General features: G+C 34.2%; 34 protein-coding genes and 2 pseudogenes. 14 read left to right on the top strand and 22 right to left on the bottom strand.

The window, feature by feature from the left end; genetic code table 11:
* Positions 1–176 precede the first annotated feature (176 nt).
* The gene (locus CD155_RS07160) at positions 177–776 is read right to left on the bottom strand and encodes a DUF443 family protein (RefSeq protein WP_256605087.1); all 600 of its coding nucleotides are present in this window, start codon (positions 774–776) and stop codon (positions 177–179) included.
* Positions 777–1,164: 388 nt separating this feature from the next.
* Between CD155_RS07160 and CD155_RS07155 the strand changes: the two genes are divergently transcribed.
* From CD155_RS07155 to manA, 3 genes are all read left to right on the top strand, one after another.
* Positions 1,165–3,042, top strand: coding sequence for a BglG family transcription antiterminator (locus CD155_RS07155; protein ID WP_103212940.1), 1,878 nt, complete (start codon positions 1,165–1,167; stop codon positions 3,040–3,042).
* Between the two features lie 78 nt (positions 3,043–3,120).
* On the top strand, positions 3,121–5,100 hold the full coding sequence (locus CD155_RS07150) for a PTS fructose transporter subunit IIABC (RefSeq protein ID WP_103212939.1): 1,980 nt from the start codon (positions 3,121–3,123) through the stop codon (positions 5,098–5,100).
* Positions 5,101–5,113: 13 nt separating this feature from the next.
* Positions 5,114–6,049, top strand: coding sequence for a mannose-6-phosphate isomerase, class I (gene manA, locus CD155_RS07145; RefSeq protein ID WP_103212938.1), 936 nt, complete (start codon positions 5,114–5,116; stop codon positions 6,047–6,049).
* Positions 6,050–6,296: 247 nt separating this feature from the next.
* Here the strand turns inward: manA and CD155_RS07140 are convergent, their stop codons facing one another.
* The gene (locus tag CD155_RS07140) at positions 6,297–9,152 is read right to left on the bottom strand and encodes a YhgE/Pip domain-containing protein (RefSeq protein WP_103212937.1); all 2,856 of its coding nucleotides are present in this window, start codon (positions 9,150–9,152) and stop codon (positions 6,297–6,299) included.
* A gap of 306 nt (positions 9,153–9,458) precedes the next feature.
* On the opposite strand from CD155_RS07140, the gene CD155_RS07135 reads away from it, so the two are divergent.
* Together CD155_RS07135 and CD155_RS07130 are read left to right on the top strand one after the other, a co-directional pair.
* On the top strand, positions 9,459–11,510 hold the full coding sequence (locus tag CD155_RS07135) for an amidase domain-containing protein (RefSeq protein WP_103212936.1): 2,052 nt from the start codon (positions 9,459–9,461) through the stop codon (positions 11,508–11,510).
* A 137-nt stretch (positions 11,511–11,647) separates the two neighbouring features.
* On the top strand, positions 11,648–12,076 hold the full coding sequence (locus CD155_RS07130) for a GNAT family N-acetyltransferase (RefSeq protein WP_103212935.1): 429 nt from the start codon (positions 11,648–11,650) through the stop codon (positions 12,074–12,076).
* 18 nt (positions 12,077–12,094) lie between these two features.
* On the opposite strand, the gene CD155_RS07125 is transcribed toward CD155_RS07130, so the two are convergent.
* The 3 genes from CD155_RS07125 to CD155_RS07115 all read right to left on the bottom strand — a co-directional run bounded on the left by CD155_RS07125 (position 12,095) and on the right by CD155_RS07115 (position 15,403).
* On the bottom strand, positions 12,095–12,529 hold the full coding sequence (locus CD155_RS07125) for a GNAT family N-acetyltransferase (RefSeq protein WP_103212934.1): 435 nt from the start codon (positions 12,527–12,529) through the stop codon (positions 12,095–12,097).
* 168 nt (positions 12,530–12,697) lie between these two features.
* Complete coding sequence (locus CD155_RS07120) at positions 12,698–13,258, bottom strand: cysteine hydrolase family protein (RefSeq protein ID WP_103212933.1); 561 nt, start codon at positions 13,256–13,258, stop codon at positions 12,698–12,700.
* Positions 13,259–13,399: 141 nt separating this feature from the next.
* Positions 13,400–15,403, bottom strand: a complete 2,004-nt coding sequence (locus CD155_RS07115) for a cell wall anchor protein (protein WP_103212932.1) — start codon at positions 15,401–15,403, stop codon at positions 13,400–13,402.
* Positions 15,404–15,660: 257 nt separating this feature from the next.
* On the opposite strand from CD155_RS07115, the gene CD155_RS07110 reads away from it, so the two are divergent.
* The gene (locus CD155_RS07110; protein WP_103212931.1) at positions 15,661–16,089 is read left to right on the top strand and encodes an organic hydroperoxide resistance protein; all 429 of its coding nucleotides are present in this window, start codon (positions 15,661–15,663) and stop codon (positions 16,087–16,089) included.
* A gap of 239 nt (positions 16,090–16,328) precedes the next feature.
* Complete coding sequence (locus CD155_RS12800; RefSeq protein ID WP_115177447.1) at positions 16,329–16,430, top strand: type I toxin-antitoxin system Fst family toxin; 102 nt, start codon at positions 16,329–16,331, stop codon at positions 16,428–16,430.
* 129 nt (positions 16,431–16,559) lie between these two features.
* Here the strand turns inward: CD155_RS12800 and CD155_RS07105 are convergent, their stop codons facing one another.
* From CD155_RS07105 to CD155_RS07090, 4 genes are read right to left on the bottom strand one after another with little or no spacing between them, the layout of a single operon-like run.
* Positions 16,560–17,177: a metallophosphoesterase gene (locus CD155_RS07105; protein WP_103212930.1), complete on the bottom strand. Its 618-nt coding sequence runs from the start codon at positions 17,175–17,177 to the stop codon at positions 16,560–16,562.
* A 35-nt stretch (positions 17,178–17,212) separates the two neighbouring features.
* Positions 17,213–18,862, bottom strand: coding sequence for an ABC transporter permease (locus CD155_RS07100; RefSeq protein WP_103212929.1), 1,650 nt, complete (start codon positions 18,860–18,862; stop codon positions 17,213–17,215).
* Between the two features lies 1 nt (position 18,863).
* Positions 18,864–19,904, bottom strand: a complete 1,041-nt coding sequence (locus CD155_RS07095; protein ID WP_103212928.1) for an extracellular solute-binding protein — start codon at positions 19,902–19,904, stop codon at positions 18,864–18,866.
* On the bottom strand, positions 19,888–20,952 hold the full coding sequence (locus CD155_RS07090) for an ABC transporter ATP-binding protein (protein WP_103212927.1): 1,065 nt from the start codon (positions 20,950–20,952) through the stop codon (positions 19,888–19,890). Before CD155_RS07090 ends, CD155_RS07095 begins: the two co-directional genes overlap by 17 nt.
* 138 nt (positions 20,953–21,090) lie before the next feature.
* Here CD155_RS07090 and CD155_RS07085 point away from each other — a divergent pair.
* A pseudogene (locus CD155_RS07085) lies at positions 21,091–21,986 on the top strand (LysR family transcriptional regulator).
* Between the two features lie 187 nt (positions 21,987–22,173).
* Here the strand turns inward: CD155_RS07085 and CD155_RS07080 are convergent.
* On the bottom strand, positions 22,174–22,971 hold the full coding sequence (locus tag CD155_RS07080) for a hypothetical protein (protein WP_103212926.1): 798 nt from the start codon (positions 22,969–22,971) through the stop codon (positions 22,174–22,176).
* 753 nt (positions 22,972–23,724) lie between these two features.
* Between CD155_RS07080 and CD155_RS07075 the strand changes: the two genes are divergently transcribed.
* From CD155_RS07075 to CD155_RS07065, 3 genes are all read left to right on the top strand, one after another.
* Positions 23,725–26,478 carry an MMPL family transporter gene (locus CD155_RS07075; protein WP_103212925.1) on the top strand — a complete coding sequence of 918 codons (2,754 nt, stop codon included), beginning with the start codon at positions 23,725–23,727 and terminating at the stop codon, positions 26,476–26,478.
* A gap of 23 nt (positions 26,479–26,501) precedes the next feature.
* Complete coding sequence (locus CD155_RS07070; protein ID WP_103212924.1) at positions 26,502–27,440, top strand: glycine betaine ABC transporter substrate-binding protein; 939 nt, start codon at positions 26,502–26,504, stop codon at positions 27,438–27,440.
* Positions 27,441–27,729: 289 nt separating this feature from the next.
* Entirely contained in the window at positions 27,730–28,305 is a 576-nt protein-coding gene (locus CD155_RS07065; RefSeq protein WP_103212923.1) for a TetR/AcrR family transcriptional regulator, read from the top strand.
* Between the two features lie 71 nt (positions 28,306–28,376).
* Here CD155_RS07065 and CD155_RS07060 read toward each other — a convergent pair whose 3' ends face one another.
* Positions 28,377–29,060: a type 1 glutamine amidotransferase domain-containing protein gene (locus CD155_RS07060; protein WP_103212922.1), complete on the bottom strand. Its 684-nt coding sequence runs from the start codon at positions 29,058–29,060 to the stop codon at positions 28,377–28,379.
* 17 nt (positions 29,061–29,077) lie between these two features.
* Positions 29,078–30,079, bottom strand: coding sequence for an NADP-dependent oxidoreductase (locus CD155_RS07055; RefSeq protein ID WP_172605862.1), 1,002 nt, complete (start codon positions 30,077–30,079; stop codon positions 29,078–29,080).
* 409 nt (positions 30,080–30,488) lie between these two features.
* Here CD155_RS07055 and CD155_RS07050 point away from each other — a divergent pair, with 409 nt between their 5' ends.
* Together CD155_RS07050 and CD155_RS07045 are read left to right on the top strand one after the other, a co-directional pair.
* Complete coding sequence (locus tag CD155_RS07050) at positions 30,489–31,541, top strand: LLM class flavin-dependent oxidoreductase (RefSeq protein WP_103212921.1); 1,053 nt, start codon at positions 30,489–30,491, stop codon at positions 31,539–31,541.
* 13 nt (positions 31,542–31,554) lie between these two features.
* The gene (locus CD155_RS07045; RefSeq protein ID WP_002444682.1) at positions 31,555–31,911 is read left to right on the top strand and encodes a hypothetical protein; all 357 of its coding nucleotides are present in this window, start codon (positions 31,555–31,557) and stop codon (positions 31,909–31,911) included.
* Between the two features lie 128 nt (positions 31,912–32,039).
* On the opposite strand, the gene CD155_RS07040 is transcribed toward CD155_RS07045, so the two are convergent.
* From CD155_RS07040 to CD155_RS06995, 10 genes are all read right to left on the bottom strand, one after another.
* Positions 32,040–32,519: a peptide-methionine (S)-S-oxide reductase gene (locus CD155_RS07040; RefSeq protein WP_103212920.1), complete on the bottom strand. Its 480-nt coding sequence runs from the start codon at positions 32,517–32,519 to the stop codon at positions 32,040–32,042.
* Positions 32,520–32,920: 401 nt separating this feature from the next.
* The gene (locus CD155_RS07035; protein WP_037541747.1) at positions 32,921–33,268 is read right to left on the bottom strand and encodes a membrane protein; all 348 of its coding nucleotides are present in this window, start codon (positions 33,266–33,268) and stop codon (positions 32,921–32,923) included.
* 97 nt (positions 33,269–33,365) lie between these two features.
* Positions 33,366–34,703, bottom strand: a complete 1,338-nt coding sequence (gene gtfB, locus CD155_RS07030) for an accessory Sec system glycosylation chaperone GtfB (protein WP_103212919.1) — start codon at positions 34,701–34,703, stop codon at positions 33,366–33,368.
* Complete coding sequence (gene gtfA / locus CD155_RS07025) at positions 34,696–36,204, bottom strand: accessory Sec system glycosyltransferase GtfA (protein ID WP_103212918.1); 1,509 nt, start codon at positions 36,202–36,204, stop codon at positions 34,696–34,698. Before gtfA ends, gtfB begins: the two co-directional genes overlap by 8 nt.
* 18 nt (positions 36,205–36,222) lie before the next feature.
* A complete protein-coding gene (secA2, locus tag CD155_RS07020; protein ID WP_103212917.1) occupies positions 36,223–38,613 on the bottom strand; it encodes an accessory Sec system translocase SecA2 in 2,391 nt (796 codons plus the stop codon).
* Entirely contained in the window at positions 38,606–39,178 is a 573-nt protein-coding gene (asp3, locus tag CD155_RS07015; RefSeq protein ID WP_103212916.1) for an accessory Sec system protein Asp3, read from the bottom strand. The genes secA2 and asp3 overlap by 8 nt, the downstream gene beginning before the upstream one ends.
* Positions 39,165–40,724 (bottom strand): accessory Sec system protein Asp2, encoded by a 1,560-nt coding sequence (gene asp2 / locus CD155_RS07010; protein ID WP_103212915.1) that lies wholly within the window; start codon positions 40,722–40,724, stop codon positions 39,165–39,167. Before asp2 ends, asp3 begins: the two co-directional genes overlap by 14 nt.
* Positions 40,708–42,276 (bottom strand): accessory Sec system protein Asp1, encoded by a 1,569-nt coding sequence (gene asp1, locus CD155_RS07005; RefSeq protein ID WP_103212914.1) that lies wholly within the window; start codon positions 42,274–42,276, stop codon positions 40,708–40,710. Before asp1 ends, asp2 begins: the two co-directional genes overlap by 17 nt.
* Positions 42,277–42,288: 12 nt before the next feature.
* Positions 42,289–43,488, bottom strand: a complete 1,200-nt coding sequence (gene secY2 / locus CD155_RS07000) for an accessory Sec system protein translocase subunit SecY2 (RefSeq protein ID WP_103212913.1) — start codon at positions 43,486–43,488, stop codon at positions 42,289–42,291.
* A 151-nt stretch (positions 43,489–43,639) separates the two neighbouring features.
* On the bottom strand, positions 43,640–44,059 hold the full coding sequence (locus CD155_RS06995) for an LPXTG cell wall anchor domain-containing protein (protein ID WP_103212912.1): 420 nt from the start codon (positions 44,057–44,059) through the stop codon (positions 43,640–43,642).
* 40 nt (positions 44,060–44,099) lie between these two features.
* Between CD155_RS06995 and CD155_RS13190 the strand changes: the two are divergent.
* Positions 44,100–44,903 (top strand): annotated as a pseudogene (locus CD155_RS13190) (hypothetical protein); the annotation flags it as partial.

The raw sequence follows: 44,903 nt of genomic DNA, 5'->3' as shown, positions 1-44,903 counted from the left end.
CCTATATTATATTTATATGAATTTTTGGTTTATTGTTAATATAACAGTAGTTAAAATGATGGATAAATATTTATTCACTTATGTTTCCAGTGGTTCACTTTTTTATATTTTTCTCAATGAGATTAAGTTAAATATTATCATTTTATTATTTAAATTCGCAGTACTATCTATTGTTTTCATTTAATACCAGCAATCTTCCCTGTAATTTCTGTTTGTGCATAAAGAAATACATTTTGAAACAAAATACAAGCTAGTGTCATCATCATGCATAAAAAATATATGATATTTGATTGTTTCTCTATCATTACGCCCAAAACTAATACTATAAAAACAAAACTTACTACAACATTGATCAAAATATTTTTGATTATCTCTTTAACATTAGGAAACACAAACGCTCTTAGCTTATATCCATTTAACTTAACTCCTAATTCTTCCTTCTTCTTTTTATCGACAAATCTCTTAACTATGATTAGTGGAATTATCGCGATTATTACTAAAATAAGACTTACCATCGAGTTCGTAGTAAAATCCATATAATCTAGTAATGATTTAGTGAGCGTTGCAAATAATAGACCAATACCTGTGCCTATGCTTCCCAAAGCATTCGTTTTATTTCTTTTGTCTTTATTGATATAAGAGGTTTTGATGCTTTCCAATTCTTCTTTATCAATTTTAATAAGTAATTGTCTTGTTACATAATTTAGTAACGGAAATAAATATGTTAATTTATTACGGTTTAAATCAATAACATAATACGAGTCCTTATAGTGTATTAACTTATATTTACTGTTTTTTTCGATAGTTTCTATATTTATTGTATTGATAATTGTGTGCTCCCCTTCGTTTTTATCTTCTACAAAGTTAGTTTCATTTTTAAGGTCTTTTGAAATCTATTCAATATTATCATGTAATTTATTTTGTCATATATTCATTCTTTTTTTCTATAACAAATCCTTACTTTTTATTATCACTATAATTGATTGGCTAGCTCAATCATTAATTTCCTTAACTATCTTTAGCTAGTATAAATATATCTGACTATGTCTGAAACTCCTATTGCTATTCACCAAATGTGCACTTGCCTATCCTGATGTTAGGGAGTACACTTTATTAGTAAAGTAAGCGTTTTCCTATTAAACTTTTGGAGAAGTGAGATGAACAATGATAAATAGACATATAAAACTAATTCAACTCTTATTGAACAACGCTCAAACATACATTAGTGGGAATGAAGTCTCCAATTATTTAAACGTTTCCAATCGGACTGTGAGAAATGATATTAAAGTGATTAATGCTACTTTTATTGATGAGGTCATTGTGAGTGTTAAGTCGAGGGGATATCATTTGAATCTAGATCAGTACTCCGTTTCTTATATTGAGGATCAATTGAATGATTGGATCTTCAAAGAGAGAAAGTTGTTAATTACGATAGCTTATAAATTATTGATGGACGACCATACGTATACACTGAACGAACTGGCGGCACAGTTTCATTTATCTAAGAATGATGTGCTCGATTGTGTGACACGTTTACAACATTGGTGTGAGAAATTCGATGTCATGATGGTCATCAAAAGGAAACAAGGTATTATGATTGACGCGAGTGCTTCAAACTTAAGTAATGCCATTCTCCATCTTAATCAACTTACCTCTAATGAAATTAAAGTGGAAGATTTAATCTTACAAGAATTGCCCCATGCACATATTCAACGCATTCATCATATTATTAAACAACATATCCAAGAAGCCGATCTACAAACTTCAGATAATCAAGTGCGTCAGTTACTTGTGCATTTAATCTTAATTATTAAAAGGTCGTCATCCGAAGAAGTAGAATGGGAAGCTCATCCCGACTCTTTAGATATTGCTCGACGATGTATTGCTGATATTAATCAACAACTTGGATATCAACTCACTGATGAAACAAGTCATTTATTTTCATTTTTCATTAGCTACCATTTCAATCAGTTTGACTTGAGTTTTCAACGACTTTTTATTCAAGGATATATTCAGAGATTAATCCAATTGATGGAAGATACTGTAGATATTCCATTTTCTAAAGATTCCATTTTAAAAGAAAATATTTATATGCATTTTAGTCGTACGTATATACGGTTAATGCGTAATGTTTATTTAAATAATCCGTTGACATCGGAGATTAAACAGTTGTATCCATTTATTTTTAATACGCTTTATAATGCAATTGCTCAATTATCAAAAGATACTGATATACAACTTTGTGAAGATGAAATTGCCTTTTTGACGATTCATTTTCAATCTTCTATTGAACGGCAAATGCAATCTACAATGAACGTCGTCATCGTGTGTTACTATGGCTTAGGTGTATCAACCCTATTAGCTGAAAGAATTAAGAAGTTGAGTCCGTCGATTTCTATCGTCGATACGCTCAAACTTGAAGATGTAGAACACTATGATTTCAGCCAAATTGATGTACTCATTACAACGCATGATATCGACTTGTCGAATAATGATTTAAATGCTTTACCGAAAGTTGTTAAAGTTTCGCCGTTATTTTCAAAAGATGATGAAAGAACAGTGGAACATCTCATTCAATCCTATAGAAATCCTACATTACAAAGAGATGCCTTATCCCCGATACAATTTGTGGTTGAATCTGACATTGAACATACTGGTTCCACCGTTGCGTTATCTATCTTTAAAAGAGCGCAAACGATCTTAGATGAACATCAAGCGACTTTAGATGGCTATATCGAATCCGCGATGGAACGCGAAAGACAATCTTCAACCTATATTGGAAACGCAATCGCTATCCCCCACGGTAACCCGGAAAAGGTTCTAAAGTCACATGTGATTATATTTAAAACGATCGATTCTATCCCATGGAAGCAACATAATGTGAAATTAGTCTTCTTCCTGGCGATTGCGAAAAAAGATGCACAGATGATGAAGAAAATCATTCAATCGATTGCTCAGCTTGATGAACATACAGTCGATCAATGGTGTGTGTTAGATGAGGTTGCTTTGAAGAATAAGTTAATCGCACGAATTAGAGAATAATTGCCACTAATAACGGCAATTATTCTTTTTTATATAGCATTGAATACGCTTACACTTTAATAAAGGAGAGTGAAAGCTATGAAAATACTTGCTATAACATCATGCCCGAATGGCATCGCCCATACATATATGGCTCAAGAGAAATTAGAACAAGCTGCTAAAGAAATGGGCGTAGACATCAAAGTCGAAACACAAGGCGGTGTAGGTGCGGAAAACATTTTAACTGCTAAAGAAATTAAAGAAGCAGACGGCATTATCATCGCAGCGGATCGACAAGTCGATTTATCTCGATTTAAAGGAAAACGTTTAATCAATGAAAATGTTCGCGAAGGTATCCATCGCCCTAAAGAATTAATTCAACGTATCATCGATCAAGATGCACGTATCTATCATGGATCTGACTCAGACGCGTATGCTCAGTCAAATGATGCTGAGGATGACGAACATAAAAGCGGAATGCAAATGATTTATCAACACTTAATGAATGGTGTGTCTTTCATGGTTCCATTCATTGTTGTTGGTGGATTACTCATGGCTATCGCCTTAACTATTGGTGGCGAAACAAGTCCAAAAGGTTTAGTCATTCCAGAACATTCATTCTGGAAATCTATTGAAAGTATCGGTAGTTTATCTTTTAAATTCATGGTACCTATTCTAGCTGGTTACATTGCCGTTAGTATCGCTGATAAACCCGGCCTTGTTCCAGGTATGATTGGTGGTGCAATTGCAGCTGACGGTAGTTTATACGGTAGTACTGCAGGCGCTGGCTTCTTAGGTGGTATTGTCGCTGGTTTCCTTGCTGGTTATATCGCTAAATGGATTAAACAAATTAAAGTTCCTAAAGCGATGGCGCCAATTATGCCGATTATCATTATCCCTATTATTTCATCGTTAATTGTAGGTTTAATATTCATCTTTGTTATTGGTGCACCGATTTCAAGTATTTTCGCTGCTCTGACGACATGGTTAAAAGGGATGCAAGGTGCCAACATTATTATTCTTGCTCTAATTATTGGTGCAATGATTGCCTTCGATATGGGTGGCCCTATTAATAAAGCAGCCTTTCTATTTGGTTCCGCACTCATTGCCGAAGGAAATTATGCAGTGATGGGAATGGTTGCTGTTGCAGTATGTACTCCTCCAATTGGTTTAGGTTTAGCAACATTTATCCAAAAGCGTAAGTTCAATAAGTCTGAACGAGAAATGGGTAAAGCCTCATTTACAATGGGACTCTTTGGTATTACTGAAGGTGCCATACCTTTCGCTGCTCAAGACCCACTTAGAACAATTCCGGCTAATATGATTGGTGCGATGGTGGCTTCTGTTATTGCGGCACTCGGTGGCGTAGGCGATAGAGTTGCTCACGGTGGCCCTGTTGTGGCAGTACTTGGCGGTATTGATAAGGTATTGTGGTTCTTTATTGCTGTCATTATTGGTAGTTTAGTCACAACGTTAGCGGTTTTAATTTTCAAGAGACATTCACCTGCAAATGACGTGAATACGTTAGCGACTGACACTGGCTTGGAAAATGAAGAACCAACAGCAAACGATACTTCTTCACAAAATAGTGTAGCTACTTCAGCGCAACAAGAGGCATCAACAGCGAAGCATACTGAAGATCATGTATTTAGCGAAGACATTATCGATATTTCAAAATCTGAACTCACTCGAGATGAGGCAATAGATACACTTCTTTCAAAATTAAATGAACATCATTACATCTCTGACGTAGAAACAGTCAAAGACGCGATTCTTAAACGAGAAGCAGAGTCAACAACAGCTATCGGAATGAACGTAGCAATTCCTCACGCGAAATCAAATGCGGTGAAACAACCTGTAGTAGCAGTTATGAGTAATAGAAAAGGCATTCAATGGGAAAGTCTTGATGGTTCATTACCACAATTGGTATTCCTTATCGCTGTTCCAAATGACAGTAACGATACACATTTAAGACTATTACAACGTTTATCAAAATCACTCATGCATGACGATACAAGAGACAGACTCGTACACGCTCAAGATAAAAGTGAAATCTACAATATTTTAAAAGGGATATAAAGGAGTGTAAGACATGGTATTGTTTCTCGAACCTGTATTTCAAGAAAGAATTTGGGGTGGCTCAGCTTTAACACAGTTCGGATATGATATTCCAAGTAATTCAACAGGAGAATGTTGGGCTATTTCAGCTCATAAAAATGGTCCTAACGTCATTCTAAACGGCAAACATCAAGGTAAAACACTAGACCAAGTATGGGATGATGATAGAGCGTTATTTGGGAATGATTCTAGAACACACTTCCCGCTTCTAACTAAAATTTTAGATGCACATGATCAACTTTCTGTCCAAGTACATCCTAACGATGACTATGCCCTTCAACATGAAGGAGAATACGGTAAAACAGAATGTTGGTACATTTTAGATGCAGAACCTGGAGCTGAAATTATTTATGGTGTGGATGCTGATTCACAAACAGAGCTTCATCAATTGATTGATAACAAAGACTTCGATCATTTATTTAAACATGTACCTGTTCATCCTGGTGAATTCTATTATGTTCCTGCTGGTACTGTTCATGCCATCGGTTCAGGCATTCTTATTTTAGAAACGCAACAATCCTCAGACACAACGTATCGTATTTATGATTATGATAGAAAGGATAGTCATGGACATACGCGTGAGTTACATTTGGAACAGAGTAAAGATGTTATTGATATTTCAAATCGACAACCTAACACGTCTCCTCTTACCAAAGAGATAGATGGGAACACGTACACGCAATTTATTGCGAATGAATTCTTCACTGTTGAAAAGTGGACGATTAATCATCAGATGCAATGGGATAAACCACATGCCTATTGTTTAGTTTCAGTGATTGATGGCAAAGGTAAAATCTTAATCGATGATAAACCTTACGACATTAAAAAAGGCATGCATTTCATTCTTACATCAGAAGATCATACAATCACATTTGAAGGAAACATTGAATTGATCATCAGCCATCCTTAAAGTATGCTTCCCCTCAGCTACAGTTATAATTGGGAGAATTATAGATAAAGACTGAATTTTAGTGAACAAACAAATTATTGATGGCGACACGCCTGCAGGAATAGCATGCGTCTTGAGACTACAGGCTCAAGCCATGCCCGCGGCAAGGGAGCTAATCAATACGAAGTGAAGTATTGATAAAAATAAAAGTAATTATTTAAAAATCCCCTCGAATTGAACGGTACAATTCGAGGGGATTTCGCATGTCTTATTCAGTTACTTTACTTTCTGCTGCACGTTTAGCAATTTTACGCATAAGCGGATCCATTACAGGTTTCATACAAACACCAAAGATAATAAATCCTAAACCAAATAACGTTAATACCACAACTTTAGTAATTAAAATTTCTGGTACTATGCCACCTACTGTTTCACGTAATGCATCGATCGCATAGGTGAACGGTAAATATGGTGAAATCGTTTGGAAGAATTGAGGTGCTGTTTGAATTGGGAATGTTCCTCCCCCACCTGCAATTTGTAGCACTAACAAGATAATTGCCACGGCCTTACCCGGATTACCTAACATAGATACACATGTATATATAATCGAGTTAAATACTAGTGAACTAAATACAGCAATGGATACGAATAATACTGGCGATTCTACTGCTGCTTTTAAAATGACTAAGTCACCAATTGATACGATCAGTGCTTGAATCACACCTAACATGAAGAAGAATCCTGCTTTACCGAGATATATTTGTCTCTTCGTCAATATAGGTCGTAAATGTTCATGCTTATTGTCGACACTTAGTAAGCTTACCATCAATAATCCGCCTACCCAGATTGACAATGCTGTATAGAACGGTGTCATACCTGAACCGTAATCTTTAACTGGGAAGACATCTGTTGTTTTCTTATTGATAGGGTTAGCGATGGTATCGGCTTGTTTTTTCAAGTCATTCTTTAAGGTATCAATCAATTTATCTACTGCGTCATCTTTATCTAGCTTCTTGAATACTTTGTCTGCTTTTTTCAAGTCCTTTTCAACATCGGGCAGTTTATTCTCTGCGAAGTTAGCTAGAGAAGCTAAACCTTCTTTGGCACGAGGTTGATTCTCATTTAATAAATTAACGGCGTTGTCATAACGGTTGAATAACGCTGGTAAGTTTTGGTTCACAGATTGCGTCACATTCGCCAATTCTTGTTCTAATTGTGGTAAGTCATTACGAACGAAATCAGCGGCTTGCGCGATATCTTTCTTCACTGTTGGGAAGTAATCTTGAGCTGTTCGCATTGCGTTAATATATGTTTGTTCGATACCTGGTAACGCACTTTGAATCGTGTCAATTCGTTCTTTCCCTTTACTTAAGATGTCTTGACCTGCAGTGATAACTTGGTTAATTGTATTAAGTTTTGATTGGATGGTAGATAACGTATTTTGACCTTTATTTAATTGGTCTGTAATTTCGTTGGACACAGATAATAACTTTTGATTGAGTTCCTTTTTAATATATGAGCGGAACGCATCGAGATTGCTATTTAATTTCGGTAAACTACGTAACACTTTGACCGCTTCTGATTGACCTGAACTTCCATTTGATAGTGCGTCAATCAGTTGATTTGTTTTGCGCAGGCTATCATTAATTTGATTATTCGCTTGCTTAATTTGTTTAATTTCTTTTGATAAATCTACATGCTCACTTTTTTCTAATTCTGAAAGGATATCTATCATTTGTTGATTATATTTTGTGGCATTTTCCAAACGAGATTTAACATTATCCAATGGCTCTTTAAACTGTGTCGGTTTATCTGACGCAATAATACCATAGGCTATATTCTTTAATGCTTTAATATCTTGTTGCGTTGCCTGAGCTTGTTTATCAGTCTGATTTGATAACGATAATAGAGATTCTGTGAGTGCTGTGTTCATAGACTTAACGTCATTGTCCGATAGTACAGTGTCACCTTTAGACGAAGCATCTCCGTTTGTACTCACTTGGCTTGTATGCATATTTGAGTAACTTCTACCTGCGTCTTTATGTGTCTGATTGGCACTTTGTTGCGCTGTAGATTGTTGATTTCTTAAATCATTGTTTACTGCCCCATTCACGTCTTGTGCTCTACCGGCAGCATCTTGATAGTCTTTAACACGCTGCTTCGCTTGCGTGAGGTAACCTTGGGCATCTGTCAATTGGTCATTTGCCACATCAATGCCTTGGCTCGCAATATTAACACCTTTATTTATCTTAGGAAATTGATTAGGAACGTCATTAGCTGCTACATTAAGAAGGCGTTCGATATTTGGCATGTAATCATTTAACGCTAAGATTAATTTCGCTCTTTCATTGAGAGCTGGTACTGCTGCATTCACTGCATTTAATTTATCTTGTGCATCAGTAATATTGTCTTTATACTTACCTAAATCCCTAAATTTATTGGCATAATTATCTAACTCGTCTTGATGATTATTAAGATAAATTACTTTATCTGCAAATTCATTAATCTTTGGTAAAGCATTGTTGGCTTGATAGACTGCGTTTTTAATCTTATTTATAGTCGGAACGTTATCTTCAAGTGTCAGTCCAACTTTATTTGCTTCGCTTAACAGTGCTTGCGTCACAGTTTTATTGAATTGTTCATTGGCCTTTTCAACAACAAGTGACGATCCCGTATCGGTAAGTTTAGCTGCTACGGCATTTATTTTTTGGTTCACTTTGAAGTTAACGTCTGCTTTTTGAGGATGCTTTCTTAGTGTGCCAGTGATTTCATGTGTGAATTTGCTTGGTATGTATATTCCAGCATAGTATTTACCCATTTTAATTTCATGATCCGCTTTCTCTCGACTGACGAATTGCCAATCAAAGCTGTCATTTTTCTTTAACGATTTCACCATTGAATCGCCAACATTAATTTTTTTACCTCTGATTTTATCCCCACTGTCCTCATTGACTACCGCTACTTTGATATGTCCGGTATTGCCATATGGGTCCCACATCGCCCATAAGTTGAACCACGCGTAGAATGAAGGAAGAATAGCTAAACCTATCAAGATAATCCATACTCCTGGTGTTTTTGCTACCCTTTTCAAATCTGTGATAAAGAGTTTTAGTGCGTTCTTCATAGTCACTCTCCTATTAAGAAGATCTTTTATATTGATTGTTTCTATATTGATTATTTTCGTAAGGCTTATGTTCTATTCTCTTAAAAATGCCCTATTACATTAGATAATTAACATCACACTAACATTATTTTATAACATCTTTGAGAAATTAATTTATTTTTATAAGGAAGGTTTGTATAATAAATGTATTAAGGCGCATTACGTTTCGTTGATACATGTCAACAATATAAGTCATAAGTTAGATTATACCAAATTCTCAATTATTATCACACCTAAATCAAAAATTTTAGAGGGAGAAAGAATGAGATGTCTAAAAACAAATTATTAATTTATTTACTGTCCACGACCCTGATTATGCCCACATTTACAACGCAGACAGCCATTGCAAAAGATGACTCAGATGCCACACGTTCAAAGTCAAATGTGACACAACATCATACGCAGTCAAATGAAGATAAAACAACTGACACGACTAAGAATCGACAAGACGATAAGCGTAATACCGCATCTTCAAAGAAGCAAGATAAAAAAGATAATTCTAAAAATGATAAACCTTCAACAACTTCTCAATCACATCAAACTACAACGGCAGTGACTGATAAAAATAAACGTGACCATACAAATTTAGTCGATTCATTTTATAATAATATTTCGCAAAGCCAATCTAAAATGTCGAATCTTTTGAAAAGTGATAAATATGATCAAAGCTTTAGTTTAACAACGTTAATCCAGAATCTATTTAACTTTGACTCTGATATTTCAAATTATGAACAACCGGACACACAATCAAATCATTCAACTACAACGTCGCAAAACGATTCCAATAGCAATGCTTCCTCTACTTCTAACGACACATCAGCACCGAAACAAAATACAACATCTAACGGAACGATTGAAGAAAAGCCATCATCACAATCTAAAACTCAGACACAACATAATAGCAATTCAGCCTCAAATGTTGAATCAGATGATTCCAAAGTGAGTGATGCATTATCACAATGGGAAAAAGAAGATAGTAAAAAGGACCCTTCTTCTCAACAAAGACATTCAAATAAAGATACATCACAGGAATCACCAACTCAGTCGCAACATCAAAATTCAAAACAAACTCAATCATCTCAATCTGAAGGACAGAACAAAGGTTCAAGTATGTCGGACTCAGCATTGGATGCTATTCTAGACGAATATAGTGAAGATGCAAAGAAAACTCAGTCAAACTATAAACAAAATAAAGGTGCGAGCCATAAAGCATCGACGAACTCTAAATCATCTCATAATGAGAATCCACAATTACCTACAAATGATGAGTTAAAACACAAATCTAAGCCTGTTCAATCATTTGAGGACAATGTAAAACAAAATAACACACGTTCTACAAGTTTATTCCAACAAATTCCTCAATTAGAAGATGGCCAAGTTGAGGAAGATAATTTCAATGTGGTAGACAGTCAAGATACACGTCAATTTATTAAATCTATAGCTAAACATGCGCATAGAATTGGTCAAAAAGAAAATATCTATGCTTCAGTTATGATGGCACAAGCGATTTTAGAATCTGACTCTGGTAAAAGTACTTTAGCACAATCACCAAACTTTAATTTATTCGGTGTTAAAGGGAATTATAATGGACAATCGGTTAACTTTAATACGTTAGAAGCTGGTACTGATAATCAGATGTTTAATATTAATGCGGGGTTCCGTAAATATCCTAATTTGAAATCTTCACTTCAAGATTATGCTGATTTAATTAAGCATGGTATTGATGGTAATCCAGATATTTATAAGCCAACATGGAAAGATGAAGCATTAACGTATAAGGATGCGACTTCACATTTATCACATTCTTATGCAACCGATCCTGATTATGCTAAGAAGTTAAATAGCATCATTAAACATTACAATTTAACTGAATTTGATAAAAAACGTATGCCAAATCTTAAGAAATATACTAAGTCAATTGGTACGGATACGTCTGGAAGTGACTTCAAACCTTTCGTAGAGAGTAGTAAGGCTTCCCCTTATCCTCAAGGACAATGTACTTGGTATGTTTACAATCGTATGCAACAATATGATGCTTCACTTGATGGCAATTTAGGTGATGCACACAATTGGAATAATCGTGCTGAAAGCGAAGGCTATTCTGTTACACATTCACCTAAAAATCATACCGCTGTTGTCTTCGAAGCTGGTCAACTTGGTGCAGACACTCAATATGGTCATGTCGCTTTCGTTGAAAAGGTAAACGATGACGGTTCTATCGTTATTTCAGAATCTAATGTTAAAGGTCTAGGTATCATTTCTTACAGAACTATTGATGCTGCTGACGCTTCAGATTTAGATTATATTCAAGGGAAATAATGTATGAGAAAGGTTGGATTAGGACATTAAGCTCTCGAGTTAGTACAAAAAGGCAATTTCTATTGAATGATTATAGAAATTGCCTTTTTCATTAGTTAAAGGTAAACAAAATCAATTGAGTAAAGTGGGTAAAATCAATGATAGAACATTTAAAAAAGAAAAATAGAAAAACACTAAAAACATTAGGAAATATTTGGCTTAATGCTAATTTAGATACACATACCTTCATTGATAGTTTTTATTGGATAGACAACTATAGTAACGTCCTCACTTACTTAAAAGACTCAGATATATATGTGTATATGAATAATAATCAAATTGTGGCATTTTGTGGATTACGAAATAATTATATCGCTGGATTATTTGTTAAAGAAGAATATAGAGACAAAGGAATCGGACATGCCCTCATGGAGCATTTGCAGTCTGAATACGATGAACTTACATTAAAAGTATTCGCTCAAAACACGAGAGCTGTTCGTTTCTATAAACGGCTAAACTTTGTAACCATTGATTCAAGTATTGATAAAACAAATCATACAGAGCTATTAATGGAATGGAAAAAATAAGTAATTGAAATATAAGATTCACTGCAATTTAAGATGCAAAATAGGATAATTTCTTCCTTGTGCATCTTTTGGAGATTCTCCATACTTTTTAAACCCATTTTTAATATAAAATGCTACAGCGTTAGGGTTATCTTTATTCACATCTACATATTGAACTTTATGTTCTCTGATTAAAGTTTGAAGTATTTCCGTTCCGTAACCTTTTCTAAAATATTGCGGATCTAGAAATAGCATTTCTAAGTTAGACTCATTAATTCCGGAAAACCCAACCGCTTCTTCACCTTCAAACCATAAGTGACCTTCAACGTATTGAAAATAAGTAGGTATTTCAGTTTGAAGTTGTAATCTATCATTCTCTTTTAAAAAATCATGTGTAGCAATGACTGAGCGTTCCCAAATGTCTAATGCTTTGGGATAGTCTTTTTCTTGAAGTTTAATTTTAGATAAGGTCATACATCCTCTCCCTTTCATTTATAAAATATACAAAACGTGAGGACGGTAGAATTCATTGTCTCAACCTCACAAAGGTGAGTAAATCCGCTTTATTTTCTGGGAAATAAAACATGAATATGTCCTCTAAATCATATAAAGAACGTACTTACCTTTAGTTTGATTGTAAATTTATAGGTGATTTCTCCACGATTCTACGGATTCTATTTCGCAAGAACGTGCTAAAATTTGTTCTATAATAAAATCATGTTTATCTTTTGAACGATCTCCAATTGCATCTTCAAGTACCGTTATTTGGAAATCTTTATCTGCTGCCTCAAGCGCTGTACTTAAAACAACACCACTTGTTGAAATACCAGTTAGTACAAGATGATTAATACGATTCGCTTGCAAAAACACTTCTAAACCGCTACCTGTAAAAGCACTAAAGCGACGTTTCGTTAATATCGGTTCGTCTTCAGCGGGTTCTAATTCGTCAATGATTTGTGCGAATTCATCGTTCTCTGTCATATTGATGCCACGTTGTTTAAAGCTTGAGAATACGCGGTTGTTTGGGGAAACATCTGCGAAATTTTTCTCTAAAGCAACACGCATGAAGACCACTGGTATATGATGTTCACGAGCGGCAGCAATGGCACGTTGGTTAGCCTTAATTAAACTATTGATTTGTGGTACATTATGCGCAATACCTTTTTGCATATCCATTACTAAAAGTGCTGTTTGATTCGTCATAGTCATACTCCTTTAATTATTTTCATGAACAGTTTAAATATTATAACGTTATTCCATTATATTTCTCCAATTATTTACTTAATTAAAAAGTCACCTGACCGTTTAATAAAAATTAAGACGTCCGGGTGACTTATTTATAAACTATTTCGTATGTTTGTGCTTACGACGGCTCTTCCAAATAAACATTATTCCTACTATTAGAGCAACAATTGCTATTGGTAAGGCACTTCGTTTAACTATTTTTCCTGTAGCTGGTAAAGAAATATTACCATCATCATTAAATAGACCACTTAACAAACTATCTCCTGAACCTAAAGATAAACCATTCTCAGGTGTTGGGGTATCAATGCTATTTACACCATCTAATAGAGAACCTTTAGAATTTAGTCTATCGAATAGACTTGGACCTTTAGTCAAATCAGATATTTGATTTAATAAATCAGCGAGTTGATTATTATGGTGTTTGTTTCCATGAATTCTATCTAGCAATGATGGTCTATCTTTGATTGGTGATAAGATATAATCCAAATCATTCTTCCCTTTATGAACTTGTTTCTGAAGTTGTAATAAGTCGTTCACTTTACCATTAAGTGCAGATTGAATTAGTTTTAAAGCATCTGACTTATCATTTTGTATACGTGAAATGACTTCTGCTAACATTTTAGCTTTCTCTTGATTCAAGCGTGTGGCTAATATTGTTTCAATAGCTTCTTTTTTATTTTTAGCGTTATTTAATACTCCATTTAGAATATCATCTGATGTTGCATTGCCTTTTTTATCGAAATCACGCTTAAGTTGGTTAACAATTTGAGTATTGCTTAGGTGACTATGTGCTAATTTTTTCGCAATCTTAGATGCTTCATTTTGACCTAGTCTTGTTGACATTAGTTGTTTGATTAATTTTTCTTTATCTTTAGATTGATCTAACATCGATTTCAAAATATCATCACTTGAGGTTGTCGCTAATGAATCCATTTGCTTTGCGATTTGATTAGCAATTTGTTTATCTGATTGCTTATTAGTTTTAATTTGCTTCAGGGCATTATCAGCTTCATTTTTACTCATGACACTATTAAGTATATTTTTCGTTGCTTGGGTTTTATCTTTTGAATTTTTAAGCTGATCCAATATGATATTTTGTTGTCCATTTAGTTTTTGCTGTGCTTTTTCAATTTCATTATTGAGTTTATCTTTATTTCTTTCAGGTAGTTTTTGATTTTCATCCACTTTTTTCTTAAGTGCGTTTAAATTCGTTTGCTTTTGATTTAGATAGTTATTTATATCGTTATGTTGTGACTGAGCTTTTGCAAGTGCATGTGTGATTTTATCGCTACCTTTTAGGCGCTCAGTAATTGTACCAATCTTTTCATCAACGTTAGGGGTCTCATCGTTGATTGAAGTTTTTAAATTATCGAAATCAGAATGTGCCTTTTCTAAGTGATCTTTATCCTCTGATAACACATTTTTAGAATCATTAGATGGTTCATGTTCTGTATTCTTTGATGTCGATTGATCCTCTGATTCAGCTGAATTGACATCTTCTTTAATCTTATCTAATTTGCTGAAAATAGTTTGATCATCAGCGTTGTCATCCGTATTTTTTTGCGTCTTTTCTGATAAGTCTCCGTCATCAGCAATACTATCATTAACATTTTCTGCATGATTTGAACGACCATCTTCATCTTTATGGGTATCTGCAGCTCTTTTTTGTTGAGGGTTATCAACTTTATCAGATATATCATTTAATTCTGTTAGAAATTGATCTAACTCCTTAGTTGTTTCTGAATCAATATTTTTATCATCAGTAGCAGATGGATTTGAACTTTCTAATTGATCATTACGTTGTTTAGCATCTTCAATAATTTCATCAATATTTGACTTATCTTTAGCTTTGTCTATACGTGTTTGATAATTGTCTAAGTCTTCTTTAGTCAAAGATTTTAATTGATTAAGGTCTTTTTTCGCTTGTTCAATACGATGACTAAGTGACTCATTTGGGGATTGATAATGATGCGTTGGCGTTTCGGTTGAATCAGCTTGAGTATCTTTTGTAAGTCCATAGCCAATCAGTGTTCCGCTCATAAGTAATACGGAGCATGACATTTTTACATACACGCCAAATTGATGCTTTCGTGTTTGTTTCATTCTCTTCCGCTCTCCTTTTCTATTAGATTTCCCAATTTTAAATTCAATGTCATTATATAACATTTCACAGAAAGATACACTTCTCATTTTTAATAAACTCTTTTTGATTTTTGTAGATTATTTAAAAAAATAATTAAATATAAATACATACTACTTGTAATTAGAAGTTAATAACTATTATACTTCGATGTAACCTTGATTAGTTAACGTTTATATCTAATCAAGTGTAATCTAAAGTGATTAAGGAGTTTTTCAAAATGACAAAACCTCTCTATACTACTACAATGATTTCAAATGGTGGCCGTGACGGTCGAGTATTTAGCCCAGACAATACGTTTGTTCAAAACCTTGCAACACCTAAAGAAATGGGCGGTCAAGGCGGCAATGATACGAACCCTGAACAATTATTTGCGGCCGGATATAGTGCTTGCTTCAACAGTGCTTTATCATTGTTTCTATCTCAAAATAAAGTAAATGATGCGAATCCTGAAGTAGAAATTACAATTGAATTAATTAAAGATGAAACTGATAATGGTTTCAAACTTGCTGCAGATATTAAAGTGACACTTGAAAACATTTCACAAGAAGATGCTGAAAAATATGTAGAACAAGCACATCAATTCTGCCCTTACTCTAAAGCAACACGTGGTAATATCGACGTTCAATTAGAAGTCACAGCACAATAATTTAGATATAAATAAAGCGTAAGTTACATTTATTAACGCGTATGTGCAAGAACCATACACATTACAATGTAGCTTACGCTTTTTCAGAAATTCAGCAATCATCCATGCATTTTATTAGATATAGATAATTAATTTATTTTATATTATTAAAATTATATACAAATGTCTTATCACCACAGTATAATAGTTGTTTCGTCTACCTTAGATGTCAATTGACGTTGAAGGGAGGTGTCTAGCCGATGCTAGATATTTTAATTAATATCACAACTACAATTATAAGTGGTTGTTTCGTTGCGATGTTTACACATTGGCTACGTAATCGCAATAAGAAAAGACGATAAAGCCACACCATTAAAAATCCCCTTACTATCACCAGTAGTAAGGGGATTCGGTGTTTAACCTATATGCTAGATATTTTATAAATGTATTATAACACTTAACATTTCATTTTGCAATAATATCTAGGCATCCTACTTCAATTTAATTCGACGCTCTTGGATTTTAGCATCCTTATCAGATACCTTAACAGAATACTGTCTTTGAGACGTTAAATCTAGTAATGTTAAGTATTGATTATGACCTGCACCAGTATCTATATCTATGATGTTGTGTTCAATATGGATATGGTCCTTTTTATAACCTAACCGATAATTAGGAATATGACCATGAATCACAACTTTGTTTCTTGGTAAATATTGGTTTAAATTCCCTGGTGCATGGCCTGTTACCACTGCTCTTGATTGTTTGCGCATCGATTTACTTGTTTCAATACCCGCATGTACGAAGATGTATTGATCTATCACTTTATAATATGGGAGTTGATTGATAAAGTGATGCCATTCAGTAGCTCGTTTATCTGTACGTTCTAGCCATCTCAACTCATGATTGCCCACTAATGCAATAGCACCATTCTTCACTAGTTGTTTAATTAATTTCAATGTGCCTATAGAATCGGGTCCATTATTTACATAATCTCCGATAAGAACAAGTTGATCTTTACTGTCATCATAGTGAGCTGCTTTAAGCAAATGCGATAAAGATTTACCATGTCCATGAATATCTGATGCTACTAATAATCTTTTAGACATGTCTTTTTCACGCTCCTCTCACTACTACTTTCGCTTTAAATCTTTTTCTTCCTTTGATATGTCTCTAATATGATTAAAATAATTGAAGTTATACCTATAGATAACAATGCCATAGCCATACCCTGTGCGGAATCACCTTGTTCGAACTGTCTGTAAATAAAAGTTGAAGATGTATCCGTGTTCGGTGGTCTTAACATGAGTGAAGCTACAAGTTCTCGCATTGATATACAAAAGATGAGTATCCACCCTGAAACGATGCCTGGTCTTAATAAAGGTAATGTAATTGTTCTAAACAATGTCCAACCTTTACTTCCTGAAATTTCAGCCGCTTCAATAAGATTTTTACTTAGTTGTTGATCAACTGTCCTTATATTCTGAACTGCATAAGGAATATAGAGTACTGTATAAGCAACCACTAATATAGAGATTGTATTATAGATTGGCAATGGATTAAATTTATTATTCCAGAATAGTATAAGACCAATCACCACTATAATGCCAGGCACAGTATTTGGTAGTAAACTTGAAAAGTCAATTAAACGCCCTAAACGATGACGCTTTCGAGTAATTAGAACGACCCACAATCCAATGACACTTGCAAGCGTAGCAGAAATTGTAGCCAACATGATGCTATTGAATAAAGCAATGCCACCGTTACCTGAAATGACATGAATAAAATTATCAAGAGTGAAGTTATTTAGATGAAACCCTGATGAAAGTTGTTTCATAAACGCACTCATGAAGATACTCGCGTAAGGTAGAATAATTGTAACAAACACTTCACATGCTACGAAGACATAACAAAGTATGTCCCATTTACTACGTTGATGCACCTTTACTTTATGCCCTTTTCCTGAATTAGAATTTATATTATTACGTGATTGGAACCATTGTTGTAACGCCCACACTGTCATGCTGACTGCTAATAATAGTGTTGATAACAATGCTGCCCTTTGAAAATCAATCGGCCATATCGAAGCACTATGATGAATTTCAGATGTAAGTACTTGAAAGCCAATTTTGTTACCCATTGTGACTGGTGTACCAAATTCTCCTATTGTTTTTACAAAAATAAGGAGCGCGCCCATGCTATAACCTGAAGCAAAAAGTGGTGCGATGATTTTTCTGAATCGGTAAAAGAACGTACCACCATATATTTCGGCTACCTCTTCTTGTGACTGATGGATATTCATAAGTGCATTTTTCAAGATAACATATAAAAATGGTGTCAGGTGGCAACTCATAATCAAGACCATCCCAAAGAAACTAAAGAAATACGGCGTGATATGGGAGAAAATGGGGCTGAGTTGGTCTAACAGCCCATTTCTCTGCATGGTCAGCATCCACCCCATTGATCCAATATAGGGTGGCGTCATAAATGGAATCATAATGATTAAATCTAACCATTGATATTTTGCGAGTGACGTTTTAGTCATGATGTAACTGAGCGGTAGTGCTATAACCGTACATAAAATAACGACTGAAACACCTAATATAATTGAATTCCAAAGTATTTTAAGATGATACTGTTCTCCTAGCTGTTGTATGTGTTCTCCAAATGTGCCACCTTCTCCTGGCGCAAACCCTTTAAAAAGTATTAAACATAAAGGTAAGACGATGAGCAGGAAAAGTACAATCAGTGCTAACACTTGGTTTAAACGTTTGATTGTCGCTGCTTGTCGCATATTATCTCATCAATTCCGTGAATTTTTTCAATACTTTTTCACTTTTATCGCTTAAATTATTCCAATCGTATTTATATTCCTTAATATCTTTACGTTTTGCTTTACCTTTTTTCTTTTCAGCTGATTGGTCTGCTGGAATAAGGTAATGATCATCGACTTGTTTTTGACCTTTTGAACTTGTGACATAATCCATGTATTTTTTAGCTAAATCTTTATGTTTTGAAGATTTTAAAATAAATGCAGGGCGTGGTGAAATAGCTGTACCTGACTTAGGATATTTAATATCTACCGGTTCTCCTTTTGCTTTAGCGGCGTACACCATATAATCAACTCCGCCATAAACGACGTCATTTTCTCCTTTGATAACAGATTCTAATGCTGGTTTATTCGCGCCTGCTAATTTCATGCCATTCTTTTTCAAATCTTTATATTCATCCCAAGCTTTATTACCTTCATTATTAACTTTGATTGATAATAAATCTAAAGCTGTCCCTGATTCTGAAGGATCTGGAACCGCAATTTTATCTTTATATGTCGCTTTCGTTAAATCTTTATCGTCTTCAGGTGGATGTTTGACATTTTTAGTATTATAAGATAGACCTAAAGCACTTCCACTAAAACCGTAGTAGTAACCATCTTTGTCTATCCAATCTTTATATAACTTTTTATGATTTTTAACTTTATACGGTTCAATTAATCCCTTTTTCTTATAATCTAAAGCTGCTGGTAGTGATGCAAGTTGTACAACATCAGCTTTAGGATTATCTTTTTCAGCTTCTAAACGTCCTAGAATTTCACCTGTCGTACCTTGGAAAACTTGAACTTTTTTACCGGTCTGCTTCTCAAATTGTTTCACCATATCATTAACTAAGTTGTCAGAACCTGCTGCGTATAAAACGAGTTTGTCTTTATTGTTTCCGTCATTTGAACTCGATGTTGAATCTTTACTTCCATTGTCGCCATTTTCTGGTTTATTTTGGCATGCTGCTAATAAAACTACAGTCGCAATTAAAATCAAAATGTATTTAGTGAACTTCTTCATGTTTAGTGTCCCCCATTTTTATGAAATAATTTTCAGGAATATCGAAAGTTAAATGAATCGTCTCATTCTCTTGAAAATACTTACTATCGTAAAACATGATATCCACACCATTCGACGTAGCCGTGTATTGGTAATGTTCACCTGTGAAGCTGACTGTTTGAATGGTTGCAGGTGTAGCCTCTGAATGATCATGCTCTTGAATATGAACATGTTCTGGGCGGATTAATACACCATATTTCCCTTCTTGAGCTTGGATAGAATGATTAAGTTGAAAACCCTCATTTGTGCTTAATACTTGATTGTGAACGATACCTTCTAAATAGGTTCCCTTTCCTATGAAGGTCGCTACTTCTTTATTCATAGGACGGTGATATAATTCTTCTGGCGTGCCATATTGCACAATATGCCCATTCGACATCACTGCCACATCATCTGACATACTCATGGCCTCATATTGATCATGCGTTACAAAAATAGCGGTCATGTGATATGTTTTTATCAATTTTTGAATTAATATCTGCATATCTTCCCTCAAACTCGCATCTAGCGCTGATAAAGGCTCATCCATTAATATGAGTTGAGACTGTGAAATAATTGCTCTTGCTAATGAAACACGTTGTTGTTGTCCTCCCGAAAGTTGATGAATGGCTTTGTCATAATGCTCTTCTAAATGAACTTCTTTTAATGCTTGCATGACCCGTGTTTTCAAATTTTTAGTATCTTTCTTAACTTTCAATGGATACGCTACATTTTGAAAGACTGACATATGTGGCCACAATGCAAAATCTTGAAAGACCATCCCTAAATCTCTTTGTGCCGGTGGAACATATGTATGCTGGCGTGAATCATAATATGTGCAATGATTATGGACAATACTTCCAGAATCTGGTGTTTCCAAACCAGCTATCAGTCTTAGCAATGTTGTCTTGCCACAACCCGAAGCGCCCAATAAAGAAACAAATTTGCCACTTTCAATTGTCAAATCAATATCATGAATCACTGTTTTCGAACCGAATGATTTTTTAATATTTTGGAGTTCTAAAACCACATCCTCACCTCTTTCAATTATTACTATAGAAAAAGATTGTTAATAATTATTAAATGAAATGTTAACGCTAACTCAAAAAAGTATATGTAATATGTATAAATGTATAGAGAAAATTTATATTTGGGGGTTGAAGCAAAGTTGAATACGAAGCAGTTGATGATTTTTAAGCAATTTGTAGAATTTCAAAATGAAAATGCCGTGGCTGAATCTATGAATATTACACAACCTACTGTCACTTTCCATTTGAAAAATTTGAATAAAAACTATGGCATTCCTTTGTATTATAAAAAAGGTAAACATTTTAAATTAACGGAAGCAGGCGAGTTGTTATATCGCAATACAACTAAACTCTTAAACTTAATGCAAGAAACGAACGATGTCATGGCAGATTTTAAAGCCTCGAAGCGTGGAACTTTAAAAATTGGCGCAAGTCATGCACCTGTTTATCATATTTTACCTGAAGCATTCAAAAACTATATGCATCATCATCCAAATATTCAAATTGATTTAACTGTAGATACAGCTCCGAATATTATTCAGAAATTAAGAAATAGGGAAATTGAAATTGCAGTAATCTCTGAAAACGGTTTTTATGAAAATGATTTAAAAGTTAAGCGTTTTATGGAGAATGAATTGATGGTGGCCATGTATAAAGATCATCCCCTTGCTCACCAACAAGAGTTAACTATGAAGGATGTAGAGCAATATGATTTTGTTATACATAGTGGCGGGGCTCTACTAGAGAAAGTATCGATGAGTGGCGACGTGATAATTTAGTCTCGCTACGTGCACGTATGCAATCAAATAGTTTGAGTAGTATTCTAGAAACGATTAAATATTCTAAATACTTGAGTTTAATAAGTCATAGTGCGATTCAGCATCATAATGTCATTATTTGTAAAAAGGTCCCCAATGGACCAAAGCCAAGATATATCTCCATTGTTTATCGTGATGATTTATATTTAACTCCCGTAATTCAAAACTTTATTTCATTAATATACAATGTGAATTTTGAGGAAACGATGCAAAATTAAATGAGCTAGTCCCAAAATATAAAGAGACATGTGTATGATTGGTAGTCTAATATACCAGCCCTTAAAATAGATTTGTTTAAACAAACATTTTAAGGGCTTTTATTATAGTTATGCAGTTCGCTCGTCTAGAATCGAACGATTGTTCTAAATGTGATTTATATTTAGGAGTAAAGCGCCTTTCACAAGTCTAGTAATTATCAAAAATAAGATTTGTTTTGAGTTGATCTTTCTTCTCATGAATGCCGAGTTGGTCTAATTTCTTAACAATTGCACTTTGTACGCGTTTTGCATCCTCCTCATTGTTTACCTTCGCTGAAATTTCTACTATATTTTGATTTTTAATATCCCAATTTTCAATTTTTACTTTATTACCATCAATATTCCCTTTATGACGTTCAAAATGAACTGGACCAATTAAGCTTGGTTGATTCATCTTATTTAATGTTTCACTATACGGCTTTTCTGCATGAGTTTTTAATATTTTCAAACTATCCTGTGCATTTGGCATAGTATCTTTTTCTAAATTTAAATGTTCTTTTGCCTCTTTAGTTACACTAAGTGTTTCTTTATTTTCACCGAATTCAACCTCATATTCGTCGCCGTTATACCCTTCGGATTTAGCTTGTTGTATCGCACGAGAGACATCATGATTAGAAATCGAATAGCGTTTTTTGTATTGCAACTCGTGGTCATTATCATCTTCAGATTTACGCAAACGATATGTCACATTATTTTGATAGTTAGTGCGGTTTGTATCATCTAAATATTGTACATTAAAATCTTCATCTTTATCACTAGAACCTAATGCTTCTAACACACTATGTTTAATATGACGATTGTCTTTTACCACTTTATGACTATCAGCATAAACCTTCACTTCATATTGGTCAGGTTGATTCGTTGCTGCTTGAACATTTTTAGTAATGCCACAACTAAGTAAAATAGAAGTCGTTATCATCCCTACTTTGATTAATGAATGTTTCATTTATTATCACCTCTACATTCAACTTAGCTTATTTTTTTGTAGTAAATATATGAATAAAGTGAATAGATATTAAATTTTTATAAATTTTTTAAATACGTACTTTTATAGAATTTATATTTCTACAACGATATGTCACACATTGTTTGAAATATCGGCGCATTCACTTAAATATTCGTGTATAAAGCGGGAATAAGCAAATGAAATCGTAAAATATGAAACTTATCGACAAAGTAAAATTGTTGAAGCAAAGAGTAAGCAAATCCTCGTTAATCAAAGAGAAGTACTGGCATATCAGTCAGCCTAATCTATATAAAGACGCTATTCAACCACGCATCTACGAATCACTCTAGGAGGTTTACCTATGTTGGTTATTTCTATAATTTTAACTGTTCTTGGTTTATCGCTCATATTAGTTAGTCTCATTGTCTCAAAATCTGATTCACTCGATTTAAGAGAGAAAATCTATGTACCTGGTTTATGTCTTTTATTAATAGGATTTCTTTGTTTGATTGGTCATTTCGTTAATTCTTCGCTATAAAATCATTACTTTCACAAAAAATTCACAACAATTCTGACTATCTGTTGCATTTTTCCACACCTTGCACTAAATAGTGGTGTTTAGGGCTTTGCAAAATTGTTAAATTAGTATATGTAACTTTCAAACATCTTCATTTTTCGCACTCAAATTGCGTTAAAATATTTTAGAATTTCACACTCTGTTGCAAAAATTATTCACAAATAGGAGGAAATGTCTTGGCAAAAGTTTTATACAAATTAGGCAAATTTATTGCTAAGAACAAATGGGTCAGTATTGTGGCGTGGCTAATTGTTCTAGGCGTAATCATTACACCACTCATGATTAACTCACCTAAATTTGATAATGACATTACAATGAATGGCCTAAAATCATTAGATACAAATGATAAAATTTCTAAAGAATTTCATCAGGATAGTCAAAAAGCCTCGATGAAAATTGTGTTCCATTCCGATAAGAAGAATGGCATCACAGATAAAGATACGAAAAAAGATATTGAAAAAGCGCTTGATCATATCAAACAGGATGACGATTACGTACAAAACGTAAGCAATCCGTATGAATCACATCAAATTAACGATGATAAAGATACTGCAATTGCAACCGTTAACTATGTAGTTAACCAAACAGCCTTGCAAGATTCTTCTAAAAAAACGATTGATAAAGAATTAGATGATGTCAAAGCAGATCATAACCTTCAAATTGAGCAAACTCAAGGTGGCTCAATGAACTCTGAAGTCGGTGGCACATCTGAAATTGTAGGTATTGTCACTGCATTTATCATCTTGCTTATCACGTTCGGTTCGCTTATTGCAGCAGGTATGCCGATTGTGAGTGCAATTATTGGTTTGAGTTCAAGTGTCGGAATTATCTCTTTACTTACATTCGTATTCGACATTCCAAACTTTACACTCACGTTAGCAGTCATGATTGGACTCGCTGTTGGTATCGACTACTCCTTATTTATACTATTTAGATATAAGGAAGTTCGTAAACGTGGTTTAGAACCGATTGAGGCTATTGCTACAGCCGTTGGTACTGCAGGCAGTGCCGTTATTTTCGCAGGGGTAACAGTGATGATTGCAGTATGCGGTCTATCCCTTGTAGGCATTGATTTCCTAGCAATTATGGGATTCGCTTCTGCGATTAGTGTGTTATTTGCCGTATTAGCTGCATTGACACTCTTACCTGCACTAATCAGTGTGTTCCATAAACGCATCAAGATTAAAGATAAACCTGAAAAAAGTAAAAATCCAAAAGATCATCCATGGGCTAAGTTCGTTGTTGGTAAGCCTGTGATTGCAATTGTTATCAGTTTACTTATTTTAATTGCTGCAGCACTTCCTATAAGTGGAATGCGTTTAGGTATTCCAGACGACAGCCTTAAAGCTAATAATACGTCAGCACATAAAGCATATAACTTAATCACAGACAACTTCGGTGCGGGCTATAATGGTCAAATTGTAATGCTCGTAAATACGAAAGATGGCGGCAGTAAAAAGGATATTCAACAAGACTTAAATAATATCAAAGATGATATTAAAGATATGGACAATGTAGACAAAGTGGCGACACCACAACTTAATGATAATCAACACTATGCGTTAATTTCTGTGATTCCTGAAGATGGTCCAAATGCACAATCTACAAATCATTTAGTTTACGATTTACGTGACTATAATAAAACGGCCAAAGAAAAATATGACTTCAATACAGAAATTTCAGGACAAAGTGTAATCAACATTGATATGTCTGAAAAGCTTAACGAAGCGATTCCAGTATTCGCAGGTGTTATCGTACTCTTAGCATTTGTACTACTCGTCTTTGTATTCCGTTCAATCTTAGTACCATTGAAAGCTGTACTCGGGTTCGTCTTATCCCTACTAGCGACACTCGGATTTACAACACTCGTCATGCAAGATGGCTTCTTAGGAGGCTTGTTCGGCGTTGAAAATACTGGTCCGTTATTAGCATTCCTACCAGTTATCACTATTGGCCTTCTCTTCGGTCTAGCAATTGACTACGAACTATTCTTGATGACACGCGTCCACGAAGAATATAGTAAAACAGGTGATAATGACCATTCCATTCGCGTTGGTATCAAAGAAAGTGGCCCAGTTATCGTTGCCGCAGCATTGATTATGTTCAGCGTATTTATTGCTTTCGTCTTCCAAGAAGATTCAGCAATTAAATCAATGGGTATTTCACTCGCATTCGGTGTCCTCTTCGATGCATTTATCGTACGTATGACATTGATTCCTGCACTTACTAAATTATTCGGTAAAGGCTCTTGGTACATTCCTAAATGGTTAGGTAGCGTCTTACCTAAGATTGATATTGAAGGTAAAGCTTTAGATCAAGATCATTCAAATACGAAGGCTGCTGAAGACACGCAATATGGTGATCATCATGGTGAAAGTTATAGACATGACGCTCAACGCTTTGATGATGATAACCGTTATGACTATCGTCACAGTGACAACCATACAGACGCTCATAATGAGAGTGAAGACTATCCTCGATATGTTCGCCTGGATGATGATCGTCGTGGCTATCGTGAAGATCATTTTCCGGAAAATGATTCACAATATCGTAGATCAGAGTATGGAGATCCAAACAACAATAATCAATCACGCAACCATCGAAATCAAGTAGATTATGAGTCTATGTACACTCAAGACAATCACCATTATCATCGAGAAGATACGCATAATAGATATGACCATCAACCTCGACATGATGAAGCATATCGTCGTAACCAAGAAAAACCGCAACGTTCAGAAAGGGAATCTCGCACGACTGATTTATTTAAACAATTATCTGGTGAATCAAATGATCAAGATATGTTATTTAATGCATTAATGTTATACGCTCGAGAAAATAACAAAGCTATTTATGACGACTATCAACGTCGCTCTAATGAAAGATATGACGAACATGTCGATAAAGGTAGAGACAATGACAGAGACTAAAACAAAGAAGGAGGAAACGCCGAATGTTCAAGAAAAGTAGTTTCAAAGTATTAGGACTACTTGCCATTCTCGCCTTAGCTATTGTGCTAAGCGCGTGTGGTAATGGTGGTAGCGGATCATCGGACGATGGTAATACATCTCTAGGTAAAAAGGAAGTCACTATTCCTTATATCGCAAGCGACAATTCTACGCCACGTTCTCTAGTGATTGCGGAAGTGCTTAAGAAAGCTGGATACGATGTGACAACGACACCTGTTCAAGCGAGTGGTCCACTATACGCATCTGTGTCTCAAGATACGGATTCATTCCACGCTTCAGGTATCTTTCCATCAACAGACAAAAGCTTTTACAACAAATTCAAAAGTCAATTAACAGTTTATGATAAAAAGAACTTAGTAGATAACGTAAAAGTTGGTTTAGCTGTTCCTAAATATGAAAGAAATATTGATTCAATTTCAGATTTAAATAGTAGTAAAAGTTTTGGTAAATCTGTAGATTGGACGATTCAAGGTACAGACGATAGAAATGGCGTGATGAAACAAACTAAAAGTGAACTAGACGATGGTCAATTAGATCAATATCGTTTGCATAAGTCATCTGACCAAGATCAATTTAAAGCGATTCAAAAAGCTTATAAACAACAAAAGCCTATCGTCTTCACTGCTATGGAACCAAGCTGGTTCTCTAAAGAGCTCGATATCAAAATGTTAAAAGATCCTGAAAAAATTTATGGTAAAGATGACGAACATATTAACTTAGTGTTCAATAAAGGCTTCCAAAAAAATCATCCTGCGGCGTATACAATTGCTACACGCGTCTCTGACAATTGGAGTAAAGATGATGAAGAACAATTAGCGAAGAAAATCTTTAAAGATAATAAAAATCCTGAAGATGTTGCCAAAGATTATGTCGATGACCATGAAACAAAAGTTGATAAATGGTTAAAAGGTATTGATCATTAATTAAGTAGTATAAAGTCAATGTGTTGAGACTAGAATATTAATCCAAAATGATAGCTCTAAGATGATTTCTAATTAGAATGTGCACCACTATAGGTTGGACTACAATCTAACTTTGAGAGGTACAGCACACTAAAGAAATTGTCTTAGAGCTTATTTTATAATGAATGTGTTAAATGAAGATATTCACTGACATTTATATTTGGTAAAAGCAATTCAACTATGATAAATTAACGTATATTCTGTGTCGTGAAGTATCCTTTAATAGAGAATAATAAAAGGAGAAATGTATATGCCCACATCAACTCAAAAACGTATGATTCGACATATTAACCAGACAGTTTTCGAACTTTTATATGACTATCATTTTGATGAAATGACTGTTCAAAAAATTTGTGAAGTTGCCGAGATAAATCGTAGTACCTTTTATCGTTATTTCCAAGATAAGTATGATTTACTCTATTCCCTACCTCAATATATGACTGGCGAAATTATGACAGATTCAACTGAAGCGCCACAAATTAAAACTTCTGAATCTTTTAAGGCTTTTATCTATTATATAGAACAACATAAGAAGGTATTTAAGCATTTGCTTGTATCTTCCAGACAAGTTGATGTTTTCAGGAGTTTAACACGTGCAAGCCGTGAAATGATGTTATATGGCGTAAAGAATAATCATGATGATCCCCTTGCATTGAAGATACGTGAAAGTAAGCACCCAGAAATTTTAGCTGATTTTTATAGCAGTGGTGTCATTGAAGTTTTAAGACGTTGGGTTGAAAATGATTACAATTACTCGGTAGATGAAATTTTCGAAACACTAAACAATACATTAGAAGCTTCACTTCAAAACTGTAAAACCAATTAAAACGAGGCATACAAAAGCACGCGTCCTTATCTTCTTAAACAGTTGATAAAGATGCGTGCTTTTACTTTTTATTATAGTAGTTGTTTTCGTACCGCTTCGCCAACTTGAGACGGGGATTGCGGATTTTGACCTGTAATCACTCGGCCGTCTACAACTAGTGTTGAAGTAAACGGAACTCGACCATAGCGATAAATGGCACCACGTTTTTTAATTTCGTTTTGTAAATGGAAAGGTACGATGGTATCACGTTGAGCTAGGACCTCTTCAATATTTGAGAATCCAGTTATCTTTTTATTTTGAATTAAATACGTACCGCCAGCATCTTTGACATTGAGTAGCGCTGCAATGCCATGACAAACCGTTGCAACGATTCCCCCATTTTCATAAATCGTATTCACTGCACTTTGGATGTATTTATTTTCTGGGAAATCATACATCACACCATGAGCACCAGTAAAATAAATGGCATCGTATTTCTCAGGTTGCGCTTCTCTAATAGGTTGAGAATATCTTAGTAAATCCATGAAACTTTCATTTTTATAATAAGCTTTCGTTGTATTATCAAACATCAGTGGATTAAGGCTCACGGGATCGATCGGTGTATTTCCACCAGTAATATTAAACATATCAATGTCTACATTTGTATTTTTAAATGCATCATAAAAATGCACCAGTTCACTTAGCCATAGTCCTGTAGGTTCTTCTGTATTTCCAAAGTAATCTGTACTTGTATTGACTATCATAATTTTTGCCATTTATCTCACCTCTTTAATTAATCTTCCATTTTTACTACAATTTTGCCTTTTGCTCTTCCACTTTCAGAGTATTCAATGGCTTTTTGAGTTTCTTTAAAGTCAAATACCTTATCAATGATTGGTCTAATTTTTCCAGCTTCAATGAGTTCTGTAATTTCTCTTAATTGCTTACCACTTGGATGCATAAATAAAAATTCATAGTTAACGTTGAATTTTTTTGCTAAACGTTGGTATTTCAATGATGCTGCTTTTAATAAACCTTGCTTGAAAATACTTTTTTCTAACTTTTTAGCATTGCGTTCTGTCGGTAATCCAGAAATCGAAGCAATGACACCATGTGGTTTAAGGATTTGGAATGATTTTTCTAAATTATCTCCACCAAGTGTATCGAATACACCATCAAAATCTTTTAACACTTTCGAGAAATCTTGTTCTTTATAATTAATAAATTCATCTGGATTTAATGATTTGATAAGTTTTTCTCCTCGATCACTTCCAGTCGTTGCAACATAAAGCCCTATTGCTTTTGCGTATTGAATGGCAAAACTTCCTACGCCACCTGATCCAGCTTGGATGAGCACTTTGTCTCCTGGCTTAGCTTTAATTACTTCGTTTAGCGCTTGATAAGATGTTAAGCCTACTAAAGGTATACTTGCCGCCTCTTCGTAAGAAAGTCCTTGAGGCATTGGAGCAATTTCTTCTGCGTTGATTGAAATATAGTCGGCAAATGTTCCAATTTTCGATTTACGTGGACGTCCATACACTTTGTCGCCTACCTTGAAGTCTGTAACATTTTCCCCTACTTCGGAAATCTCTCCTGCAAAGTCATTTCCTAATATTAATGGAAATTGATAAGACAGTAACATTTTCAAACTACCATCACGAATTTTGAAATCGATTGGATTAATACTTGCTGCTTTAATTTTCACTCGTACTTCATTCGGGTTCATACTTGGTAATGGCATTCTTTCTAATGACACAGGACCTTTCCCATAATGATGAATAACCATCGCTTGCATATCCGTTTTCATCTTTTTCGCCTCTCTTTACTTGATTATTACATTTAATATTGAAAATGATTGCATACTTGATATTTTGAATTTTCATCAAGTGTAAGGCTAATAAGTATTCTGTACAAGAAAAGCGGTTTACTCATAGGTTTAGTTTATAAAAATATACTTTTACTATAAGTGTTAACTATGAATAATCGAGTCATTTTCATAGTATTAAAACACAAAGATGACTCCATATGAAAATTGAAACTTTATCGTCAACGGTTTAAACAAAACCAATGTTGTTAAAGTAATTGATAGCGTTACTGTGCTATTCATTCGTTTCTGTATGGTTTAAATCTTTTATATTGACAAAATTGTGGGGCAAGATTAATATATATATCTAGTATAAAAAATATACTAGGAGGTGTGAGTAATGAAAGTAGAATTGGGTTTAACATCATTTGCTGAAAATAGTGCCATTTACATGCCAGATGGTAAACACGAATCAATAAGTCATGCTCAACGTATTAGAGATATAGTAGAAGAGATTGAACTTGCAGATCAACTTGGATTAGATGTATATGGCTTAGGTGAACATCACCGTGAAGATTATGCAGTTTCTGATCCTGTCACTGTGTTAGGTGCAGCTGCTTCAAGAACACAACATATTAAATTATCTTCTGCAGTTACCGTCTTATCTTCAGACGATCCGGTCAGAGTATATGAAAGATTCTCAACTTTGGATGCTGTATCTAATGGTAGAGCTGAAATTATGATTGGTCGAGGTTCATTTATCGAATCTTTCCCGTTATTCGGTTATAATTTAAATGACTATGAAGAGCTATTTAATGAAAAACTTCAAATGTTGCTTAAAATTAACAAACATGAAATCATAAGTTGGGAAGGTAAATTAAGACCTAGTTTAGAAGAGACTGGCATTTACCCACGAGTGGAAAATGGCGAACTACCAATTTGGATTGCCACAGGTGGTACACCTGAATCATCACTCAGAGCCGGCGCGTTTGGCTTGCCAATTACGTATGCCATTATTGGCGGAAATCCTAGACGATTTGCACGTAATATTGAAATATATAAATCTGTTGCATTATCTTACGGACATAATCCTGACAAATTACCTATTGGGGTGCATTCTTGGGGTTATGTTGCAGAAACAGATGAACAAGCGAAACGTGAGTTTTTCCCTTCACTTAAGGCACATCAAGATGTACTAGGTAAAGAACGAGGTTGGCCATCTTTCGATGAAAATTATTTCGAGAGAGAAATAGGCAGTCATGGTGCTATCTACTTGGGAAGCCCTGAAACAGTGGCTCAAAAAATTATTGATACCATCGAGACTCTAGGTATTAACCGCTTTATGATTCATACTCCGGTAGGTTCTATGCCTCATGAGTATGTGATGCATTCAATTCGTCTTTTTGGGGAAAAAGTTAAACCTATAGTAGATAAATATTTTGAAGATAAATAGGAGGAAATATTTTATGATTTTACGTTATGCTACAAATTTAAAACTTGCTAAAGAATTATACAATGCAAGCAAACCTAAATTACAAGGTGACCAAGGTATGGTGGATACTTTCACAAACACATTTGGTTTACCAGCTAGTTCAGTTAAATTAGCAGGTGGTGTTGAAGCAACTGCAGCTGCATTATTCGCTGCAAGTTTCTTAAATAAAAACATCTCTCGCTTAGGTTCACTTGCTACAATTTCAGTATTAAGTGTCGCAGCTTACAAACACTTTGAAGCTGGTCACGGCAAAAAAGGTGCACAACACGCACTTGACTTATTAGGCTTAGCTACTTTAAGCTTACTAGATACTTTCTCATCTAAAAGATAAACATTGAAAAATAAGACTCCCCGCTGATGCGAGGAGTCTTATTTTATATTTTAAACTTGTGGTTTAAAGAAATTTTCATGTCTGTTTATGTATTTTATATCATCTCGAAACTGCAACGAGGGTTAATTTTACTTTTTATATTTATTTAAAAGTGATTTAGAAACATGACAAAGATACTGATCTTCAGGGTGTTTATAAAGATGATCTTGATGTTCTTCAGCACTTCTAACATAATTCGTTAATGGCTTTACTTCTACCATAATACGGTGCGCATCATTTCTATCATTGATAAATGCTTGTGCTTCGTCGAGATGCGTTTGATCTTTACTATATATTCCAGTTCGATACTTTTCTCCTATATCTGGTCCTTGACGATTCAAACTATATGGATCAATGATTTCGAATAAATACCCCATCAAATCTTTTATAGTAACTTGTTGTGGATTGAATTCTACTTTCACACATTCAGCATATCCATCATACGGTTCTTCCAAATGATTTGTAGTACCATTCCCTCTACCTGCTTCCGTCATCACAACGCCAGGTATCGTTTTGAAAAATGCTTGCGTCCCCCACAAACAACCGCCTGCAAGATAAACAATTTCCAACGTTATCACCTCTTATGAATATTGTAACACCTAGAGCTAGAATCAAATAACAAACGATGATAAGAATCTATTGGTATTTGATTTACTGCTTATCCAAAGCTTCTTGCCAACGCGTATTCATAACATATAAATAAAAAATCTCCTCATCGTTATTAACAATGTGGAGATCATTATTAAGTGAAGATTAATCCTCACTTTTTTATTATTCACTTCTTACGTTATTAAGAACATAAAATCAATTATCTATCTCTAAACAATTTATTTTCTTACCAACGCTAGTATGCCTGCTACTAAAATCAAGATGCCTGAGAGAATCCCAAAAGCTTGTTTCTTTAGCCACATTTCTTGTTAAGTTCTATAAAAAAGAGAGTTAGAACAAAAGCTCCAACTCCCTTGAATCATTATATAATCAATAACTTAATTCCTTTGACAATATTTGTTAAGAACAGCACAATAGCCCAAATAAAGAAAATCGCTGCAGCTATGAGACCTATCGTGATACCTAGACCAGCATGTGCATCGTCAAATAATGTAGGGACAACCATTATACTGAAAAAGCCTATCGCAGTAAAAACCCATGTAAATATATGGTTGAACAATGCATTTCTTGAATATGTTGAAGCAGGACGTTTAGCTACAATCCAGACGATAAGTGGGAATAACACCGGTGCAAAAAAGACGCTTAAATAACTTAAAGCTCCTAAAATATTATTTGCTTTTTCGTTATATCTTTCATCAAAGTTTTCCATTTTTTTCACCTCAGTTATATCTAAACACATCATTGTGCTCAATTTAAGTTATATCACTCATAATTACAACATTGTAAGTTTCGCAGCATAAAACCACTTAATTTAACGCTTCTTCTAATACTGATTTGAAGTCTACTTTAGAAATTTCATTCGCATGCACTTGCTGTGAATTTAATCTTTCGCTAAATCTGTCTTTATTTTCATCTATTTCTTTAAGCATTTGACTTAATTGTTCAACGTCTTGTATCGAACATTGATTGTCAGGATACGTTACATTAAAATGATGCGCCGTCTCAGTATACCCAAGAATTAACATATGATGATCAAATGCTTTTCTAACAGCATTTAAAATTTCTCCACCTTCATTGATGTCTAAATAAATATCACAGTATTCATACAACTGATTTACCATATTTTGTTTAATTGCAGGATAAAGTTTGACATTTGGGTAGTCACCTAAATCCATTAGTCGTGAAGACATTTCAGTAATTGCAGCAATATGGAACTGATAATCCGTATGTTTGGTTACTAAATATTCTAAATGCGGGATTTGATCAGAATTCGTCAGCGTAAGTATATTGTTAGAATATTGATTCTCTTTTTCCTTATGATACAAGTATCCCGAAGCATGAACATATCTACGTTCTTCCTCACTTAAATGACCTATGATATTTTCATATTCATCCTTTTCAGGAATAATAACACTGAACTGTCTTTCGGTATTATTGTTAAATATTAACCTCATATTTCCCGGGACATGATTCCTAGAATATTCTTGCCAGAATAAAATACCTTTACCCTTCGTTGGTAAATCATAGAGTGCTAAAAATGGTGTAGATAAACTATTAAATATTACTTGGTCTAAATCAATATGAATCTCTTGAAGATAAAACTTGATGAACTCCCTTTTAGATGCGAAGAAATAGGATTTCCCTTGATAATCCACGACAAAATCTTTGGTAACGAAGTTTTCATAAATCACTTCTTTACCTTCTCGATTCATATATTTTTTTAAAATCGGTGTTCCAGCTAAATCATAGACAGTTTCTGCAAATTTAAAACCTTCTTTATTATAATGATCGACTGAACGCAAACGTTGTTTTTTATCTAACCATTCAACGAAGCTGACCACACGCGTTTTGAAGTTCTTTCTATAGAAAATCTTTCCTCTTAACTCACCCATATCGATAATTTTGGCCATTGTGCCGTCACCTTTAATTTCCCAGAAATCAGGCGTGACCACATCGTTGAAAAAGGCCGGCTTGTCATCTTCATATACTTGATAAGCCGCAAAATATTGATACGGTGATGTGACCTCATCAGGTAAAAAGCCATCATCATTCATCACAATTGTAAAATGATTATATCCTGCAAGTTTAAGAGAGCCATGTAATTCACGTGTCTTGTTATCATAGTTTTCAAATAAATTAATCATGTAGCACCTCTTCTATCAATTGTCTCCAATGTTCTACAATATGTAATGTCTTGAAAGGTTCTGCAATGTTATATGAAATCTCGTGCGGGTGTTTTGGACCATTTTCAAAAAATTGAACAATCTTATCAGCCATTCGATTGATGACTTCCTCGATTGTTTCATAGTCTAAATCAATCGGTATGAGATAGCCGTTCTCATTATGTCGAATAAACGTAGGACTTCCATAATTCACATCAAAGCCAATCATCCCGAGTCCTGAGCCAACCGCTTCCATTAATGTAAGCCCAAATCCTTCACTTTGTGATGCTGAAACGAATAATTCATACTGATGGTAGATCTCTTGCAAATTTGTATGACCTTTCAAACGTATATAATCCTGTGCTTCATATTCTTCGATTATCTTTTCAATTTTGTTTCTTTCCGAACCTTCACCATAAATATCAAAACGAAGATGTGGTACACGTGATTTCGCCCTAATCACTGCCTTTGCAATCCAATCCACATGCTTTTCACTCGCCAACCGTGAAGCCGTCATGATTGAATAAGGCAATCTAGGATGTTGTGGATACATTAAGGTATGCAGACTGCCCACTGGTATAGTTCTAATGCGAGGAACCTCATGTGTGTATGTTCTAAACTGTTGAGTTAAAATTTTATTCTGTAAGTCTGTAGCTGTGATGAAGAAATCAATATGTCTCGCGTTTTCAAATTGATACTCATAATAGTTATTCCATAAAATATGGGTGTTGTCGGTGGAATTTTTACTATAATGTTCTGCATGAACCACAATCCCAACCTTACTGTTGCCCTTATTTTGCAAAATAGCCTGACCAACATCTGTTGAACGATCAATAATCACAATATCGTTATGAGATAAATGAAGTTTTCGAATAAAATATGCGATGAATTCTTCTTTACTATATAAACGTGCATCGTCAAACACATATACATGCGCATCATCATCGATATATTCGTTATATACAATCGAGCCATCTTCATTATAAAACTGGCGCATATAAAGTTTAGCTCTCTTCTCAAAAGGGGCATAGTATTCTGAAAATGTACGTACATAGCTATAAAAATCTTTACGAATCAGCATGCCATTAACGACAAATTCAGCTCGATCAACATAGTTTTCTTCTGGATTTTTTAAATAACACGTCACGAAAGTTTGATCATTGTTTAAATAAAGCCTTAAAACTTTCCCTTTCCTCTCGTGACGCGAAACATCATTACCTAATTCTGAAATCAAATCATCAACAGTATAAGTGGTTGGTGCAATTTTTATGTCTGTAAAATATTGATATAACCAAATTACTTCTTCATCTTTAAAACCCATATTGCTTGTTAGTGTTTGGATATTTTCAGATTGAATAAAGTCTAGAAAGACAAATTTTATTGGATAATGAAGTTGGCGAAGCAATTTAGCTCGATAGGCTTGTGCATATTCTACGCCACTACTTGCCCAACCAATGCCAAAGTTAATGTTATAAATTGTCATGCCTTTACACCTCTTTATTTATGGAAAATGGATGACCATATCATCAAATTTATCAAATGTTAGAATACTTAAGCATAAATTTCTAATCATTTTTCTTTTAACGTCCTTCGTCATCAATTCATATGTTTCTAAAGCCACTTTATGATATTCAAATATGACGTTTCTCTGACCATTTTGTCGATTATTGACACTTGCTTTAAGTTGTTGTAAGTTATCAACTTGTTCAATCCACTCACTGTCTATCGCTTTTAAAAAGGACTTTTGTAAAAAGCGTAATTTTAAATATGGATCAGAGACTTCTTGTAAATTACTGTAAAGTTGTTGTTTAAACTGTTTCATTAAAAATTGAATGAGTTCTTCGCGGTTGTTAATATCTATCTTTGAAATATCATCATTAAAGACAAAACTTAAATTTTTATAAATATAATTTATGAGAGATTCCTCATTAACGAGTTTTTTATCTTTTATATCATTGATGAAAACATCTCGTGCTAATTGTTCAAAATTAAAATCGTCAAAGTGCTCTCTTTCAAGAATTTGGTCTCGCTCAGTATATATTTTTTCACGCTGAATACTGATACTTTTTTCATATTCGTTAGCCATCTCTCTGTTAACCATGGCTGTTTCTTCAGACACACGTTGCGCTTTGTTAACAATGTTTTTTACACGTCTTTGGAATAGAGGGCTATTTTCTAATTTTGTAGTTTCCATCGATTGTAATTTTTCATTTTCAACTAAATTAGAATTACTCCAACGTTTAACTAAGTAATCATCTAATGACACAAAGATTTGAGAATACCCAGGATCTCCTTGACGTCCTGAACGGCCTCTTAATTGACGATCCACACGACTGTTCTCCATATGTTCATTGATAATTACTGCTAATCCCCCAATTTCGAATACATCTTTAGCTAATTTAATATCTGTACCACGTCCTGCCATACTTGTTGCAACGGTTACTGCTGATAGTTGCCCAGCTTCTGCAATCATTTGTGCTTCTTTGGCCACGTTTTGTGCTATAAGTAGATTATTAGGTATGTCCTTTTTAAATAATTGTTCTGAAAAATATTCAGCTGCTTCCGCAGTACGTGTAATGAGTAGTACGGGTTGCTGTGTGCGATGAATATCAACGACGCTTTTTAAAATAGCTTCATTCTTTTTATCACTGTTCGCAAACACTCTATCAGGTCGGTCATCACGCTTAATCGGACTATTCGTAGGAATTTCTACAACAATTTTTGAGTATAAATCGAAGAATTCTTTCTCTCCTAATTTACCGGTACCAGTCATCCCTGAAAATTGTTTAAATTGTTTAAACAGATTTTGAAATGTAATCGTCGCCATCACACTCATATCCTTAGAAATCTCAACACCTTCAATAGCTTCAATTGCTTGATGTAAACCTGCTTGTAACTTTGTTCCTTGCAACATGCGACCTGTGATTCTATCGATTAAAACAATTTCACCATCAAAAATGAAGTAATCTAAATTATACTTAAATAAATATTTTGCTCGAAGCGAAAGGTTAATGTTTCTAACTAGATCGAAATGTTGATCATCGTACAAATTCTCTACTTTGAAGTAATGATTGGCCGCTTCAATTCCTTTTTCAGTTAACCAAACTTCTTTTTTATTAAATTTAACGTGAAAATGTATGTCTTCTTCAAGTGTTTCTACGAACGCTTTCACGATATGAAATAAATTGGATTGAACACGTGGTGCACCAGAAATAACAAGTGGCGTTTGAGCAGCATCTAAAATAATCGAATCTACTTCATCAATAATCGCAAAATTTAAGTCTGGCAAAAATTTCGCTTGAATATCATCAGCCAGATTATCAATTAAATAATCAAAGCCTAAACGCCCATTAGTCGTGTAAACGATATCATGGTGATATAAATGATATTTTTCATTTTCTTCATATTCATAATCAGGGATATCAACAAATCCTAATGATGCACTTAGCCCAAGCCATTCATACAATGGTTTCATCTCTTCATAATCACGTTTTGCCAGATATTCATTTGTAGTGATAAGATACGCACCTTTGCCAGTTAAACCATTTAAATATAAAGGCATCGTTGCAGTTAACGTTTTCCCTTCACCTGTTTGCATCTCTGCAATATTACCTTGATGCATTACAATTGCTCCAAGCACTTGAACATCTTTCGGGTACATACCGAGTACACGTCTTGAAGCTTCACGCACGGTGGCATATGCTTCTGGTAATAATCTTTCCAATGAAACTTTACTTGATTGTAAACATTCTTTAAATTCTACAGTCTTCGCTTTTAATTGCTCGTCTGTAAAGTTTGAATATACTTCGCTGAGTGCATTAATTTGTTTCAATGTCTTACGTAGACGACGCAATCTCATATTATTAATGATTGCGTTTATTCCATTATTCATAACGATCACCCCTCAATTCAGTAGGTGTATCTAAATCATTAGCTCGTGCCTTATTGATAACTCGATTCATAATCTCAAACTTTTCCTTTAAATCGATAGTTTGATTCATTCTAGGTGTTCGGTACGTGCCATCTCCTAGTTCTTGAACCATTATATTTTGGAAATGGAGATGATTCATCCCAGCATTCACCAATTCTAATTGATAAGAATGTGCTTCAATTGGGTAGACAATTTCTTCTTCTTTGTTTTTTAGAATTTTATACTCAAATTGTTCTTTATTTTTACGATAGAACTTAATTTTGAAATATGCAGCTCCTTCTGGTTCAACTTGAAAATTAAATTTAAATAAGTAGCGATGACCCTTTTTCAATATCGGTAGCTTCGGACTCACTCGATCTTCAGCAAAGTTTGTGAGCATATACCAATTATGAATAACTGTGCCTGATGGCATGAGTGGATTTTCAAAATAAATATCATCATTATCAAAACGTAACTTAGTGCCATACATAAATGTAGTTAAATTGACTAATCGCCATTTCACTTCAAATTGTTTAGCTTCTTGCATCTGTCTCTCTCCCAAACTGTTGCGCCATAATTAAATGATAGAAATTGATAAACCAGTTGGTTATCGTAGAAGAATCATCATTATGTCTACCTGGTACACTTCGACTCATGACACGTGCATGTTGCTCTGTAAGTAATGGTAATAAATCACGAAATGCATGTGTATCGTAATCGTCATGTTCCATATACGCAATCGCAAATGTAGTATGCGTTAATTGACTTTTTCGGAGTTGATTCCAAAATTTTCGGTCTAATTGTTTAACCTCATTTTCCGAAATACCGTCCTCATTAAATCTTAAAACATCTAAAGCTGTACCAAAGTCATTGGGACGTACTAGCCTCATATTATTAGCAATTGTTCCAACATTAATAAGTGGCTTACCGACAATGACTGCAGATGGTTGCAAATACGTCGAATAATATAAGGCGCCGAAAGAACCCATTGATAAACCAGAAAGTATGAGTTGACGATGTGAGAATCCTAAGTAGTCTAATGCTTCTGTAATTACTTTCCTAATTGCATCCTCATAAGTTTCTGAACCTAAATAAAAGGCCCCACCCTCAATACGTGGATCACTAATTAAAATAAAAGGTGCGTTCAAGCGATCCATCATAAAGTATCCTTCAAAACCTTCAGCAGTTCTGTATCCACTAAAATAAACATTCAATGGCGGTTTAAAATCACCAGGATTGAAATAATGCATAAATTCATTACGGTCGTGGTCACTATAACGTTGGCCTCCTAAGATAAATTCTCCCAGTTCCAATCTGGACCAACGTTTATGAATCGCCCCTATATACAAATTCCCCTTGCCTTTAGCTTTAAGTGAAATACTGACATTTGCTTTATATGATCTTGAGGGTAATTCTATCGGTTTGTCTAATTCATGTTGTTCAAAAATAAATGTTTCGACAGGTTGGTCAGTAGAATATACAGGTATTATCCGCAAGGTATACTCTATACTTATATTTCCATCCACTTTGAATTCAGGCCAAATTTGATTCACCTTATTTTCATCTGCAATAATATTTCTACTCCAAGTTACAAGCGGAGTAAGCCGTTCACCAAAATCTCCTGAGATTTCTAATGACTCATTCCCATTAAACTGATACTGACCAATGAAACTTGTATTCACTCGACAATGTATGGGCGAAACTTTATCTCCATATTGCCCAGGAAATGTAATTGCTTGTAATTTTTGATGTAAGGATTCTTCATTTTCATAAGTCATTGGTTTAATAAAATTACGTTTAACCGTCTCTTCATCTTGAAAATGTGAACCCCAATACGCTTCATCAATCACAGTATTATAGGGCGTGCTCACTAATTTAAAAAGATTGATAAGTGATTTAGAATAAGGCGCTTGAATAAAAACAAAATCAAATGCCCCTTTTTCATTAATAAGTGCTTCTACTGCTTCTATGTAACCACTATCAAATTCAAATAATGCTGTATCGAGATAGTCCCAATCGACGCCTCTTTTATTTTCAAAAAGGGATTCTAAATCTTTGCCTCCTACTTGAAGCACTTTAAATGTACGTGGCATATTTTTCATCACCTTCAAATAATCGATTGATTTGATGAATAATATTTATAGAACTAAATTCATCTACTAATCTCATGGAATATGCATATGAGTAATTCCAGTTTTTTAAATATATTAAAAAGTAATCTAATGCAGATACGATTTCAGAAATATCTTCAATAACTAAACCATTTTGTTTATGTTTGACGTAGTCAGTCTCTCTTTTATTAACTTGAGGTACTCCCGCGCCAATACTACAAATTTGTAAAAATAACTCCGGTTCTTTTGATAAATCAACGACTAATCTTAGATTCGCTATAGCTCTCACAAAATCTTCTTCGAAAGGTACAGATTCAATTTCAATGACTGGTTCTTTTTTTAATTCTGACGCTAATATATCTTCAACTTCTTCTGAATGTTCCCGTTTTTCATAATGATATATATCATTAAGCCGAGCAATTTCTTCAATTAACCATTGTGTGTTCTCATTCTCATATTTAGTCAATAACTTTAACTTGAAATGATCTTTTTTCTGAATATATTGAAATAATGATGACAAAATAGTTTGCAATTCATGCTGTTGTAATTGGTCTACCCATAAACCTACATACGTATCGTAAAGTTGACTACTCTTATTTGATAACGATTGGGCGTCAAACGGTGTTACCCTTAAAAGATGTAACTGAGTTTGAGTGTCATTAGCAAACTGTTGAATTTTCTTTTGGTTGGCTAGTGTGTCAACAAGACAATAACGTGCTCTAGAAATAGAATCGAATAATTCTTTTGTAACTGTTTTATTACGTTCCGTAAACACTGAAAAGCATAATGAATCCTCATCAATTGTGTGTGCCATTACTGAATTATGTCTTTCATCAGAAGCAACAATAATTAAGTCCTCTTTGCTCATTTCCTTTTCAACATACTCTTTGAACTTTTCTTCAATTAATTCAGCCATTGTGGGATAGGATGTCTGTTTAAAATATGATTGGAATTGTTCCTTAATTGTGACAGTATGATTTCTTAAATCCTCTGTAAATATTTCTTCTCCTTGAATTGAGAAATAATGCTTCATTTTACTTTGTCCCGTCTCTGTATACGTTCGAATCGCTGAAATAAACCCTCTATCATCAATAACGTACCGACGTTGAATGACGTTGTTTTCAAAGTCTTCTATCCACATTAGATAGCCTTCTTGACTAAAGTGAATCTTTGAAAAACGATTTGGCCCCGTAATTGCCTCGATTTGATAGGGAGTAAATACAAACTCTGTATCTTCAGGCCATGCTAAATCTCGATAATCAATTGCTTGTGGCGTTTGATGATTCAAACCTTGGATATCATCAAACACTGACCAATAATTTGTTTCAAACAGATCATATCGGTGAAGGAAGGTTCTAAGATATGGACTAAAACTTAATATCAATAATTGATAGTCCACGTTATTTTTACTATGCATAGTCATCAAACTAATCATATCATCGAAATCTGTGTATTGACGTTTTTGATGAAAAGGCACCGATGTACTTTCCCACCATTTATCTTGACTGTACCATGCAGGGATAAAACGCTTCATAATTTCCTCCTTTTACCAATATTTATTTAAAATTTGCTTATAACCATCAAAATATAAATATGCACGAATCGTTTCTGCAATATTAATTCCAATATAAACAAATATAATCAGTTGTATCGAAAAATAAATTTCTTCAAATAAATGCGGGATAAGTAAAGAACAATATAAAGGAATGGCTAATATGATTGCGACAATAATAGAACCAGACCAACATACTCTCAGCGCCTTTTGTGAAAGAAATTGAGCCGTTTGCCTTCCTGGATATACACACTCGAAATAATTTCCATTTTTAAGAAATTCTTTCGATTTACGTCTTGTATTGATTAAGAATCTTGATAAGAAATAACCTAATACAATTTGCATTAAAATATAAGTTGTAATACCTATAGGATTTGAAAAACTGAAAAGTGTTGTTTCAAATTTCTCATTTATCGTTAACCTTCCTATAAGATTTACGATATTATTCTCAAACATGAATATAGACAAACTCATCATAATCGTGATACTTCCCGCAGGATTTAATTTCCATGCTAGATATGTTGGTGTCTCTTTTGCAGAAATATTCATAATATCTTTATATTCCAAGCGGTATTCTGAACGTTCTATAAATAGCAATAAAAATAAGGCTATTGCTAGCAAGACAACTATAGTTATAAATAATATTGAACTTACATTAAATTCACCAAAATGACTGTTAAACATAGATTTAACAAGGCTCATCAAAACGATAGGCATGGGTCCAGCAATACCATAGGTCGTGTTTTGATCTGCTAACCATACTAAAAATAATGTTCCTGTAATTAAGACTAGGAGTAATATAAAAATATTGGTATCTGTAATTGCTTTTTTATTAATATATGAATGAATAATGTAGAATCCTTGTATCGAACTTAAAATGAGCGTTAATATTCTTTCTTTAAAATGACGCTCTGCTCGAGTTTGCGTTTTTACTTTATCTTCATTTCTATAATTCATTAATGTAATAATAATCATCGCACTTAACCATGGTCCTAACCCTAAGGAGAATATGTTTAGAGTATTTAAGTCTCCTCCTACGTTTGATATGGCAAGTTTAAAAAATGAATCTTTATGCTGTTTAATGTTTTCATTTCCTACTATTGAAATGTTACTGCCTAGTATGTAAACAATTAAAATGAAACATGTAAATAATATTCTTTTATATAGAATTTTATACTCAAATTCCTTTAACATATTTCCACCCTAATCACATAAGTTGTTTCAAATTTAAAATGATATCAAAGAGGCTAAGGAGATAAATAAATTAGGTTTACTCTATCGTAGTAATCTCTATTTATTTATAGTGCCCTAGCCTCTTTAAATTTTTTATAGCTTGTCGCTATGATTAATCTTCGTTATTTTTTCTATCTTTCTTTCTGTCTTTTCTAGATTTTCTTACTAATCCTAAACCAGCTAACATTGCTAGTACTGTTGAAACTAATCCACTTCTGTTTGTAGTATTTTCACCTGTATCTGGTAACGATTCATCATTATGTTGATGTGAGCTTTGATGATTTTGATTTTGTGCTTGTAGGTTATTGTAATCATTTTCAGAAGTTACAGTAGATTCTGTATTAGAATATTCTGGATAAAGATATTCTGAAGAATCTGTACCATGACTGAGGTGCTGCTCACCTGTATCATGACGACTAGGTTGATTAACATTTTGATGTGCAAGTGATCCTTGGTGATGTGATTCTGAGATGCTAATAGATGTTGATGTGTCAGTAGACAAGGATGCACTACCAGAATCAGAAATGCTCATAGATTTAGAATCTGATATTGACGCGCTTGAATGATTTGAATTGCTTGACGATGCACTTGTTGAATCATTATGTGATAACGATGCTGATGTACTCATAGAAGTTGAATCGCTTAATGATGTTGAATTACTTAGTGATTCAGAGTTACTCACTGATTCTGACGTACTCACTGATTCCGAAGTACTCACTGATTCCGAAGCCAAATATGATGGTAAATCAAATTCAGGTAATGATGTGCTTTCTGGTTTAACTAAATGGAATGAGAAGCGACCCTTAGACGACGTTGACGTACTTGCTGAGTCTGAACTGCTCATACTTGTTGAGATACTTAGTGAGATGCTTGCACTTGTCGAATCGCTCTCACTTGTTGAATTAGACGCACTTTCGGATGTTGAGGTACTTGACAAGTCTGAGCTGCTTGTGCTTTGTGAATTACTTAATGATGTGCTTACACTACTTGAGTCACTCTCACTTGTTGACGTAGACACTCTATCGGATATTGATGCGCTTTCTGAGCCTGAAATACTTGCACTTTGTGAGTTACTTAATGACGTGCTTACACTGCTTGACTCACTTTCACTCATTGAGTCTGATGTGCTTGCACTACTTGAGTCACTCGCGCTTATTGAAGTAGATACACTATCAGATGTTGATGCGCTTATTGAGTCTGAAACGCTCGCACTTTGTGAATTACTTAACAATGCACTTGCGCTATTTGAGACACTTTCGCTTGTTGATGTACTAACTGAATTCGATTCGCTCACACTTTGCGATCTACTTTGTGACGAGCTTGCACTAATTGAATCACTTTCACTCGTTGATTCTGATGTGCTTGCCGATGTCGAT

The sequence above is a fragment of the Staphylococcus caprae genome, assembly GCF_002902725.1.
GTDB classification, from domain to species: domain Bacteria; phylum Bacillota; class Bacilli; order Staphylococcales; family Staphylococcaceae; genus Staphylococcus; species Staphylococcus caprae.
This window is presented reverse-complemented; position numbering and strand designations above follow the sequence as displayed.

Excerpts from the sequence above, each read along its gene's own strand:
- CD155_RS07155 (WP_103212940.1), top strand. The coding sequence starts at position 1,165 with ATGATAAATAGACATATAAAACTAATTCAACTCTTATTGAACAACGCT.
- CD155_RS07150 (WP_103212939.1), top strand. The coding sequence starts at position 3,121 with ATGAAAATACTTGCTATAACATCATGCCCGAATGGCATCGCCCATACA.
- manA (WP_103212938.1), top strand. The coding sequence starts at position 5,114 with ATGGTATTGTTTCTCGAACCTGTATTTCAAGAAAGAATTTGGGGTGGC.
- CD155_RS07140 (WP_103212937.1), bottom strand. The coding sequence starts at position 9,152 with ATGAAGAACGCACTAAAACTCTTTATCACAGATTTGAAAAGGGTAGCA.
- CD155_RS07135 (WP_103212936.1), top strand. The coding sequence starts at position 9,459 with ATGTCTAAAAACAAATTATTAATTTATTTACTGTCCACGACCCTGATT.
- CD155_RS07130 (WP_103212935.1), top strand. The coding sequence starts at position 11,648 with ATGATAGAACATTTAAAAAAGAAAAATAGAAAAACACTAAAAACATTA.
- CD155_RS07125 (WP_103212934.1), bottom strand. The coding sequence starts at position 12,529 with ATGACCTTATCTAAAATTAAACTTCAAGAAAAAGACTATCCCAAAGCA.
- CD155_RS07120 (WP_103212933.1), bottom strand. The coding sequence starts at position 13,258 with ATGACGAATCAAACAGCACTTTTAGTAATGGATATGCAAAAAGGTATT.
- CD155_RS07115 (WP_103212932.1), bottom strand. The coding sequence starts at position 15,403 with ATGAAACAAACACGAAAGCATCAATTTGGCGTGTATGTAAAAATGTCA.
- CD155_RS07110 (WP_103212931.1), top strand. The coding sequence starts at position 15,661 with ATGACAAAACCTCTCTATACTACTACAATGATTTCAAATGGTGGCCGT.
- CD155_RS12800 (WP_115177447.1), top strand. The coding sequence starts at position 16,329 with ATGCTAGATATTTTAATTAATATCACAACTACAATTATAAGTGGTTGT.
- CD155_RS07105 (WP_103212930.1), bottom strand. The coding sequence starts at position 17,177 with ATGTCTAAAAGATTATTAGTAGCATCAGATATTCATGGACATGGTAAA.
- CD155_RS07100 (WP_103212929.1), bottom strand. The coding sequence starts at position 18,862 with ATGCGACAAGCAGCGACAATCAAACGTTTAAACCAAGTGTTAGCACTG.
- CD155_RS07095 (WP_103212928.1), bottom strand. The coding sequence starts at position 19,904 with ATGAAGAAGTTCACTAAATACATTTTGATTTTAATTGCGACTGTAGTT.
- CD155_RS07080 (WP_103212926.1), bottom strand. The coding sequence starts at position 22,971 with ATGAAACATTCATTAATCAAAGTAGGGATGATAACGACTTCTATTTTA.
- CD155_RS07070 (WP_103212924.1), top strand. The coding sequence starts at position 26,502 with ATGTTCAAGAAAAGTAGTTTCAAAGTATTAGGACTACTTGCCATTCTC.
- CD155_RS07065 (WP_103212923.1), top strand. The coding sequence starts at position 27,730 with ATGCCCACATCAACTCAAAAACGTATGATTCGACATATTAACCAGACA.
- CD155_RS07060 (WP_103212922.1), bottom strand. The coding sequence starts at position 29,060 with ATGGCAAAAATTATGATAGTCAATACAAGTACAGATTACTTTGGAAAT.
- CD155_RS07055 (WP_172605862.1), bottom strand. The coding sequence starts at position 30,079 with ATGCAAGCGATGGTTATTCATCATTATGGGAAAGGTCCTGTGTCATTA.
- CD155_RS07050 (WP_103212921.1), top strand. The coding sequence starts at position 30,489 with ATGAAAGTAGAATTGGGTTTAACATCATTTGCTGAAAATAGTGCCATT.
- CD155_RS07045 (WP_002444682.1), top strand. The coding sequence starts at position 31,555 with ATGATTTTACGTTATGCTACAAATTTAAAACTTGCTAAAGAATTATAC.
- CD155_RS07035 (WP_037541747.1), bottom strand. The coding sequence starts at position 33,268 with ATGGAAAACTTTGATGAAAGATATAACGAAAAAGCAAATAATATTTTA.
- gtfB (WP_103212919.1), bottom strand. The coding sequence starts at position 34,703 with ATGATTAATTTATTTGAAAACTATGATAACAAGACACGTGAATTACAT.
- gtfA (WP_103212918.1), bottom strand. The coding sequence starts at position 36,204 with ATGACAATTTATAACATTAACTTTGGCATTGGTTGGGCAAGTAGTGGC.
- secA2 (WP_103212917.1), bottom strand. The coding sequence starts at position 38,613 with ATGAATAATGGAATAAACGCAATCATTAATAATATGAGATTGCGTCGT.
- asp3 (WP_103212916.1), bottom strand. The coding sequence starts at position 39,178 with ATGCAAGAAGCTAAACAATTTGAAGTGAAATGGCGATTAGTCAATTTA.
- asp2 (WP_103212915.1), bottom strand. The coding sequence starts at position 40,724 with ATGCCACGTACATTTAAAGTGCTTCAAGTAGGAGGCAAAGATTTAGAA.
- asp1 (WP_103212914.1), bottom strand. The coding sequence starts at position 42,276 with ATGAAGCGTTTTATCCCTGCATGGTACAGTCAAGATAAATGGTGGGAA.
- secY2 (WP_103212913.1), bottom strand. The coding sequence starts at position 43,488 with ATGTTAAAGGAATTTGAGTATAAAATTCTATATAAAAGAATATTATTT.
- CD155_RS06995 (WP_103212912.1), bottom strand. The coding sequence starts at position 44,059 with ATGAGCATTTCTGATTCTGGTAGTGCATCCTTGTCTACTGACACATCA.